This window comes from Pseudooceanicola sp. HF7, assembly GCF_011806405.1.
GTDB lineage: Bacteria > Pseudomonadota > Alphaproteobacteria > Rhodobacterales > Rhodobacteraceae > Pseudooceanicola.
Genome location: NZ_JAATOW010000036.1, coordinates 1 through 47,620, shown reverse-complemented (window position 1 = coordinate 47,620; position 47,620 = coordinate 1). Strand labels below are relative to the sequence as shown.

Sequence of the window (47,620 nt, the reverse complement as noted above, 5' to 3'; positions counted from 1 at the left end):
GAAAAGGCGTGGAGAGGTCGCCGGCGCCTTCATTTATTGGTCTGTCTGCGGGGTTCTTCCGTCCGGTAAGTCGCTATACCGCCAAGGAAATTCCCTGTCCTGCAGATATCTGCAATTGGTCGGCCCTGCGCGCCGTTGCATTTAGTTCGAGTCGAGAAAAAAGTCTTCTTGGACAGGCGGTGCGGGGATTAGGCGCGTCCGCGGCATAGCCCGGATCGTCCGGGGAAATGGCTGAGATCGGCTTGGGCGACCGGCGCGATCCACGGCAAGTCATGCCGCGCAGTGCTCATCGGTCCCGCCTGTTCGATGCATCGAACTGTTGTGCGAACCTTGGGACACGTGCGCCATGAATGAACTGCCTGCCAAGCGAAATGCCGTCCGGGTCTCTGCCCTGGCACTTCTGATGACCACGACGGCCATGGTGCCCGCCGCGCGGGCCGATTGTGCCATCGACGGCAGCAAGATGACCTGCACGGGAGAGATCACCTCGACGGTGGAGCTGGGGCTGAACCCCGGGGATTTCGACGTGACGTCGCAGGTGGTGAAGAACCTGACCTCCAGCGTTTTCCTGCAGAGCGGCCTGGACCTGCTGAAGATCAATCTGCAGGTGCCCGATGGCTCCGGCGACGGGCCGGACCGGACGGTGGACATCGACCTGAGTCCGGGATGGTGGGTCACGACCATCTCGGGCAAGATCCTGAACACCAAGGTGCTGGGTGCGGATGCCGCGGCGGCCTCCCACGGTGGCGAACATGGCGCCAACGGACACTCGGGCCGTGGCAGTGGGGCGTTGACGGTTTCGATCACGGCGGACAACGCGGATGACACGGGGACACGCCCCATGCTGGTCACGCATAACAACCCGCTTTTCCAGATGCTGGCAACGGGGGGCAACGGCGGCGACGGGGGTGACGCGAATTCGGACATCTTCGAGACCTCCCGTGGCGGCAACGCGGGGGATGGTGCGGCGGGCGGCGATATCTCAGTCACCGTGTCCGAGAGCGTGATCCTGTCTTCGATATCGGACGGCGACGCCATCAGCATCACCTCCCAGGGGGGCAACGGCGGGCGCGGCGGCAGCGGTCACTCCGGCGGCTGGCTGAACTCCCACGGAGGCGATGGCGGCCGGGGGGGCGACGGGGGCGATGTCACCCTGATTTCGACCTGGGAGCACAACAACCTCGAGGGCGAGAAAGGCAACGGCATCGGCATTGCCTCTAAGGCAGGTGACGGCGGCGACGGGGGCGATGCCTCTTCCAACACAGACGACTACGTCGGCTCCGGCGGAGATGGCGGCATCGGTGGCGATGTGACGCTGACCTTCAGCGGCAACGTGGCGGCCAACGCCGCGAATGCCTACGGGATCTACGCCCTGTCGGCGGGCGGTCGGGACGGGTCAGAGGGGTCCGAGCTGGGCTTCCTGCACCGCAAGGGCAAGCCGGGATCGGCCGGGGATCCGGGCGCCGGTGGCACGGTCACGGTGACCCTTGGCACGGGCAACATCACGACGCTGGGCAGCGCTTCCATCGGTGTCATGGCGCAGAGCATCGGCGGAATGGGGGCCGAGGGCGGCACTTCCATCGGCGGGCTGTCGGGCTACGGGGCCGGGGGCGGCTCCGGTGGCGGCGGCGGGGTGGTCAGCCTGGTGCTGAAGGGCACGCAGGTGGGCACCTCGGGTGACCAGGCGATCGGGGTGGTGGCCACCTCTGTCGGTGGCGGCGGCGGCACCGGGGGCAGCGCCCTGGACCTGAAGGCCATGGGCGGCTTCGGCGGCACCGGTGGCAACGGCGACGCGGTTTCGGTCACGCTGGACAGCGCCCGGGTGGGCACCGGGGGTGATCATGCAGAGGGGGTCGTCGCGCTGAGCGTGGGCGGCACCGGGGGCAACTCCGGCTACGCGATGGGTCTGAAAACCACGGGCGCGAGCGGCGGCAACGGCGGCGACGGCGGCACCGTCACCCTGGATATGAGCGGCAGCACCATCCTGACCTCCGGCAACGAGAACGCGGGCATCCTGGGCCTGTCGGTCGGAGGCGGCGGCGGCAATTCGCACAGCGGCGCGGGGATCGAGAGCATCGGTGCCAGCGGCGGCGTGGGCGGCAATGCCGGCAGCGTCACCTATACCTCGAAGGTCGACGCGGACGGGAACGGCACCACGGTCAGAACCAGCGGCGACAAGATGGCCCAGGGTATCGTGCTGGCCTCCGTCGGCAAGGGCGGGGGCACGGGCAGTTCCACCCATTCCATCGACGTGCTGCAGTTCACCACCCACGTCGGTGGCGCGGGCGGCGGCGGCGGCACGGGCGGCGACATCACCTTCACGATGTCCGAGGCGGATGTGATCAGCACCCTGGGCAAGCTGTCCGAGGGCTTCGTGGCCCTCAGCGTGGGCGGCGGCGGCGGTGCCAGCGGCGCGGATACGACGATCACCCTGGTCAATGCCTCCAGCGGGCATGCACTGGGTGGCGAGGCGGGCGACGCCGCGAACGGCGGCGACATCACGGGCAGCACGCTGGCGGGCACCATCACCACGGCGGGCGAGCTTTCCGCCGGCGCGGTCATCGGCTCTGTCGGTCAGGGCGGGGGCCTTGCGGGCAGTACGACCAGCGTGAACCTTCTGGCCTCCTTCAGCAACGACGTGGGCTCGGATGGCGGTGCGGGTGGCGACGGCGGCGAGATCGATGTGACCTCGACCGCGGCGATCACCACGGCGGGTGACCTCAGCGAGGGGCTGCTGGCCTTCTCAGTGGGCGGCAGCGGTGGCCGGTCGAGCCATGTGACCAACTTCAGCAACGGGCTGGACCTGAGCGGCGCCACGGCTGCCGCGACCAACGGCATGGCCTCTTCCTCGGCCGGGGGCGGGGGCGACAGCAGCGCGGTGAGGGTGGCCAACAGCGGCGCGATCCGGACCAGCGGCCATGCCTCTGCCGGGGTGGCGGCGCTGAGCGTGGCCGGGTCCGGCGGCGTGGCGGGCAGCACCTGGAACGGCGCGGTCGGCGGGCTGACCATCGGGGCGACCACCGGGTCAAACGGCGGCAATGGCGGCACCTCCGGCAACGTGACGGTGACCAACGCCAAGGGCGGCACCATTGCCACGGGCGTGGTGACCGACGCCATGCTGAGCGGCCTGAGCGATGACGATGCCGCGGCGCTGAAAGCCTCTGCCGGGGCGCTGAGCCCGGGCATCCTTGCGGTGTCCGTGGCGGGCGGCGGTGGCAATACCTCTCATGTCTTCTCCGGCGCGATCTCCGGGATCAACGCGAATTTCGCCCAGGGCGGGGCGGCTGGAACCGGCGGCAAGGCGGGCGCTGTCAGCGTGACCCATGACGGGCTGATCCGCACCAATGGCGCGCTGTCCTTCGGGGTGCTGGCGCTTAGCGTGGGTGGCGGCGGCGGCTCCGGCGGCACGGTGTCGACCGGGGCGATGGGCATGGCGGACCTGGGGCTTTCGCTGGGCTCTGACGCGGGCGACGGCGGCACCGGCGGCACGGTGACCGTGACCGGCGCGGGCAGCGTTGCCACGGCGGGCCATCTGTCTGCCGGCATCGCGGCGCTGTCGGTGGGCGGCAAGGGCGGCACCGGCGGGGCCGTGGACAACGTGACCCTCGACATGGGCGAGATCTCCGGCAACGTACAAGCGGTGCAGGGCGGGAATGGCGGCAAAGGCGGCACGGGGGGCAAGGTGACGGTCTCCACGACCGCCGATGGCGGCACGCAGCAGGCCGGGACGATCTCCACCACGGGCTACGGCGCGGCGGGGATCCTGGGCCTGAGCCTGGGCGGCAACGGCGGTTTCGGCGGCACGGTGACGGCGGGCAACATGACCATCTCGACCGAGGGATCGCTGAGCGCGGAGTTCCTGGTGGGCGGCCATGGCGGCACCGGCGGCAAGGCGGGCGATGTCGGGATCACCAACGTCGCGGGCATCAGCACCCAGGGCGCCTATGCCATGGGCATCGCGGCGGCCTCCGCCGGGGGCAACGGGGGCATGGGCGGCTCAAGCTACTACGGGACGATCTCCGGCAACACCGGCACGACGATCAGCGCGGCGGTCACCGTTGGCGGGGACGGCGGCACCGGCGGTGCCGGCGGCGCGGTCACGGTGGACAACAGCGGCAGCATCTCCACCCAGGGCGGCGACGCCTACGGCATCTATGCCAACTCCATTGGCGGCCATGGCGGCAACGGCGGGACCGGCATCTCCTACAACATGGGCGTGGGCGAAAAGGCGAAGGACAAGGTCTCGTTCGCGCTGAAGACCTCTGTCGGGGGCAGCGGCGGCAAAGGGGCTGTGGGCGGCGACGTGACGGTGACCAACAGTGGGGCGATCGCCACGACGGCGGGCACCTCCTACGGGATCTTCGGCCATTCCATCGGCGGCAACGGCGGCAACGGGGCCAGCACCGGTTCCTACAACATCGGTCTCATCGCCGAGAAGCACGCGGCGGCAAGCGAGGCGGCCAAGAAGGCCGGCGAGGAAGAGCCGGAAGCGCCGGAACTGGACTACGAGGTCAACGTGGGCGGCAGTGGCGGCGCGGGCGGCAAGGGCGGCACGGTCACCTTGGCCAACGCGGCGGGCGGCAGCATCGTGACCGGCACCAGCAAGACGGATTCGGACGGCGACGTGGTGACCACGGGTGCGGCGGCTTACGGGATGTTCGGCCAGTCGATCGGCGGCAATGGCGGCAACGGCGGCAATGGCGATCCGGACGGCGTGGGCTTCGCGGCGGATGCCTATGACGCCTACGAGAACTTCAACACCGCCAAGGAGCAGATCGAACAGTACAAGAAGCTTTTCGGCAAGGCAGAGTGGAAGGAGAAGCTGGGCGACCTCTTCACCAACTGGTCGGTCAGCATCGGCGGTAGCAGCGGCGACAGCGCCGTGGGCGGCGACGTCATCCTCAGCAACGATGGCGCCATCACCACCTACGGCGACAGCGCCACCGGGATCTACGGCCAGTCCGTGGGCGGCGGCGGCGGTGTTGCCGGTGACGGCAGCCAGGGCCTGCTGACCTCTGTCGGGGTGGCGGGCAGCACCGGCAAGGGCGGCGACAGCGGCGATATCACCATCACCAACACCGGCCATGTGACCACCGGCGGCGACGGCGCCATGGGCATCTATGCCCAGGCCGTTGGCGGCGGGGGCGGCACTGCCGGCGAGGTCGAGGCGGGTATCGTCACGACCCTCTCCGGCATCGTCCAGAGTGTCGGGCGCGGCATGATCGCAGCCAACAACAACTACGAGGACAACGACGGCGCAGGCGGCGACGGCGGCGCGGTGACCGTGAGCCTGGGCAAGGGTTCCTCCATCGCGACCGCGGGGCGCTATGCCCATGGCGTCTGGGCCCAGTCTGTGGGCGGCGGCGGCGGCGGCCAGGGCAATGGCGACACCGACAAGTCCGTGGACCCCGAGAACCCCTCGGATGCGGACAAGGCGGCGCGGGGCCAGATCGGCACCGGCCAGGGTGCCGGCAGCTCCGGCCTGGTCAACGTGGATGTGAAGGGCGACATCACCGTCACGGGCTACGGTGCCAGCGGCGTCTTCGCCCAGAGCGTCGCGGGTTACGATGACGAAAGCGCCTCTGCCGGCGTCCTGGTCAAGGTCGACGGCAGCATCTCCGCGCAGGGCGACGACGCCCGGGCGATCCTGGTGCAGGCCGATGGTGCGAAGGACAACCTGCCCAGCAGCGCTGATGCCTGCAGCGCCAGCCACGTGGCCTCCTGCGCCTCGACCTCTCACGTGGTGATCGGCAAGGGTGCCCTGGTGGAGACCACCAGCTCAAATGCCTACGAGACGGTGGCCTTCGCGGCTGGCAAGCAGAACTTCCGCTCTAGCGGGGCGCTCTACGTCTCAAACCTGCTGCAGAACGCGGGCACCCTGCAAAGCGCCGATGACGACGCGGTGGTGATCGGCAGCGATGGCACGGCCTCCCTGCGGATCCACAACCAGAACGGCGGGGTGCTGAACGGGTCGATCAAGCTGGGCGACAATAACCGGAACGAGTTCACCAACGCGAGCGGCGCGACCTTCGGGGTGGGAACCAACGTGCAGCTTGGCAACATGGGGTATTATACCGGGTCTGCCGGGGGCACCCTGTCTGCGGGCACCGCTGGTACTGTGGGCAACTCCCAGATCGACTATGGTGGCACATTCTCCGAAGCGGGCACCATCCAGGTGGACATGGCCTGGAATGGCAGCACCCTGAGCTACGACAAGCTGATGTTGTTGGAGGTCTCCGAAGGTGCCAGCGGTACCCTTTCGGGGGAGGTGGCCACGAACCTGACGGGCAAGACCGCCCTTGAGAACGGCTCCTTCTTCGAGATGAACATCATCCAGTACGATCCCGATTCCATTGACGTCTCTGATCTGGGCATCAAGCACAGCGCGGCGACCAAGATGAACTTCCAGCGGGTTGCCAACGCGGAAGCCTTCACCTTCACCAGCCTCCAGCTGGAATACGAGGTGGATTACAGCGCCTCTTCGACCGGGCACACCATGAGCCGCGCCGCGCTGAAATATGCCGACTACTTCAGCAACACCATGGGCGCTATCGCCGATGGTCGCGTGGCCGAGGGTGCCGCGACGGATGACCTCCAGTACCTGGCGACGCAGTTTCTCAACACCGGCTCCGCGGCGGAGCTGGAGCAAGCCTACCTGAAGCATGTGCCGGACGAGGCGAGCGTCGCGGGCTCTACCGCCGCGCGGTCTGCCCTGGCAATGCACGGGCTGCTGCAGAGCTGCCCGGTGCTGGAACCCTCCGCCGGCACGGACTTCCTGCACCAGCAGGATTGCGGCTGGATGGAAGTCATCGGCGCAGAGCTGACCCAGGACGCCACGTCGCAGGCGCCCGGCTACACGGAGAAAACCTGGGGGTTGGCCGGGGCCGTGCAACGGGAGATCCATGGCGATCTCTTCCTGGAGGTCGGCGCCACCTACGAGGATGTCACCATCACCGGCAGCAACTTCACCCAGGCGGGCAGCCGCCTCGGCTTCGGCGCCGCGCTGAAGAAGGAGATCGGGGCGGTGACGCTGTCGACCACCCTGGCGGGCGGGTTCTACGACTTCGATTACAACCGGGGCTATACGGTCACCGGGCAGGGCTACAACGCCGCCTCCGACATCACCGGGCGTTACCTGTCGCTGGAGGCGCGGGCCTCTTCGGTCTACCAGCAGGACAGCTTCTACCTGAAACCGAGCGCCGCCCTGGCCGTGACCCGGATCTGGCAGGACGGTTTCACCGAAAGCGGCGGCGGAAGCCTGAACTGGAACGTGGACGCGGTGGCGAAGACCAACGTGGACTTCTCTCCGATGGTCGAGGTGGGTCATGCGACATCGTTCAACGGCAATTCTGCCGTGGCCTACCTGCGGGCGGGCGTGACCGCCGCGCTGACGGATCCGGAGTATTCCGTCACCTCTGCCCTGGCCGGGGCGGACACCGGGCTGGGCACGCTGTCCAACGTTGTCACCGGGGACCGCTACCGGGGCAACCTGGCGGTGGGGCTGGACATGGACCTGGCGGACCGCTTGACCGTTTCGGTGCGCGGGGAGGCCGGGCTGAGCGAAAATTCCCGCGCCTATGGCGGCCTTCTGAGGCTGTCCTACAGGTTCTGAGGAGAAACCGGAGCGTGGGGCGACGGGGCTGCGGATGCCGTGGCCCCGTCCTGCTTTCCGGGGAGAGCCGGGCAGGATCCGGCAAAACCAGTGGCGCGGCGCAGATGCGACGCATCCTGTACCGCTTGTGTCATCACGACGCTTGCGCGAAGCGCTCTTGATGACGGCAGCGGGACACCCGTTTCTCAACGAAGGGCGCTTATCTGTAAGGAGACCGTCCGAGGTAGGGTTGGCGTCAGGTCAGGACTGAGCGCGCAAAAGGCGCCGGAGCATCCGCCCCAGCTTTCAGGAGGCAAAGAAGAGGCCCCGGCTGAAAGCCGAACAATTCAAAATAGATCTTGGCTGAATCTTGAGACCTATTCGGCCGCAACCTGATCCCGGTTTGCAGGGACTTAGTGAGTCCAGACGCCTCGGCGGTTCGTCGCGAAGTTCTCGCCATAGCCGCCGGGCCGAACGTTGGCCTTGCGCCCATGGGGCTCGGTCACAACCGCTTCGATACCATTCTCGGAGGCGTATTCGAGGGCGGCTTCCTTCGTGTCAAAGCGCAGGCGCACCTGGCTTTGCGTATCCGTGGAAGAGGTCCAGCCCATAAGCGGGTCTACTTCACGCGCGGAATCGGGGAAAAACTCAAGCACCCACTTCCGGGTCTTGGCGGTACCGGACTGCATGGCCGTCTTGGCCGGGCGAAAAATTCGTGCGCGCATGGATTCCTCCGAACTACGCGGTCCTTATCCGGAATTCCTGGGCGGATCGCAAGACCTGCCGTGGTCGGAGGGTTTACGAATCCTGCCACGGCGCGGATTTTGCCGGTTTCCTGCCACCTGCTGTCAGCAAGGCGGCATCCGGCCCCTTGCACCGGCGGGAAAACCACCCATTCTCTAGTGTCTGCGCCGCGCCCCCCGGAGGTCCCATGCCCTACGCCCATTCTGACAAGACACAGCCCATGCTTCATGCGCCCGCACCCGATGTGCGCACGCGCGAGAAGCTGGAAGGTGGCAAGCGGCTTGTCATGAAGACGGAATTCGATGCGGCGGGGGACCAGCCCACCGCCATCGCGGAGCTGACCCAAGGTGTGCAGAGCGGCGAGCGCGACCAGGTTCTGCTGGGCGCGACCGGGACCGGCAAGACCTTTACCATGGCCAAGATCATCGAGGAGACGCAGCGCCCGGCGATCATCCTGGCCCCGAACAAGACCCTGGCGGCCCAGCTTTACGGTGAGTTCAAGGGCTTCTTCCCGGACAACGCCGTGGAGTACTTCGTTTCCTTCTACGATTACTACCAGCCCGAGGCCTATGTTGCGCGGTCGGACACCTACATCGAGAAGGAATCCCAGATCAACGAGCAGATCGACCGGATGCGCCACTCGGCCACGCGGGCGCTGCTGGAACGCGATGACGTGATCATCGTTGCCTCCGTTTCCTGCATCTACGGTATCGGGTCGGTCGAAACCTACGGCGCCATGACCCAGGACTTGAAGGTCGGCGGCACCTACGACCAGCGGCAGGTGATCGCGGACCTGGTGGCCCAGCAGTACAAGCGCAACGATCAGGCGTTTCAGCGGGGCAGCTTCCGGGTGCGCGGCGACAGCCTTGAGATCTTTCCGGCCCACCTTGAGGACCGCGCCTGGAAGCTGTCCTTCTTCGGGGAAGAGCTTGAGGGCATTACCGAATTCGATCCGCTGACAGGCGAAAAGACCGGCAGCTTCCAGCAGATCCGCGTCTACGCCAACAGCCACTACGTGACGCCCAAGCCGACGATGCAGCAAGCGATCATCAGCATCAAAAAAGAGCTCAAGCAGCGCCTCGACCAGCTGGTGGGCGAGGGCAAGCTGCTGGAGGCGCAGCGGCTGGAACAGCGTGCGAACTTCGACATAGAGATGCTGGAGGCCACCGGCGTCTGCAACGGGATCGAGAACTACTCGCGCTACCTGACCGGGCGCGCGCCGGGCGAACCGCCCCCCACGCTGTTCGAATTCATCCCGGACAATGCCATCGTCTTTGCCGATGAAAGCCACGTCTCGGTTCCCCAGATCGGCGGGATGTACAAGGGTGACTACCGGCGCAAGTTCACGCTGGCTGAGCACGGCTTCCGGCTGCCCTCCTGCATGGACAACCGCCCCCTGAAGTTCGAGGAATGGGACGCCATGCGCCCGCAGTCGATCTTTGTCTCCGCCACTCCCAGCAAGTGGGAGCTGGAGCAGGCGGGCGGCGTCTTTACCGAACAGGTGATCCGCCCGACCGGCCTGCTGGATCCGCAGGTGGAAATCCGGCCGGTGGAAATGCAGGTGGACGATCTTCTGGACGAGGTCCGCAAGGTCACGGCCAATGGCTACCGTACGCTTGTCACCACCCTGACCAAGCGCATGGCCGAGGATCTGACCGAATACATGCATGAGCAGGGCATCAAGGTGCGCTACATGCACAGCGACATCGACACGATCGAGCGGATCGAGATCCTGCGCGACCTGCGACTTGGGGCCTTTGATGTGCTGATCGGGATCAACCTTCTGCGCGAGGGTCTGGATATCCCCGAATGCGGGCTTGTCGCGATCCTCGATGCGGACAAGGAAGGGTTCCTGCGCTCTGAAACCTCGCTGGTGCAGACCATCGGGCGGGCGGCGCGAAACGTCGATGGCCGGGTGATCATGTACGCCGACCGCATCACCGGCTCCATGGAACGCGCGCTTGCAGAGACCGAGCGACGGCGCGAAAAGCAGATCGCCTATAACGTCGAGCACAATATCACGCCCTCGACGGTCAAGAAGAACGTCGAGGATATCCTGGCCGGGCTCTACAAGGGCGACGTGGACATGAACCGCGTCACGGCCAAGGTTGAGAAACCGCTGGTCGGCGCCAACCTTCAGGCGCACCTGGACGGGCTGCGCGCCGAGATGCGCAAGGCGGCGGAAAACCTGGAGTTCGAGGAAGCAGCGCGGCTGCGCGACGAGGTCAAGCGGCTTGAGGCTGTGGAGCTTGCGGTGGGGGACGATCCCCTTGCCCGGCAATCCGCGATCGAGGCCGCCGCTGACCTGTCCCAGAAAAGCCGGGGACGGTCCACAGCCGGGCGTCCGGGCCAGCATGGCGGCAACGTGAAGCGCCGCAAGCGTTAAGCGATGTGGGGTCTCAGCGGATGTCAGGCTGCGGCGCTATGTCCGGCGCGGTCATCTGTTCCGCATCCTCGTTATCAAGGGATGTGGTGGCGCCTGCGCGTTCGGGTGCCGGGAAATCCATGCTGTCCAGTGTCAGATCGACATTGGGCAGGCGGCCCCGGTCGTGCTGACGTACTTCCACCAGATTCACGGCAAGGGACAGTATCATCACCGTTACCACGGCAAGTGCCAGTACTCCGAGTATACGCATGACAGCCTCCTGTTGACAGAATGCCGGCTCGACGCATGCCGGTTTGGTCGTGTGAGTTCAACGCGGCGCTCGGACCGGGAGTTCCGTGATTTTTACCGCAGCCTCGGCGGTGGGCGGAAGGTTCAGCCCCTCCCTGCCGTAATGGGTGACCCTGGGGCAAGTATTTTTATGTGACAGGGAACCGGAAGGGGGGAGGGCGGCGTTGTCATATCAAGCACATTGCAATCTTGGAGAAGACCCATGGAATTCATTCTGGGACTCATCGTCCTCGTTCTTGATATCTACGCCATCATTCAGGTGTTCAGCTCTTCGGCCAGCGTTGGCGCGAAAGTGCTGTGGATCCTGCTGATCCTGATCCTGCCGGTCATCGGCTTCATCATCTGGCTCATCGCCGGTCCCCGTTCGGGCAGCGTTCGCGTCTGATCGCTTCGACTGACAGCATGAACTGACCTTCTGCCGGCCACTGTACCCACGGGTGCGGTGGCCGTTTTCATGTGCTAACGGTGGGCGGGCAGGCGGTCGCACGTGGTCGTGCGCAGGGCCTGCTCCAACCGGAGAGCCCATGACCGAGCTTGAGATCTTTCACACACATCTCTACCCTGGCGCACGGGGGCAGGGCGCGCGTGCCGATGGCCCGGCGGTGCTGGTGTTCTCGGACGGCGTGCGGGTGGCGGGCGAGGTCAGCGGCGATCGCCTGCGGGTCGACGGCTACACCACCGCCGCGGGCACCCAGATCGAGGGAAATCGCTGGCGGCTGGCCTTCGATGGCGATGGCTTCCGGATCACGGCGGGGAAATAGGCCTGCGACGCGCCCGGGCAGCCCCAAACCCGCTTCCGGCGGGTGACGCAGCGGATTTCCCGGCCCGAGGGGGCAAAAGGCCTGTTTTCCGGGGCAAGGGCGATTGACTCCCCCTCTCGCCCGGATATAAGCGCGGCTTCATTGGTGTTGGTGGCCCCCGCAAGGGGAAGCCTGTCATGGGGGAAACCTCAAGAGGACAACGCCCTTCATAGCCGCTTTCGGGCGGCGTTCCAAAGAAGGAGATCAGCCGTGACCAAACGCACGTCTGCCAAGTACAAAATTGACCGTCGCATGGGCGAAAACATCTGGGGTCGTCCGAAGTCCCCGGTGAACCGTCGTGAATACGGCCCCGGCCAGCACGGCCAGCGCCGCAAGGGCAAACTGTCCGACTTCGGTCTGCAGCTGCGCGCCAAGCAGAAGCTGAAAGGCTACTACGGCGACATGACCGAGAAGCAGTTCCGCCGCATCTTCGCCGAAGCTGAGCGCCGCAAGGGCGACACCGGTGAGATCCTGGTTGGCCTGCTGGAGCGTCGCCTGGACGCCGTTGTCTACCGCGCCAAGTTCGTTGCGACCATCTTCGCAGCCCGTCAGTTCGTGAACCACGGCCACGTGCTGGTGAACGGCAAGCGCGTCAACATCCCCTCCTACCGCGTGAAAGAGGGTGACGTGATCGAAGTCCGCGAGAAGTCCAAGCAGATCGCCGTCCTTCTGGAAGCGACCCAGTTGGCAGAGCGTGACGTGCCCGACTACATCGAGGCCGACCACTCCAAAATGACGGCAACCTTCGTGCGCACCCCGGCCCTGGGCGACATCCCCTACGCCGTCCAGATGGAACCGCACCTGGTCATCGAATTCTACGCACAGAACTGATCCGGCAACGGATCGGCTTCTGGGCCGACATACGAAGGGCCGTGCCGAAAGGTGCGGCCCTTTTTCTATGCGCTTTTCCCGGGCATCGCCCCGCCGCCAGCGCCCGGCGCGGGCGGGTCCCGATCAACCGGGATGCTTGCGCAACAGCCACAGGCGGGTTGGCAATCTCAGCTTTCCATGGGGGGACCTGCCCGCTAGAAGTTGCGGCGAGGGAAAGGTGCAAAAATGACCAGCAAGATCGTTCCGCAACCCGGCATCATGGATATCGCGCCCTACGTGGGCGGCGCATCCAAGGTCGAGGGTGTGAAAGACATCGTGAAGCTCTCGTCGAACGAGAACCCTTTCGGCGCCAGCGATGCCGCGAAAGAGGCCTATCGCCGCGCGGCGCAAGACCTGCATCGTTATCCCTCGACTGACCATGCAGAGCTGCGGGCGGCCATTGCGGCCCATCACGGGCTGGACCCGGACCGGATCATCTGCGGCACCGGCTCTGACGAGATCATCCATTTCCTGTGCCAGGCCTATGCCGGTCCGGGGGACGAGGTGCTTTACACCGAACATGGGTTTTCCATGTACAAGATCTCTGCCAGCGCTGCCGGGGCGACCCCGGTCTGCGTGAAGGAGCGTGAGCGCGTCATCGACGTGGATGCGATCCTGGCGGGCTGTACCGAGGACACGAAGCTGGTCTTCATCGCCAACCCCGCCAATCCGACCGGCACGATGATCGGCGGGAACGAGGTCGCGCGGCTGGCCGCCGGTATCCCCGAACAGGCGATCCTGGTGCTGGACGGGGCCTACGTGGAATACGTCGAAGGCTTCGACGGCGGCGCGGGGCTGGTCGAAAGCCGGGACAACGTGGTGAAGACCCGGACCTTTTCCAAGATCTACGGGCTGGGCGGGCTGCGCATCGGCTGGGGCTACGGCCCGAAAGAGATCATCGATGTGCTCAACCGCATCCGCGGGCCCTTCAACCTGTCGTCCGGCCAGCTTGCGGCGGCGGAGGCGGCGATCAAGGACCATGCCCACCTGGAGCACTCCCGGTCCGAGAACACCCGCCTGCGGGCCTGGCTGGCCGAGGCGCTGGCCGAACATGGCGTGGCCTCCGATACCTCTTGCGCGAACTTCATCCTGGCGCGCTTTGCCAGCCAGCAAGAGGCCGAGGCAGCCGATGATTTCCTGAAGGCGCGCGGTCTGATCGTGCGCCGGGTGGCGGGCTACAACCTGCCCAATTGCCTGCGCATCACGGTGGGGGATGAATCCTCTTGCCGCCGGGTGGCCTATGCGATCGGCCAGTTCAAGGCGGGGGTGCCTGCGTGATCTACAACCGTATCGCCCTGATCGGGCTTGGGCTGATCGCCTCTTCCATCGTCTGGGCGGCCAAGCGCGGCGCTCTGGCTGGAGAGATCCGCGGCTTCGACGCCTCGCCAGAGGCGCGTGAGACCGCGCGACGGATCGGCCTGTGCGACGTCTTTGACAGCGCGGCAGAAGCCGTGGAGGGCGCGGATCTGGTGATCCTCTGCGTGCCCGTGGGCGCCATGGGCCAGGCGGCCGAGGCCATCGCGCCGGGGCTGAAGCCCGGGGCCGTAGTTTCCGATGTGGGCTCCGTCAAGCGCGCGGTGATCGAGGCGGTGACGCCCCATATCCCCAAGGGCGTCCAGTTCATTCCGGCCCACCCGCTGGCCGGCACCGAGCATTCCGGCCCCGAGGCCGGCTTTGCCGCGCTCTTCGACAACCGCTGGTGCCTCGTGGTGCCCAGTCCGGAAAGCGATGCCGCCAATGTGGCGGATTTGCGCGCATTCTGGGAAGGCCTGGGCGCCCATGTCGACGAAATGGATGCCGATCACCATGATCTGGTATTGGCGGTCACCTCTCATACGCCGCACCTGATTGCCTATACGATGGTCGGTGTGGCCGACGATCTGCGCCGGGTGACGGACAGCGAAGTGATCAAGTATTCCGCTGCGGGGTTCCGGGATTTCACCCGGATTGCCGCCAGCGATCCGACCATGTGGCGGGATGTCTTCCTGTCCAACAAGGATGCAACCTTGGAGATTCTGGGACGGTTCACCGAAGAGCTTTTCGCCCTGCAACGGGCGATCCGCACCGGCGACGGCCAGCTTCTGCATGATTATTTCACCCGGACACGGGCCATTCGCCGCGGCATCATCGACGCCGGGCAGGATACATCGGCCCCGGACTTCGGCAGGGCACCGGTCGGCAGGAAATGAAGCGCTTTCTGCTTGGATTGGGGTTGGCCTTGCCGCTTGCGGCCTTCGCCGCCCCACCCGAGCAGAGCCCACTCCCGGTTGCCCCCGGCCAGGTTCAGGGTGGGCGGGTCTTGCCGACGCAGATCTTCCTGCGCCAGGCCGCGCAGGGGCAAGCCACGCCGATCCCCGATGCGACGGGGCCTGATGCGAAAGCGGCTGCCCTGGCGGATCCCCAGTCAGACCGGCCCGAAGAGGACGAGGTTCCAGACGACCAGGCGGCACTTCAGCTGGAAGAGGCCGAAGCCGAGGCGGAGCTGGCAGGCGATCCCGCCGCGCGTCCGGTTCAGCCCGGATCTGCCGGCACGCCGAAGGATCCCTTTGACACAACCATCGTGGGGGTGACGCCGGTATTGCCGGAAACCTCTGCGCTGGCCTCCGCGATCACACCGCGCCCGCGGGCACGCCCTGCCGAGGTCGTCCAGACCGCCCGGGCCGCCATGTCCGCCCGGCGCAGCGGGGCGGTCTGCGGGGATCTGGCGATCCAGGGCGTGGCGATCGGGCGTGTCAGCGCCTCTATCGCGGCCTGCGGGGTGGCAGAGGCGGTGCGGGTCAGCTCTGTCTCAGGCGTTGCGCTCTCCACCCATGCGGTGATGGATTGCGGCACGGCACGGGCGCTGAAAGCCTGGGTCGATGGGGGGCTGAAGCCCGCCGTGGGCAGCTACGGCGGCGGCGTACGCGAATTGTCCATTGCCGCGCATTACATCTGCCGCCCCCGCAACAACCGCAAGGGCGCGAAGATCTCTGAACATGGCAAGGGGCGCGCCGTCGATATCTCTGGCATCAAGCTGGTGGACGGCAAGGAGCTGAACGTCCTGAAGGACTGGCGCCGGGGCCGGGAAGGGCGGATGCTGGTGCGTGCCCATGCGGCGGCCTGCGGCCCCTTCGGCACGGTGCTGGGGCCAGAGGCGAACGCCCTGCACCGCGACCATTTCCATTTCGATACAGCGCGTTACCGGAACGGCAGCTACTGCCGTTAGCGCAGTTGGATGACCGGGGCGGGCCCCACCGGGATCGGGCCAAGGAAGGTCCTGCCATCGCGGAAGGCGACGGTCACGTCCAGCGAGGCGGGGTTGCCGCTCATGCCCGACAGCAGCTTCAGCGCCGCTTCCGTGCCCTGGGCCAGACGCTCGTCCAGCACGCCGGTCTCGACCGCCAGACGCAGCAGCGCCTGCCAGTTCTTCGCCTGCAGCGCCAGTTCCCCCGTGGGCAGGCCGGCTTCGTCCACCTCCAGCGTGGCGGTGGCCTGGATGGCAAGTTCGCCCCATTGCGCCTTCAGCTGATCCAGCTGGATGTGGCGCGGCTGGGGGCGGGAGTCCTCGATCGCGGTGATGTCCCATGGCTTTGAGAAGGTGACCGTTGCGTCCAGCCGTGCCTCCTGCATCATCTCCGGCAGCGCCACGCCGGAAGCGATCCGCCCCTTCAGCGCCTCTGGCGGCGTCAGATCCTGCGCCAGCGCGCCCAGCCGATAGGTGTTGCGGTCGTCCTCTGCCTGTTCCATCGCCAGGTTCAGGTGGCCCAGCGATACGCTTTCCGGCCCGGTGACCAGCAGGTCATCGCCCGACAATTGCGAGCGCACGACCTCAAGCCGCTTGCGCGACCGCAGCTTCAGAGAGGCGCGCAGATCGCTGTCCGTGATGGTGACATTGGTCAGCGGCGTGGCCAGCTGCATGTCATTGGGCGCCACGGCGATCATGTGCAGCGGATTGTAGGAGAGCGCCATGAAGGCGAACTCCGGCAGGGTCAGCGCCCAGCCGGTGCGCGGATCGGCCAGCGCCAGGTCCGTCCAGATCATGTCGAAGCGGTTGGGGAAGCCGGTGACGCGGAAATCGCCGTAATCGGCCTGCCAGTCATCGGCCTCTCGTTCGGCGAACCAGGTTTCGATGCCGTTGCGAACATAGGCAGCCCCGATCAGCCAGTAACCGGACCAGAGGGCCGCGACGACAAGGATCAGGATCAGAAGACGTTTCACGGGCATTCCCCTTTCGGTCGCAGTCTCTGGTGTGTTTATAAGGTGCCAAGGCAAAAGGACCAGACGCATCATGTGGGTATTCGGATATGGATCGCTTCTGTGGAAACCAGGCTTCGCGCCCGCCGAAACGGTGGTGGCGCGGCTGCGCGGCTATGCGCGCAGCTTCTGCATGACCTCCATCCACCACCGCGGATCGGAAATCGAACCGGGGCTGGTGCTGGCGCTGGACGCGCAGGAGGGGACCAGCTGCACCGGGTTGGCCCTGCGCACGGATGAACAAGAGGCCGACAAGGTGCTGGACTACCTGCGCGAACGCGAACTGGTCTCTTCCGCCTACCTGGAAAAGCGCCTGCCGGTGAACCTGACCGATGGCCGCGTAATAGAGGCCGTGACCTATGTCATCGACCCCGCGCATATCCAGTATTGCGGGGGCCTGCCGCTTGAGGAACAGGCCCAGATCATCGCCCGTGCCCATGGCGGGATGGGGCCGAATTCCGAATATCTCTTCAATACTGCCCAGCATCTGGACAGCCTTGGGCTGGGCGATGAAGAGCTGACCTGGCTGGCCGGTCGTGTGCGCGCCCTGACGGGATAAGCCCTTTTCTTGAAACGGCAAAACACCTAGAGTCGCCGCAGGGCAAGCAAGGCTGAGGCAGGAGCGTATGGCGCAGAAGGATCTCGAGGCGGAGCCGCATTTTTCGCAACCCGTCCGGCAGGTAATCCTGATGCTGATCGTCTTGGGGCTTTGCGGCTTCGGCGGTGTCCTGGTCTATCCCAGCCTGCGCCCGGTGTTCGAGGCTAACCCCTATCTCAACGGCTTCATCGCCTTTGTCTTCGTGCTGGGCGTGATCGCCTGTTTCTGGCAGGTCGCGCAGCTTATTTCATCGGTCCGCTGGATCGAACGCTTTGCCTCCGGCGTCACCTCGGCCACGGATCGCGCGCCCCGGCTGCTGACGCCGCTGGCCACGCTGCTGGCCGGGCGCACCAAGCGCATGCAGATCTCGTCCTCCTCCTCGGCCTCGATCCTTGAATCGGTGGTCACGCGGATCGACGAAGGGCGCGAAATCACCCGTTACATCACCTCTCTGCTGATCTTCCTGGGCCTTCTGGGCACCTTCTACGGGCTGGCAACGACCGTCCCGGCGGTGGTCGAAACGATCCAGAGCCTGGTGCCGCAGGAAGGCGAAGACGGGGCCAATGTCTTTGCCCGGCTGATGTCGGGGCTGGAAAGCCAGCTGGGGGGCATGGGCGTGGCCTTTGCCTCTTCCCTGATCGGCCTGGCGGGATCGCTGATCGTGGGCCTGCTTGAGCTTTTCGCGGGCCATGGCCAGAACCGTTTCTACCGCGAGCTGGAGGAATGGCTGTCCACCATCACCCGGCTGGGGCTGGCCGACAGTGACGATGGGGCGAACTCCGATGCGCTGGCGGCGGTGCTGGACAACCTGGGCGACCAGATGGAGGGGCTTCAGGGCCTGTTCCTGCGCTCTGAAGAGGCCCGGGAGTCGCTGGACGGAAAGCTGTCCAACCTGGCCGACACGATTGAGCGCCTGACCGATCGCATGGCCGCGCAGAATGCCGTGAACAGCCCGATTGCCGATGCGCTGAGCCGGATCGCGGATGGTCAGGATGCGCTGCTGACCCGGCTGACCGAGATCGGCGGAGAGGGCGAGGGCATGGATGCCGAAAGCCGGATGCGCCTGCGGTCCATGGACACCCAGCTGCTGCGGATCCTGGAAGAGATCAGCGCCGGGCGGCATGAGACCATGGCAGAGCTGCGCACGGATATTGCCGCGCTCAGCCGCGTGATCTCTCAGGGACAGCGCACCGGGCAGCGCCCGACGCAGCTGCCGGACCAGGACCGCTAGGCCATGGCGCTTTCCCGCAGATCCGGGGCCAGGCTCCAAGCGAATATCTGGCCGGGTTTCGTCGATGCGATGACCGGCCTGCTGATGGTCCTGATGTTCGTGCTGACGATCTTCATGATCATGCAATACGCCCTGCAGGAAACCATCACCGGGCAGGAAAGCGAACTGGATACGCTGCAAGATACCGTGACATCCCAAAGGGATGAGCTGGGTGAGCTGGCCGCGAACCTGGCCGCCTTGTCACGCACGCTGGGGCTGGAACGGGAAAGATCGCAGGCGCTTGAGGGCCAGGTCACGGACCTGAGCGGGCAGGTGGATGAGCAATCCGCGCTGATCAATTCTCTTATCCAGCAGCGCGATCAGAGCCAGCAGCAATTGCAGGCCGCGCAGTCCCGGATCACGGATTTCGAGGCCCAGGTGGCCACCCTTCTGTCGCAGCGCGACGATGCCCGCGACACCGTGGCAGAGCTGGAAGGCGAGCGTGACCGACTGGCGGACGAACAAGAGGCGCTGAACCTTGCCGTGGCGCGAGCGCGGGATGAGATCGACGCCCAGACAGAGGCCGCCCGGCTGGCCGCCGCCCGGCGCGAGGCGCTGGAAGCACTGGTGGCCGATCTGAAGGCAGACCAGGCCGAGGCCGCGCAGGAGGCTGCGGGCCTGAGCGCGCGGGTGGGCGAGCTTGAGCAGCAGCTTTCGGGGGAAGAGGCTGAAAAGCTTGCAGAATCCGAAGCCGCACGGCGGCTGCGCGAGCGCTTGCAGAATTCCCAGGATGAGCTGACGGCGATGACGCTGGCGCTGGAAGAGCAGCGCCAGAAGGCCGAGGACACGCTGACCCTGCTGGCCGCCGCAGAGGCCGCGCGCGACGGGCTGGACGAGAAGCTGGCCGCAGCCCTGTTGGAGCAGCAGGCGGCAGAGGCGGATGCGGCGGCGCTTGAAACCTCGCTTGCGCAGGCGCAGGACCAGCTGGACTCGGTGCAGGAAGGCTCCGAGGACCGGGTGGCGCGGCTGGCAGCGCTTCAGGCGGCGCTGGAGGCGGCGCAGGGTGATCTGAGCGCGGCGGAGCTGGATGCGGAAGAGGTGCGCAAGCAGCTGACCGCAGCACTGGCGGCGAAGCTGGCGGCCGAGCAAGAGGCAGAGGCCCGGCTGTCGGAGGCCGAGCAGCGCGCGATCCTCTTGCAGCAGGCCAATGCGGCCCTGGCCGAGGAAGAGGCGCAATCGGCCGAGAGCCAGCGCAAGGCAACGCTTTTGAATCAACAGGTTGCAGCACTGCGGACGCAGCTGGGCAGCCTGCAGTCCCTGCTGGATGACTACAAGGAGCGCGATGCGGCGAGCCAGGTGCAGATCCAGTCGCTGGGATCGGACCTGAACGCGGCGCTGGCGCAGGTGGCGGCCGCCGAGAAGAAAGAGCGCGAGCGGCTGGCGGCGGAAGCGGAGCGGCTGCAGCAAGAGGCTGAACAACTTAAGAAATTCCGCTCCGACTTCTTCGGGCGCATGCGCGAGGTGCTGGCGGGGCAGGATGGTGTGCGCATCGTGGGGGACCGCTTCGTCTTTTCCTCCGAAGTGCTCTTCGACATCGGCAGCGCGGACTTGGCCACGGAAGGCGAGGACCAGATCGACCAGGTGGCGGGCATCCTGTTCGAGGTGGCCGACGAGATCCCCGATGGCATCGACTGGATCATCCGGGTGGATGGGCACACCGATGACGTCCCGATCTCTGGTGCCGGGCAATTCGCTGATAACTGGGAACTTTCCCAGGCCCGCGCCCTGTCGGTGGTGCGTTACATGATCTCCCTTGGCATCCCGCCGCAGCGGCTGTCGGCCAATGGCTTCGGGGAATACCAGCCGATTGCGGAGGGCAGCAGCCCCGATGCCCGCGCCCAGAACCGACGGATCGAGCTCAAGTTCACCGAGCGCTGAGCGCCCCCTTAACAAATGGTACCGGACCGTGCGGCCTGCGGCGGGGCGGATGCCACCCGAATCGGGGTCAAAACCCTGGTTAACAGGGGGAATCCGCGCTTTGGGCAACGTCTGTATCGCGTCGGTATTACGTCGGTATCACGTCGGTGCGCGTGTCGGTATTTGGCCGGGTTAACGCAGCGCGCGGTGGTTGGGCGCTGAGGGTAGGACGCAGAAGAAAGGGCGGGGAAGATCCCCGCCCTTTCCTCCGTGAGTGTTCGCTTTTGCCGCGGGCCCGCCCGTGCGCGGGCCGCGGGTCAGTCCGCCGTCAGCAGCGGAGGCTTGTTGCCCGAGAGCCGCAGCTTGTCCGGCCCGTCCATCTGCAGGGACAGCTTGCCGTCCTTGACCGTGACCTTGACCACGCCGCCCTTGGCAAGCTTGCCGAAGAGCAGCTCTTCCGCGAGCGGCTTCTTGATGTGCTCCTGGATCACGCGGCCAAGCGGGCGGGCGCCCATCTTGTCGTCGTAGCCCTTGTCCGCCAGCCATTCGGCCGCGGGCTTCGTGAGCTCGATCGAAACGCCACGATCCATGAGCTGGGCTTCCAGCTGCAGGACGAACTTTTCCACCACCTGGAGGATGACCTCTTTCGGGAGGGGCGCGAAGGAGATGACCGCATCCAGACGGTTGCGGAACTCCGGCGTGAAGGTCCGTTCGATCGCGGCGGTATCTTCGCCGGTGCGACGGTCCCGCCCGAAGCCGATGGCCGACTTGGCCTGTTCGGAGGCCCCCGCGTTGGAGGTCATGATCAGGATCACGTTGCGGAAGTTCACCGTGCGCCCGTTGTGGTCCGTCAGCTTGCCGTGGTCCATCACCTGCAGGAGGATGTTGTAGACATCCGGGTGCGCCTTTTCGATCTCGTCAAGCAGCAGCACGCAATGCGGATGCTGGTCCACGCCATCGGTCAGCAGACCGCCCTGGTCGAAGCCCACGTAGCCCGGAGGCGCACCGATCAGGCGGGAGACCGCGTGTTTCTCCATGTACTCGGACATGTCGAAGCGCAGCAGCTCCACGCCGAGCGTATCGGCGAGCTGGTTGGCGACCTCTGTCTTGCCGACGCCGGTGGGGCCCGCAAAGAGGTAGTTGCCGATGGGCTTCTCGGGTTCGCGCAGGCCCGCACGGGCCAGCTTGATCGCCGAGGAAAGGGCATCGATGGCAAGGTCCTGGCCGAAGACGACGCGCTTGAGCGAGCCTTCGAGATCCTTGAGCACCTCTGCATCGTCCTTGGTGACGTTCTTGGGCGGGATGCGGGCGATCTTGGCCACGACGGCCTCGATCTCTTTCACGCCGATGGTCTTACGACGCTTGGATTCCGCCACCAGGTGCTGCGCCGCGCCGGCTTCGTCGATCACGTCGATCGCCTTGTCGGGCAGCTTGCGGTCGTTGATGTAGCGCGCGGAAAGCTCCACCGCCGTCTTCACCGCGTCATTGGTGTACTTGATGCCATGGTGTTCCTCGAAATAGGGCTTGAGGCCCTTGAGGATCTTCACCGCGTCCTCGACCGTGGGTTCGTTCACGTCGATCTTCTGGAAGCGACGGGACAGCGCACGGTCCTTTTCGAAGTGCTGGCGGAACTCCTTGTAGGTGGTGGAGCCCATGCAGCGCAGCTTGCCGCCCTGAAGCGCGGGCTTCAGCAGGTTGGAGGCATCCATGGCCCCGCCGGAGGTGGCGCCGGCACCGATGACGGTGTGGATTTCATCGATGAAGAGCACGGCATCGGGGTGGGCTTCCAGTTCGGAGACCACGGATTTCAGCCGTTCCTCGAAATCGCCACGGTAGCGGGTGCCGGCCAGCAGCGCGCCCATGTCGAGCGAGAAGATGGTGGTTTCCGACAGCACGTCCGGGGTTTCGCCCGCCACGATCTTGTGGGCGAGCCCTTCCGCGATCGCGGTCTTGCCGACGCCCGGGTCACCCACGAGCAGCGGATTGTTCTTGCGGCGGCGGCAGAGCACCTGGATGCACCGCTCCACCTCATGCGCGCGGCCGATCAGGGGATCCACGTCCCCCTTGCGCGCCTTCACGTTGAGATTGACGCAATATTTGTCCAAAGCCGATTCCTTGCCCTCGCTCTCATTCGAGGTCGTCGCGGAGCTGCTCGACGTGTTCTGCCGCTCATCGTCCGCGGCACCGGTGACCGGCCGGCTGTCACCGTAGGCGGGATCCTTGGCCACGCCATGGGCGATGAAGTTGACGGCGTCGTAACGGGTCATGTCCTGTTCTTGCAGGAAGTAGGCCGCGTTGCTTTCGCGTTCGGCAAAGATCGCGACAAGCACATTGGCACCGGTGACTTCCGTCCGGCCGGAGCTCTGGACGTGAATGGCGGCGCGCTGGATGACGCGTTGGAAGGCAGCCGTGGGCACGGCTTCGGAGCCGTCCACATCGGTCACGAGGTTGGAAAGTTCCTCATCGACGAATTCGACAAGTGTTTGTCGCAATTCCTCGGTATCGACGGAACACGCTTTCATCACGCGCGCGGCGTCGGGTTCGTCGATCAGGGCCAGAAGCAGATGTTCGAGCGTCGCGAATTCATGGTGCCGGGCGTTCGCCAGCGCGAGGGCTGCATGGATCGCCTGTTCCAGGGTGGTCGAGAATGAAGGCACTGCGGTGCTCCTTTTCGATCTGTGTCGGAGCGGGGTAACGGACCCCAGGTCCAACATGGCCTCTTAGTCTTAAAGTTTGGTCGATCTTGCCGAAGCTTCAAGGTTTTTCTGCGGACGCGCGATCACATTTATCTGCTTTGCATGACAAGTGGAGCGCTATGAGGCGTTTCAGAATGCGTCCTTTCTGCGCCGGACCTCGGCAAAGACCTGGGCGGGGGCGGCACCGGGAAGGCCGACGGCTTCGGCCAGGGATGGCAGGTGCGCCCGCAGGTAGGGGTTGGTTTCAAGTTCTTCCGAAAGGCGGGAGGGCACGGTGGGCCGACCAGCGGCGCGGGCCTCTGCGACGGCTTCGATACGCGATATAAGTGCGGGATTGTCCGGTTCAATGGTCCGGGCGAACTTGCCGTTGGCGCTGGTGTATTCGTGACCGGAGCAGACGGTGGTCTGCGGCGGCAGCGCGGCGAGCTTGCACAGGCTGGCGTACATCATGTCCATCGTGCCCTCGAAGACCCGGCCGCAGCCAAGCGCCATGAGGCTGTCGGCGGTAAAGACCAGCTCCGCTTCGGGCATGTGGTAGGCGATATGGCCCAGGGTGTGGCCCGGGACCTCGATCACCTGCCAGCCGCAGGGGCCGCCGCTGTCGCCCTCGGCCACGTAGTGATCCATGGCGGGCATCTTGTCCTTTTCGGCGGCGGGGCCGGTGACGGTGAGCCCGGGGAAGGCGTCGCGCAGCGCCTCTATGCCCTCCACGTGATCGTGGTGGTGGTGGGTGATGAGCAGGGCGGTGGGTGTCCAGCCCTTGTCCCGCGCGGCGGCAATGATCGGCGCGGCCTCCGGCGCATCCACGATGCAGCAGCCGTCGGGGCCGTTCACCAGGTAGGCGTAATTGTCGCTGCGGCAGGGAATGGTCACAAGGTCGAGGGCCATGGCAAAATCGTCCTTCATTGCTATTGTCTTTGAGTGAACCACCTCGCGGAGCGGCTTTCAATGCATCTGGACGTCCAGGACCTGCGCAACTTCTATTACCGGTCGACGCTGGGGCGCGCGGCCCAGGCCAATATTCGCAAGCAGGTGCTGACGCTCTGGCCCGAGGCCAAGGGGCAGACGGTGGTCGGCTTCGGCTTCGCGGTGCCGCTGTTGCGCCCCTACCTGCCGGAGGCGCGGCGGGTCATCGGGCTGATGCCGGGACCGCAGGGCGTGATGCCCTGGCCGGCGGGGATGCCCAATGTCTCTGTCCTGTGCGAGGAAACCCGCTGGCCGATCGACACGGGCCAGGTGGACAAGCTGGTGCTGATGCACGGGCTGGAAACCACCGAGCGCCCCTCTGAACTGCTGGAGGAATGCTTCCGGGTGCTGGGGCCGGGAGGGCGGGCGCTGTTCATCGTGCCCCACCGCGCCGGGCTCTGGTCGCGGTCGGACCGCACGCCTTTCGGCTACGGGCGGCCCTATAGCCAGGGGCAGCTGGAAGCGCAGCTGAAGTCCCACGCCTTCCTGCCGGAGAACCACGTTCACACGCTGTACCAGCCACCCTCTCACCGCCGGTTCTGGCGCAAGACGGCCGGGTTCTGGGAGGGGCTGGGCGGTGCCATGGCAATGATCGTCTCTGGCGGGGTGCTGATGGTGGAGGCCACCAAGCGCGTGCATCTGCCGGCCGGCCCGGGCGAGCGCGCCCGGCGGGGTTCGGGGCTGCGGGTGCTGGAGGGGCTGACGGCCCCCGCGCCCAAGCCCGAGACCGCGCGGGAAGCCACGCCGGTTCCGACAGGTCGCTGAAGAACGGGGCGCTGAAGAGGCGTCACCGGGCAGGGCGCGGAGCGGGCGCCGACGGCGCTGTCATGCACCGACAGAATCCCGACCGGGGCGGGTTTGGCGCGCCGCAAGCGCTGCCTGAGGCGTCGCAGCCTGCGGTTGATCGGCGTCAATCCGCTGCATCCGAAAGGTGTAGATCCATCCCGGAAATTGCGGCTGAACTGCGTCAAAGCAGCAACGTTTCCCGAGGTTAACTGTACCGCTTCGTCGCAGGCTGGGAGGAGACGTTAAAAAATCCTTACTAGAGAATCCTTGAAAATGCAGATTTGTTGTTGGGCGACCAAATCGCAAAAAGGTGAACAATATCTGACGCTTTGCCTGTCTGGGCACGGGTGGCCAATCGGGGTAAAGCGCGTTAGTCACTGAAAACGCTGGAAAACCGGCCCCGGCCCTGAATGCGATAACCCCTTCAAGCGGGTTGATGGGGGGGCAGGGCTCTGCTAGACCAACGCCGATTTCGATGCTTTGGCAGCGCCAAGGCAGCAAACCCCCTGCGCCGATACAAATGAACGGGGTGGGGCCAGATATCGGAAGGGTGGACGTGTCCGAACCAGCTTCGATTTCCTATGGCATCGCCTCGCGCTATGCCTCGGCCGTTTTCGAGATTTCGAATGAGAACGGCGAGCTGAGCGACCTCGAAACGAGCGTTAACGAGCTCTCCGCTGCGCTGGACGCCAGCGAAGACCTGCGGGAGGTCATTTCCTCTCCTCTGATCAGCCGCACGGAGCAGGGCAACGCCATTGCCGCCGTGGCTGCAAAGCTGGGCCTGACGGCCGCGCTGAGCAGCACGCTGGGCCTGATGGCGCAGAAGCGCCGTCTTTTCGCCCTGCCTCAGCTGGTCAAACGTCTCGAAGAGCTGCTCGCAGAGCACAAGGGTGAAGTGACCGCAGAGGTCACCAGCGCAGAGCCGCTGACCAAAGAACAATCGGAAAAACTTTCCGCCATGCTGGCCGAGACGATCGGCAAGCAGGTTAAACTCCAAACGACCGTCGATGAATCCCTCATCGGTGGTCTTGTCGTCAAAGTGGGTTCGCGCATGGTCGATACCTCGATCCGCTCGAAACTGAACGCACTCCAGAATGTCATGAAAGAGGTCGGATAATGGGAGTCCAAGCTGCCGAAATCTCTGCTATCCTCAAGGAGCAGATCAAGAACTTTGGCCAGGAAGCCAAGGTGGCCGAGGTCGGCCGGGTGCTGTCCGTCGGTGACGGTATTGCCCGTGTCCACGGCCTCGACAACGTCCAGGCCGGCGAGATGGTCGAATTCCCGGGCGGTATCATGGGTATGGCGCTGAACCTCGAAGCCGACAACGTCGGCGTCGTGATCTTCGGCTCCGACCGTGACATCAAGGAAGGCGACACCGTCCAGCGTACCAACTCCATCGTGGACGTTCCCGCGGGCGAAGCCCTGCTGGGCCGCGTCATGGATGGCCTGGGGAACCCGCTCGACGGCAAGGGCCCGATCGAAGGCACCGAGCGTCGCGTCGCCGACGTGAAGGCGCCGGGCATCATCCCGCGGAAATCCGTGCACGAGCCGATGGCCACCGGCCTGAAGTCCGTGGACGCCATGATCCCGATCGGCCGTGGCCAGCGGGAACTGATCATTGGTGACCGTCAGACCGGCAAGACCGCCGTGGCCCTGGACGCGATCCTGAACCAGAAGTCCTACAACGACGCCGCTGGCGACGACGACAGCAAGAAGCTGTACTGCATCTACGTTGCAGTCGGCCAGAAGCGGTCCACCGTTGCCCAGCTGGTCAAGAAGCTGGAAGAGACCGGCGCCATCGAATACACGATGGTCGTGGCCGCAACCGCTTCGGACCCCGCGCCGATGCAGTACCTGGCGCCCTACACCGCCACCGCGATGGCCGAGTACTTCCGTGACAACGGCAAGCACGCGCTGATCATCTACGATGACCTTTCCAAGCAGGCCGTGGCCTATCGCCAGATGTCCCTGCTGCTGCGTCGTCCGCCGGGGCGTGAAGCCTACCCGGGTGACGTTTTCTACCTTCACTCCCGCCTGCTGGAACGTTCGGCCAAGCTGAACGAAGATTTCGGTGCCGGTTCGCTGACGGCGCTGCCGATCATCGAAACCCAGGGCGGCGACGTTTCCGCGTTCATTCCGACCAACGTGATCTCCATCACCGACGGCCAGATCTTCCTGGAAACGGAACTGTTCTACCAGGGTATCCGCCCGGCCGTGAACACCGGTCTGTCGGTGTCCCGCGTGGGTTCGTCGGCCCAGACCAAGGCGATGTCCTCGGTTGCCGGTCCGGTGAAACTGTCGCTGGCCCAGTACCGCGAGATGGCGGCCTTTGCCCAGTTCGGTTCCGACCTTGATGCCGCAACCCAGCGTCTGCTGAACCGTGGTGCCCGTCTGACCGAGCTGATGAAGCAGCCGCAGTACAGCCCGCTGACCAATGCGGAAATCGTCTGCGTCATCTTCGCCGGCACCAACGGCTACCTGGACAAGGTCCCGGTTTCCGAAGTCGGTCGTTTCGAAACGGAGCTGCTGTCCTTCATGCGGTCCAAGAAGCCGGAGGTCCTGCAGTGGATCACCGACGAGGACCCCAAGATCAAGGGCGAGCCCGCGGACAAGCTGAAGGCAGTGCTGGACGAATTCGCAGCAGACTTCGCCTGAGCCTAGGGGGGTAAGCAATGCCTTCTCTGAAGGACCTAAAAAACAGGATCGCGTCGGTCAAATCGACCCGCAAGATCACCAAGGCCATGCAGATGGTTGCCGCGGCGAAACTTCGCCGCGCGCAGGAGGCCGCCGAGAACGCCCGCCCTTACGCGGAACGTTTCGAAGCGGTCCTCGGCCAGCTCGCTGCCTCGGTGGGCGGGTCCGATACGGCGCCGAAACTGCTGGCGGGAACCGGGAAGGACGACGTGCACATGCTCGTCGTCATGACCGCGGAACGCGGCCTCTGCGGCGGCTTCAACACGAACATCGTGAAGCTGGCGCGGACCCACATTGAAAAGCTCAAGGCCGAAGGCAAGACGGTGAAGATCCTCACCGTCGGCAAGAAGGGCCGCGAGCAGCTCAAGCGTACCCACGGCGATCTCTTCGTCGATCACGTCGACCACTCCGAGGTGAAGCAGATGGGCTATGCAAATGCCCAGGCCGTCGCGGCCAAGCTGCTTGCCTCCTACGATGCGGGTGACTTTGACGTGGCCACGATCTTCTACGCGGAGTTCGAGAACGTGGTAACCCAGAGGCCGACGGCACAGCAGGTGATCCCTGCCGTGTTCGAGGACTCCGGGGATGCCGCCGCGGATTACGACTATGAGCCCGGCGAGGCCGAGATCCTTGAAGACCTGTTGCCGCGCGGTGTCGCGACGCAGATCTTCGCGGCCCTGCTTGAAAATGCCGCCTCGGAACAGGGCGCGCGGATGTCCGCAATGGACAACGCAACCCGCAATGCTGGCGATATGATCGACAAGCTGTCCATCGAGTACAACCGGACACGTCAGGCGGTCATCACCAACGAGCTGATCGAAATCATTTCGGGCGCCGAGGCGCTCTAAAACGGAACCGGAGACAACGACATGACTATGAAAGGCAAAGTGACCCAGGTCATCGGCGCCGTTGTGGACGTGCAGTTCGACGGCCATCTGCCGGCCATCCTGAACGCACTGACCACCGACAACAACGGCAACAAGCTGGTTCTGGAAGTTGCGCAGCACCTGGGCGAAAACACCGTCCGCACGATCGCCATGGACGCGACCGAAGGTCTGGTCCGCGGCCAGGAAGTCACCGACACCGAAGGCCCCATCATGGTGCCGGTCGGCAACGCGACCCTGGGCCGGATCCTGAACGTCATCGGCGAGCCGGTTGACGAAAAGGGCCCCGTGAACGCGGATGAGCATCGCTCCATCCACCAGCCCGCTCCGGAATTCATCGAGCAATCGACCGAATCCGAAGTGCTGGTCACCGGCATCAAGGTCATCGACCTGCTGGCCCCCTACGCCAAGGGCGGCAAGATCGGCCTGTTCGGCGGCGCCGGCGTGGGCAAGACCGTTCTGATCATGGAACTGATCAACAACATCGCAAAGGTGCACTCGGGCTTCTCCGTGTTCGCCGGTGTTGGTGAGCGGACCCGTGAAGGCAACGACCTTTACCACGAGATGATCGAATCCAACGTCATCAAGCCGGACAACCTGTCCGAGTCGCAGGTGGCCCTGGTCTACGGTCAGATGAACGAGCCTCCGGGGGCACGTGCCCGTGTGGCACTGACCGGCCTGACCCTGGCCGAGCAGTTCCGCGACCAGTCCGGGACCGACGTTCTGTTCTTCGTGGACAACATCTTCCGCTTCACGCAGGCCGGTTCCGAGGTGTCCGCACTTCTGGGTCGTATCCCTTCGGCCGTGGGCTACCAGCCGACGCTGGCCACCGACATGGGCCAGATGCAGGAACGGATCACCTCCACCAAGGCAGGGTCGATCACCTCGATCCAGGCCGTCTACGTTCCCGCGGATGACCTTACCGACCCCGCGCCCGCGACGACCTTTGCCCACCTCGACGCGACCACCAACCTTAACCGTGCGATCTCCGAACTGGGGATCTACCCGGCGGTTGACCCGCTCGACAGCTCCTCGCGCCTGATGGATCCGCAGATCATCGGTGAAGAGCACTACCAGGTGGCCCGTGACGTGCAGGGGATCCTGCAACGCTACAAGTCGCTGCAGGACATCATCGCCATCCTCGGGATGGACGAACTGTCCGAAGAGGACAAGCTGACCGTCTCCCGCGCGCGGAAGATCCAGCGTTTCCTCAGCCAGCCCTTCGACGTCGCGAAAGTGTTCACCGGCTCTGACGGTGTGCAGGTTCCGCTGGAAGACACCATCAAGTCGTTCAAGGCCGTTGTGGCCGGCGAATACGACCACTTCCCCGAATCCGCCTTCTACATGGTCGGCGGCATCGATGAAGTGATCGCCAAGGCCGAGAAGCTGGCCGCGGAAGCGGCGTAAGGATCTGATCCATGGCAAACACGATGGAATTCAGCCTGGTTTCCCCCGAACGGAGCCTAGTCTCCGGTAAGGTGGAATCCGTGCAGATCCCGGGAACCGAAGGGAACCTCACGGCGATGCCTGGTCATGCGCCGATGATGACCACCCTGCGCCCCGGCGTCCTGCACATCTCGGGCGGGCCCGATGGCGAGGATGATTACGTCGTGACCGGCGGCTTTGCCGAAATCTCTGCCGAGGGTGTCACCATCCTGGCAGAGAAGGCCCTTCACCAGAAGGAAATGACCCAGGAGATCCTGAACGACTGGGTTGCCGAGGCACGCAAGGCCTGGAAGGACGCCACCGACGACAACGCGGTGGCCCATACGGCCAAGCTGATGTCCGACATGGTCGCCATGGGCTCCCATATCGGTCTCGACCCCGATCACGCCAACTACATCGAGTGATCGCAAGATCACTTTGAAACAGCGAAGGCCCCGCCGGTTCGGCGGGGCCTTTTGCGTTTCGGAGGAGGGGGAGCAGGTGGCAGAGGCCGGGGGTCCCGGGAAGGGGCGCTGTGCGCGGGTGGCGCGGCGGGCCTGTCCATCGCAGATCACCCCACCGCCGAATGCACTACATCACGGCGGGTTACGCGCCCTCGCCGCGGAGCGCATTCACCCTACAGTCCAGGCTGGTGACCAAAGGAGCGGGGCGAACGATGTGGAATTGGATCAATGAGTACAGTGCGGGCCTGAGCGTCTTGCTCAGCGTGGGGACCCTGCTTGTATGGATTGCATATTTCCAGATCCTGTTGGGGTCCTACACACGCCAGAGGCGCACGAAGATCCTTATCAATCGGGGCGCGGGTCGCGGGATCGAAAGCCGCTGCCTGATCTCCAACATGGGGGCGGAGCCGCTTTACATCCTGACTGTCATCGGGGTCCTTTCCGATGACGAGGGGCGGATCGAGGCCGATATCACCGACAGGGATTCCTCGGAAGTCAAAGACGTCAAATCCGTGCGCGAAGGGACCTCTCAGGGGCCTCTGATGTCCGGAGAGTTCATGGACATCGGCCGGTTCTCCGAACTGATGGCGCGCTGCGCGAGGCGAAACCAGCGAGAGACGGACGGGATCGAAAGCCGCTTCGACGGCCTCGAGATTGTCGTCATCGGCGCCTATGGGGCGGAGGATCTTTCCGTCGGGGCCAGGCGCTGCTTTACCCTTCATGGAGGCGACACGGCAAAGGAGCTTGTTCCGGACAGCGTATCCACGCACCAGATGCGCTCCCGCAGGGAACGCAGGGCGGCCGAAAGCTATCTTCACAATCAGCTCCGGCAGAGCCGGCAGCCGAAGTCGGACTGAGCGTCCCGAGAACTGGAAGAGGTGATCGGCAGCGGCCTGTTGTCGGATCGCTCCGCACAGTAGGCAGACAGGATCTGTTCTTGGGGGCTGCTCTTGCGGGCGCGAGGCGGCGCGGCCAGCTAATCTATACCCGGAAACGCCGCCTCTGACGGCGGGCGCGGCGCCTTCAGGGGGCCTTCACCAGGCTGCAGAGGGGGGACGCCGGGGGGCAGATCCCCCCCGTGCCCCCCGCCGCCCGGGGCGACGTTGGCTAGAGCTCGATCGGCTCAAGCACGTCGGGCTCGATCACGGTCACGCCGGGCAGCTCTGCCTTCAGCAGGTCGGCGTTCTGCTCCAGCGCGGGGAAGGTGCGGTAATGCATCGGGATCACCGTCTTGAAATCGAAGAAGGTCTTGGCCGCATAGGCCGCCCGCTTCATGTCCATCGTGTAAAAGCCCCCTGCAGAGAGGATGCCGATGTCCGGCTTGTGCAGGTCGTTGAAGATCTTCATGTCCGCCATCACGTCCGTGTCGCCGGAGAAATAGATCGAATGGCCTTCGCCCTCGATCATGAAGCCCGATTCGGCGCCCACGTAGGCCGGGCCGTGATCGGTGGAGATCGAGGAACTGTGGGTGGCGTTCACCATGGTGACGGAGACATCGCCCACCTTCACGGTGCCGCCCTTGTTGAAGCCTACGCAGTCCACGCCGGACTTGCCCCAGAAGCCGGCCAGATCGGCGATGCAGTAGATCTTGGCGCCGGTTTCTTCGGCGATGGCGAGCGCGTCGGCGGTGTGGTCGTCATGACCATGGCTGATGAAGATCGCGGTCACGCCAGAGAGCGCCTCTGCCCGGCGGTCTTCGGGAAAGACCGGGTTGCCGGAGAGGAACGGGTCCACCAGCAGCACCTCGCCGCCGATTTCGAAACGGAAAGAACCATGGCCAAGCCAGATGATTTTCATGGGGAAACCTCCTATGTCTGGGGGGCAACGTAGCATCGGGACGGACGGGTTAAACCCCTTGGAGCTGAGCCGACAGATAGATGCCTATTGCGAACGGCTGGGGTCGGGGCTTTGGGCGGAGCCGCTGAACGCGGTGACCAACCTGGCCTTCGTGCTGGTGGCGGCCCTGCTGTGGCACAGGGCGCGGGGCGTGCCGCTGGCGCGGGCGCTTTGCGTGACGCTGGCGGCGATCGGGGTGGGGTCGGGGCTGTTCCATACCTTTGCCACGGCCTGGGCAGGGGCGGCGGATACGCTGCCGATCCTGGTCTTCATCCTGATCTACATCTTCGCGGCCACCCGCGACATGCTGGGGCAGCGCCCGCTGGTCGCCGGGCTGGCGGTGCTGGCCTTCTTCCCGCTGGCCGCCCTGACCACGCCGCTTTTCGCGCGGCTGCCGCTTTACGGGGTCAGCGCGGGCTACATGATCGTGCCGGTGCTGATCGCGGGCTATGCCCTTGCGCTGGCGCGCCGCGCGCCCGCCACAGCGCGCGGCCTGGCGATCGGGGCGGGGCTGCTGCTGCTGTCGCTCAGCTTCCGGTCACTGGACGCGCCCCTTTGTGCGGCGACCGTTGGCATCGGCACCCATTTCCTGTGGCATCTGCTCAATGCCGTGCTGCTGGGCTGGATGATCGTCACCTACCTGCGCCACATGCTTGCGGGCGGGGCGCGCGGGCGCTAAACCCGTGCCGATCAAAGCGCCCGTTCCAGCAGAAAGAGGCTCCGATGTCGATCGACACCGCAACTGCCGCCAAGGTGGCGAAACTGGCCCGCATCAAGGTCGAGGAAGATCAGCTTCCCGCCCTGGCGGAAGAGTTCAACACGATCCTCGGGTTCATCGAACAGCTGAACGAGGTCGACGTGGAGGGCGTGGAGCCCATGACCAGCGTCACGCCGCAGCGCCTGAAGCGGCGCGAGGACGTGGTCACGGAAGGCGACCAGCAGGACAAGATCCTGGCCAATGCGCCCGATGCCCGCGAAGGCTTCTTCGCTGTGCCCAAGGTCGTCGAGTAACCGCTCCGACCGCTTCCGGGGTCCGCGCCGCATGCGGTGGGACCTGCGCCGACCTGCCATCCGAAAGGCACTGAAATGACCGATCTGAACACCCTGAAAATCGCCGAGGCACGCGATGCCCTGCGCAAGGGCGACGTGACCTCTGCCGAGCTGACAGAGGCCTGCCTGACCGCCATCGAGGGCGCGGGCCAGCTGAACGCCTTTGTCCACGACACCTCCGAGATCGCGCGCGCTCAGGCAGCCGCCGCCGATGAGCGTATCAAGGCCGGGGATGCACCCGCCATGTGCGGCATCCCGCTGGGGATCAAGGACCTGTTCTGCACCAAGGGCGTGCCCAGCCAGGCGGCTTCCAACATCCTCGGCGGCTTCAAGCCGGAATACGAAAGCACCGTGACGCAGAACCTGTTCGACGCGGGTGCGGTCATGCTGGGCAAGCTGAACATGGACGAGTTCGCCATGGGCAGCTCGAACGAGACCTCCTGCTACGGCAATGCGGTGAACCCCTGGCGGCGCGGCAATGACGAGACGGCACTGACGCCCGGGGGCTCTTCCGGGGGCTCTGCCTCTGCGGTTTCTGCGGATCTCTGCCTTGCGGCGACGGGCACGGATACCGGCGGCTCCATCCGCCAGCCGGCCGCCTTTACCGGCATCACGGGCATCAAGCCGACCTACGGGCGCTGCTCCCGCTGGGGCATCGTGGCCTTCGCCTCCAGCCTGGACCAGGCGGGCCCGATGACCAAGGACGTGCGCGATGCGGCGATCATGCTGGAGGCCATGTGCTCCTATGATCCCAAGGATTCCACCAGCATGGATATCGCCGTGCCCGATTTCGAGGCCATGCTGACCGGCGACATCAAGGGCAAGGTCATCGGTATTCCGAAAGAGTACCAGATGGAGGGCATGCCCGAGGAGATCCAGAAGCTCTGGGACGAGGGCAAGGCGATGCTGAAGGCCGCGGGCGCCGAGATCCGCGATATCTCTCTTCCGCATACGAAATACGCGCTGCCCGCCTATTACGTGATTGCCCCGGCCGAGGCCTCTTCCAACCTGGCGCGCTATGACGGCGTCCGCTACGGCCACCGCGCCAAGCTGGCTCAGGGCGACGGCATCACCGAGATGTACGAAAAGACCCGGGCCGAGGGCTTCGGCCACGAGGTGCAGCGCCGCGTCATGGTCGGCACCTACGTGCTGAGCGCGGGCTTCTACGATGCCTATTACAACCGCGCGCGGCGCGTCCGGGCCCTGATCAAGAAGGACTTCGACGATGTCTTCGCGGCAGGGGTCGATGCGATCCTGACGCCGGCGACGCCCTCGGCTGCCTTCGGTCTGGGCGAGATGACCGAGGCGGACCCGGTCGCCATGTACCTGAACGATGTCTTCACCGTGACGGTCAACCTGGCCGGCCTACCGGGCATCGCCCTGCCCACGGGGATGAACGCGCAGGGTCTGCCGCTGGGCCTGCAGCTGATCGGCCGTCCCTGGGAGGAAGGCGATCTGCTGAACACCGCCTATGCGCTTGAGCAGGCCGCAGGCTTTGTTTCCAAGCCTTCCAAATGGTGGTAAGCCGCTAATCCAGACCGCCGGATGCCCGGCGGCGCGGCCTTTCTGGCGGCGCCGTGACAGGGCAGGCCGGACGGCACAGGCATGAGCAGAGTGACGACGATGCGCAAGATGATGACCGCCCTGGCCCTTCTGGGCCTGGCAGGCTGCACCGGAACGACCGGTGGCAGCTATTCCGCCTCCAGCCAATATGCCCACGAGCGGGAGATGATCCTGGCCGGCTCTGGCCCCGCGGCGGGCGGGGCGCAGGGCGCCTCTGCGCTGGCAGCGCCGGCGGTCTCTTCCCAGCCGCTTTCGGCCATGGGAACGACAGCCGGGGCGGGGAACGGCTCTGCCGTGGCATCGCAGACCGATGCCATGCTGAACGCCACCGCCGCGGCGCCCGAGGCCGTGAACGAGATCGGGATCTCCGAGGAAAACAACTTTGAGGCCGTGGGCGAGCAACGCTCGCGCGAGGAAGACGCGGCGCTGATCGCGGCCAACCGCGCACGCTACGAGCAGGTGCAGCCGACCGCCCTGCCGCAGCGTGAGGCGACCGGGCCGAACATCGTGGCCTATGCGCTGAACAGCACCAACCCCAAGGGCGTGCAGATCTACCAGCGGGGCTCGCTGTTCACGGAATCGCGCAATGCGCGCAATTGCAGCAAGTTCCCCTCTCCTGACATGGCGCAGCGGCAGTTCCTGGCCAGCGGCGGGCCGCAGAAGGATCCCAAGGCGCTGGACCCGGATGGGGATGGCTATGCCTGTTCCTGGGATCCCGCGCCCTTCCGCAAGGCGGCTGCCGCCGCGAACGGGTGAACCGCGCGACCCCGGATGCGGCTGGGGCACTCTGGTGCCCCTCCGCCAATGTCGGGGACCGGCGGGGCGGGGCCCTGCCGGACATCATCGTCCTGCATTTTACTGCCATGGCCACCGCCGAGGCAGCGCTTGAGCGGCTCTGCGACGAGTCCCCGCCAGAGGGGCTTTTCCCCGTCTCCTGTCATTACCTGATCGCCGAGGATGGCCGGCTCTGGCAGCTGGTGCCGGAGGCCCGGCGCGCCTGGCATGCCGGCGCCGGGGCCTGGGGCGACGTCGAGGACGTGAATTCACGCTCCATCGGGATCGAGCTGGCCAATCCGGGCGATACCCCCTTTGCCGCGCCGCAGATGGCCCGGCTGGAGGCGCTGCTGGGCGGCATCATGCAGCGCTGGTCGATCCCGCCTGAGCGGGTGATCGGCCATTCGGACATGGCGCCGGTGCGCAAGGTCGATCCAGGGCCGAAGTTCGACTGGCGCCGGCTGGCGCTCCAAGGGCTCTCGGTCTGGCCGGAGCCGGGTGATGTGGCTGGCGAGGACGGGGCCGGGGAGGACGGGACGTTCTTTTCCGACCTTGCGCGGTTTGGCTATCGCCATCCGGAGGGCGTGAGCGAAGAGGCCCTGCTGGCGGCCTTCCGCATGCGTTTTCGCCCCTGGGCGACGGCGGCGGAGAGCCCGGCGGATCGGGCCGTGGCGCGCGCGCTGGCGCGGCGCTATCCGGTTCTGCGGGGCTGATCGGGCGCGGAAACCGGCGGGCTGCGCGCCTGGGGAGGGCTGCCTCCGGCGGGAGTTTTTCGGCAAGAAGAAGAGGGGGGGAGCGCCTGGTTTGGCGGCGGCGGTTCTTTGTTGGACCGTCGGGGCCGTTCGTGGGAGTTGGGTTTGCCGGGAGGGGGGATGGTGGATTTGCCGCGGTGGGGAAATCGCGGCGTCATGAGGCTTGCCTCCCTCGCGGCTTGGGCTTAGGCCGTTGCCATGAAAATTCTGTTCCTCGGAGATGTCATGGGCCGCGCCGGGCGCCGGGCCATCACGGAGGTCCTGCCGCGCATGCGGGAGGCCTGGAAACTCGATTTCGTTGTCGTCAATGGCGAGAATGCCAGCCATGGGGCCGGGCTGACCGGCGATCATGCCAAGGGCATCCTGGCGGCGGGCGCCGATGTGATCACGCTGGGCGATCACGCCTTTGACCAGCGCGACATGATGCAGTTCATCGAGAGCGAGCCCCGGGTGATCCGGCCGCTCAATTTCGCCAAGGATGCGCCGGGGCGCGGTCATGGCGTCTTCGATGCGCGCGGCAAGAAGGTGCTGGTGACCCAGGTGCTGGGCCAGGTCTTCATGAAGCGGCCCTTCGAGGATCCCTTTGCCCATGTCGAGGCGGTGCTGAAGAAATATCCCGCGGGCGGCCTCGTGCAGGCGGCGCTGGTGGATGTGCATTGCGAGGCGACCTCGGAGAAGATGGCGATGGGCCATTACTGCGACGGGCGTGCCAGCGTGGTCGTGGGCACCCATACCCATGTGCCCACGGGCGATGCGCAGATCCTGCAGAAGGGCACGGCCTTCCTGAGCGATGCGGGCATGACGGGCGATTACAATAGCGTCATCGGCATGGAGAAGACCGAGCCGATGCGCCGTTTCGTGACCGGCATGGCCAAGGGACGCTTCACCCCCGCCGAGGGCGAGGCGACCCTGTCCGGCCTTTACGTGGAGACCGATGATCGCACCGGCAAGGCGCTGCGGGTAGAGCCCGTGCGCCAGGGCGGGCGGCTGGCCGCGGCAGGTCCCGCACCGCTGGCGTGAGCGCCCGCGCGGGTCTGCTGGCGATCCTGCTGATCGGGGCGACCTGGGGTCTGACCCAGCCGCTGATCAAGATCGCCGTCAGCACCGGGCACGGGCAATTCGGGCTGGTTTTCTGGCAGCTTGTTATGAGTGCCCTGCTGGCTGGCGGGATCTGTGCGGCGCGGGGCCGGGGCCTGCCGCTGACCCGCAGCGCGCTGCGGACCTATCTTGTCGTGGCGGCCCTTGGCTCTGTCCTGCCCAGCCTTGCGACCTATCGCGCGGCGGTCTTCCTGCCGGCCGGCCTGCTGGCGATCCTGATCTCGACCGCGCCGCTGATGGCCTTTCCGCTGGCCATGCTGATGGGCAACGAGCGGTTCAGCCTGCGCCGCCTGGCCGGGCTTTGCCTTGGGTTCGGCGGGGTGCTGGTGCTGCTCAGCCCCGGGGGCACGACGGTGAGCGGCGCGGTGGCGCTGATGTTCGTGCCCGTGGCCCTGATCGCCCCGGCGCTTTACGCGCTGGAGGGCAACCTGCTGGGCCGGCTGGGCATGGGCGGGGCCGATCCCTTCCAGGCGGTCTTCGGCGCGGCCCTGCTGGGGCTGGGGTTCAGCCTTCCGCTGGCGCTTGGCACCGGGCAGTTCATCCGCCCCTGGCAGGGCTTCGGCCTGCCCGAGGGCGCCATGTTGCTGTGCGGGCTGATCAATACCTTTGCCTATGCGGGCTACGTGCTGCTGATCACCCGCAGCGGGGCGGTCTTTGCCGCGCAGGTCGGCTACCTGGTCACCGCCTTCGGGCTGGCCTGGTCCATGGCGCTGCTGGGGGAAAGCTATGCGCCGGGCTTCTGGATTGCCGGGGCGCTGATCCTGGGCGGGATCATCCTGGTGCAGCCGCGCCGCGACGCCCTGGCGGCGGGCTGAGGCGCAGGGCTATCGGGCCCGGCCCGCGCCGCAGCCCCGGCTTAGTTGCACAGGTCCAGTTCGTTCGGGCAGGGTGCCAGCCCCATGGAGGCGCGCACGGTCTGCATGCGCTGCGCATTGGGCGGGTGGGTGCCCAGGAAATCCCCTGACGGATCGGGCAGCCGGTCGAAGTAGAGCGCGCCCTTCAGGGGATCGAACCCGGCCGCGCGGGCGATGCGGGTGCCCAGGTAATCGGCCTCAAGCTCGTACTGGCGGGAATAGCTGTGGGCCCCGAAGGCGGCGCCGACCTCTCCTGCCTTGCGGATCGCGTCCTCCGAAGCGCCGTTGCGGGCGGCGACCTCTGCGTAGACGCGGGCCTCTTCCTCGGCGTGGGCGGCCTGTTTGGCCAGGTGGTCCAGGATGTGGTGAGAGGCCTCGTGACTCATGACGAAGGCCAGCTCATCGGGGTTCCGCATGTCAGAGATCAGCGCCAGGGTGAAGATCAGCACCGGGTCGCCTTCGTCATCCACGGTCTGGAAGGCATTGGGCGGCTGGCGGCGGCGGCCGTCGATGGCGATGCGGAAGTCGCAGTGATCGTCCTGGCGGGTGGCCTGGCAGACGCTGTCGGCCACGGGTTCCACGGCGCTGACCACGGCGGCGAATTGCTTGGCCGCGGCGGCGGCGTTCAACCGCGATGGCGTGCCTTCGGGGTCCGGTGGCAGCGACCCCATGGGGGCACAGCCCGCCAGCCCCGCAAGCGCGGTCAGGATGATCACTGCCGATGCCTTCATTCCGTAGCTTCCTTGCCCTTTCCACCCATAGTAATGGCTGAGACAGGCGGGAACAGCCGGAAAACGCGCTATTGCTGAAATAGCAGATGTCGCGACTCGGGGAGAGGGGCTAGCCTGTACACATGTTTACGATTGAGCACGAATTCGACTGCACCGTCGTCACCCTGGTGGATGATGGCCCGTCGCCGCTTCAGGAGGACGTTGTGATCAACGCCTTCGAGGAATGCGTGACCGTGGAGCAGTACGATGCCCGCACCGATGAAATGCGCAAGGTGACCCTTTCGCTGGCCCAGCTGCGCGATCTTCAGGCGGCGCTGAACCTGCCGGAGGGCAGTTACATGCTGAGCAGCGCCAAACCGGGCTGAGCAGGTTCCTGCCGAGACCCGGCGCGCTTCGCCCCCAGGCGCCTCTGTGGGGCTTTCGGCAGGGCCAGGCCTAGGCGTCCAGCGTGAAGACCTTGTCCCGCGCGGTCTGGCCCCGGATCAGGGTCAGGCTGGTCTTGGGCACGCCAAGCGCTTTCGCCAGGATTTTCCGCACGGCCTCGTTCGCCTTGCCGCCTTCGGGGGGCACGGTGACATAGACCCGCAGGCTGTCGCCCTCCTGCGTGATCCGGTCGCGGGAGGCACCGGGGGTCACGCGCACCGCGATCTGGGCACCGGGGCGGGCTAGGTCTGACAGATCGGGCAGCCGGGGGGCCATGGGCGCATCCTTTCGCGCCCGGATGTACGGCGCGGCCTGCCAGAGGGCAAGGCCGGGAGGGCGCGCGGGGCGCAGGGCTTGCAGCCGCGGTGGTGACAGGCCAGTCTGCCCGCGACCGGACAGGAGGGGCAGATGGCGCAGACGGGATTTTACTGGGACGAGCGGTGCTTCTGGCACGCGGGCGGCAATTACGCCATGACCATGCCCATCGGAGGCTTCGTCCAGCCCATGGCCGCCGGCGGCCTGCCAGAAAGCCCGGAGACCAAGCGGCGGCTGAAGAACCTGATGGATGTCTCCGGCATCACGGCGGATCTGCATGTGGCCTCTGCCCCGGAAGCCAGCCGGGAGGACCTGCTGCGCGTCCATCCCGAAAGCTACCTGACCGCCTTCAAGGAGATGTCCGATGCCGGCGGCGGAGAGCTGGGCCTGCGTACCCCCTTCGCCCGCGGCGGATACGAGATCGCGGCCCTGTCGGCCGGGCTGGCCTGCCGCGCGCTCGAGGACGTGATGAGCGGCAAGGTGCAGAACGCCTATGCGCTGTCGCGCCCGCCGGGGCATCACTGCCTGCCGGACTGGCCCAACGGCTTCTGCCTGATGGCCAATATCGCCATCGCCATCGAGGCCGCCAAGGCCCGGGGGCAGGCGGGCCGCGTCGTGGTGCTGGACTGGGACGTGCATCATGGCAACGGCACGGAGGCGATCTATTATGGGCGCGACGACGTGCTGACGATCTCTGTCCACCAGGAACACAACTACCCGCTCGACACCGGGGAGATCACCGACGGGGGCACCGGCGCCGGGCTGGGCTGCAACATGAACATCCCGCTGCCGCCGGGCGCGGGCCACACCGCCTATCTTGAGGTCATGGACCGCATCGTCCTGCCCGCGATCGAGGCCTTCGCGCCGGATGTGATCGTGGTGGCCTGCGGCTATGACGCGGGGATCTACGATCCGATTGCCTCCATGCTCTGCACGGCGGAGACCTTTGGCGAGATGACGCGCCGGGTGAAGACCCTGGCGGAGCGGATCTGTGACGGTCGCCTGGTGATGGTGCACGAGGGCGGCTATTCGGAGGTCTACGTGCCCTTCTGCGGACACCGGGTGATCGAGGTCCTGTCCGGCTCTGACAAGGTGGTAGAGGATCCCATGGCCGCTACCGTGGCCAAGCGCCAGCCCAATGCCCGCTCAGAGGCCTTCTTCAGCGGGCTGATTGCGGAGATGGCCGAAGAGCTGGCCCTGCCGCTATAGGAAGGGCGCGCGGGCGCAAAGGCCCGACAATCCCGCGTGCCCCCGTGGACTTGCCCCCCCGGATCATGCTGAATGCGGCCTGCACCGGCGGGGGTCCCGCGCCGGGCCGGAACTGTCCCCAAGGGTGAATGCGACATGGAAAACCTAGACCTCTCATTGCTGACGCTGGGGGCCGTGGGCCTGCTGATCCTGCTGGTGCTGGTGGTGTTGTTCCGCCGTCCGGGCGGCGGTGACGAGGTGCTCAGGCAAGAGGTCGCCAGCCTGAAGGACGCGCTTGAGCAGCGCGACCGCGAGCTGGTGGGCGAACGTGACCGGGCGGCGCGCTCGGATGCCTTGGCCGGACAGCGCCAGACGGACCTGGAAGCCCTGCGCCGGGATATCGTCACCCTGCGCGAGAAGCTGGAAGAAAGCGGGCAGGAGCGGAACCGGCTGAGCAATGACATCACCCGCCTGAAGGCGGAGATGCATGCCGAGGGCGAGGCCGCGGATGAAAAGATCGCCATGCTGACCCGCCTGCGCGAAGAGATGACCGGCAAGTTCCGCGAGCTGGCCGCAGAGGCGCTCAAGGTCCAGGGAGAGCAGTTCTCCAAGGTGAACGTGGAGCGCCTGCAGGCCACGCTGACCCCGCTGAAGGAACACGTGGGCCACTTCGAGAAGGAGCTGAAGGAGGTCTACAAGGCCACCATCGACGACCGCGCGGCGCTGAAGGCGGAGATCATGCAGCTTTCCAAGCGCTCAGAGGCGATTTCCCAGGAGGCCGTGGCGCTGACCCGCGCGCTGCGCTCTGACCAGCAGAAGCAGGGTGCCTGGGGCGAGATGATCCTGGAAAGCATCCTGGAACGCTCAGGCCTGCGGGAGGGCGCGGAATATGAAACCCAGGCCCATCGCACAGGCGAAGAGGGCGGCCGCCTGCGCCCCGACGTGGTGGTGAAGATCCCCGGTGGCAAGACGCTGGTGATCGACAGCAAGGTCTCTCTCGTGGCCTACACAGATGCGGTCAACGCCGAGGAAGAAGCCGAGGCGCTGAGCGCGCGCCGGCGGCACCTGATTTCGCTCAAGCGCCATATCGACGGGCTATCGGCTAAGAACTACCAAAACGCCGAGGATTCCAGCGTCGATTACGTGATCCTCTTCGTGCCGATCGAGGGCGCGCTTTCCGAGGCCCTGCGCGAGGATGGCCAGCTGACCGAATATGCGCTGGATCGCAACGTGACCATCGCCACGCCGACTACGCTGATGATGGCGCTGAAGACCGTGGCCAATGTCTGGGCCGTGGAGAGGCGCAACCAGAACGCCGAAGCCATCGCGGATCGCGCCGGGCGGCTTTACGACAAGGTCGCCGGCTTCGTCGGCAGCATGGAACAGGTCGGCAGCCGGCTGGACCAGGCGCAGAAATCCTATGACAAGGCCTTTGGCCAGCTCTCGCGCGGCAGTGGCAACGTGCTGTCCCAGATCGACACACTGAAAAGCCTGGGCGCCAAGGCCAGCAAGTCGATCTCGGTCGATTTCGACCAGGTGGAGGGCGACCTGCCCGAGCTGGAGGCCGACGAAGAGCAGGACCAGGACCTCGCCTGACGGCCCCTTGGGGCGCGCGCAGGGGCAGCGCAGGGGCCCTCCCCTTCATCCAGGCAGGGGCGCTCTTGCGTAAAAACAGGGGTAAGTCCCCGGTTTGCAAGGCCTTCTTCCCGTGCTAGGCGGATCGCCCGTTCCCCGGAGTGAGTCTTGCCTGGATGCCGATGCGACCAAACCTGCTGCTGCGTCTGCTGCCGCTGCTCCTGCTTGTCCCGACGGGCTGCGTCAGGGATCAGGACCCCGCGGGCGACTGGCTGGGGGACGAGGTGCTGGTAAGCTGGCAGGCGGCGCCTTCGCTGGCCGGCGTTGTGCCTCCGGGCCTGACGCCGCTGGTCTTCACCTTCTCCCCGGCCTCCGAAGCGCTGGAAAACGGCGTCACCCTGGCCGACTGGCGGCGCGAGGCCGGGCGCCAGGGCACCTCTGTCGAGGCGCTTCAGATGGCGCTGGGTGGCAGTGCCTACCTGACCGCCAACGGCCACCTGGCCGCCTGCACCCCCTCGGCCCATGAGGCCGCGCTTTGCGGTCAGCCGCTGTCCCTGTCCCTCACCCAACGCTCCTGGCTGGCCGAAGAGGCGCTTGAGGCAACCGGCCTCTGCGAGTGGCGCGGCTTCGATCCGGTCTTTAACATCCAGGCGCGCGATACCCTGCAGCCTGAAGGGGCAGAGGGCGACCCGGTGCTGCATGTCGCGGCGGCCTGCTGAGCCAGCCGCAGTTCCGGGGCCACAAGCCGTTGAACTCCTGTCGCAAAGGCACGATATCGGGTCAGAGTGACGAGGAGACCCACATGCCAGACCCCAATTCCCAGGCGCTTGCCTTCCTGCAGGCGCGCCGGTCCCGCCCGGCCAAGACCCTGCAAGGCCCCGCGCCGACCCGCGAAGAGCTGCTGCCGCTGCTGACCGCGGCGGCCCGCACCCCGGATCACGGCAAGCTGGAGCCCTGGCGCTTCGTGGTGATCGAGGGCGCGGCCTTCGCGCGGCTGGCGGATCTGGCAGAGGCGCGCGGCAAGGCCCTGGGCAAGGACGAGGCGGCCCTGGCCAAGGGGCGCCAGCAGTTCGATCAGGGGATCCTGGCCGTGGCGGTGATCGAAAGCCCGAAAGAGCACCCCAATGTGCCGGCGCTGGAGCAGACCTACTCCACCGGGGCCGTCTGCCTGTCGCTGCTGAACGCCGCGCTGGCGGCGGGCTGGGGCGCGAACTGGCTGTCGGGCTGGCCCTCTCATGACCGGGGCTTCATGACAGAGGGGTTGGGGCTGGCCGATCACGAACGTATCGCTGGTTTCATCCATATCGCCACCGAAAAGGTCGTGCCGCCTGAACGCCCGCGCCCGGATATCGAGGCGATCACCAGCTGGGTCTCTGCCTGACATGGATGTGGGATTGATCGCACGCTCCTTCGTCCGCACCCTGGGGCAGATCCACGATCCGCGCTTCCGGAAGGTCTTCTTCCTGGGGGTCGGGCTGACCATCGCCCTGCTGATCGCGGTGACGGCCGGGCTGATGTGGGTATTGAACTGGCTGGTGGGGGATGACGCAACCCTGCCGCTGATCGGCCAGGTCAGCTGGCTGGGCGAGCTGGCCAGCGCGGGGGGCTTCCTGGTGATGTCCGTGGCCTCCATCTTCCTGATGGTGCCGGTCGCCTCTGCCGTCACGTCGCTCTTCCTGGAAGAGGTCGCCGATGCGGTGGAGGACGAGCATTACCCCTGGCAGCCAGAGGTCCCCGGCGTGCCGATCCTGGACACGGTGATCGATGCGCTGGGCTTCACCGGGGTGCTGATCCTGGCCAACATCCTGGCGCTGGTGCTTTACCTGGTCTTCCCGCCCTTCGCGCCGCTGATCTTCTGGAGCATGAACGGCTTCCTGCTGGGACGGGAATATTTCACCCTGGCGGCCCTGCGCCGCGAGGGGCGCGAAGGGGCCCGTGCGCTGCGCCGTCGCCACCTGCCCACGATCTGGCTGGCCGGGACGCTGATGGCGATCCCGCTGTCCATCCCGATCGTGAACCTGATGATCCCGATCCTGGGGGCGGCCAGCTTTACCCATATCTACAATGGTGTCGTGGCCCGCGGCCGCTAGGCGCGCGGGGTCCGGCAAGAGCTGACTGTGTCAGGCGGACAGAGAAAAGGCCGGGGCATCGCGCTCCGGCCTGTTTTTCTGGTGTCGTGTCGCGCCGCTCAGCAGGTGGAGCTGTAGAGACAGCCGTCCGGCCCCATGCGGTGGAACAGGTCCAGGTCGCGCACGGAAATCCAGCCCGACAGGATCAGCCCGGCGGCAATTGCGAAGAGCACGGTGCTGATGCCGGTGGTGATCCAGAGCTTGGGCTTGAGGTTATGCACCTCCGGCGCGCCGGACTGGGTGCCGGGGGTGACCTTGCCCATGTCGGCCTGGGTGCGCAGCTTGATCGGCACCACGCAAAGCAGCGTCAGCCACCAGATCACGGCGTAAAGGACGATGGCGGAAGTAATGCCCATCAGGTTTGCTCCAGTTCCACGAGACAGCCGTTGAAATCCTTGGGGTGGAGGAACAGCACCGGCTTGCCATGCGCGCCGATCTTCGGCTCTCCACTGCCCAGCACCCGTGCCCCCGAGGCCTTGAGCTGATCGCGCGCGGCCAGGATATCGGGCACCTCATAACAGATATGGTGAATGCCGCCAGAGGGGTTCTTTTCAAGGAAACCCTTGATCGGGCTGTCCGCGCCCAGCGGGTAGAGCAGCTCGATCTTGGTGTTGGGCAGGGTGATGAAGACCACCGTCACCCCATGGTCCGGCTCATCCTGCGGCGCGCCGACCTCTGCGCCCAGCGTGTCGCGATACTGCGCCGAGGCGGCCTCCAGGTCCGGCACGGCGATGGCGACGTGGTTGAGCTTTCCGATCATGGGGACCCTCCGATTCTCTCTCCCTGAGCGAGCCTAGCATGGGGCGGGCGCAACCGACATGCGGCGGAACGGGGCAGGGCGGGGCGGGGGCAGGGCGCGCGGCCTCCCCGCCGGGTTAACCATGCATTAGCCGCGCTCTCCTAGGTTTTAACCATCGCCGAATGCGAATCCCTCATGCGAGGAGGAACAGGCCCATGGAACCGCTTCAAACACTGACCGCCCCCACCGCCACCCGCCCCATGCTGGGCATGACCGTGCTTGTGGTGGAGGATTCGATCTATGCGTCCGAGGCATTGCGATTGCTCTGCCTGCGCTCGGGGGCGCGGATCCGGCGGGCGGATTGTCTGCGCTCTGCCCGGCGCCACCTGCAGGTCTACCGGCCCTCTGCCATCATCGTTGATCTGGGCCTGCCCGATGGCAATGGCACGGAACTGATCCGCGACCTTGCGCGCGCCGCGCCCAAGGTCAGCGTGATCGCCGCCCTGTCCGGGGATACCGGCGCGCAGGAGGCCGCCATGGCCGCCGGGGCCGATTGTTTCATGGAAAAGCCGCTGACCAGCATCGCCCGGTTCCAGTCCACCATCCTGGCGCATATGCCCCCTGAATACCGGCTGAGCGGCCCGCGCGCGCTGTCCCAGGACCAGGTGGAGCCTGACCAGATCGCCTATCTCGATGACATCACCCATGCGGCAGAGGTGCTCCCGGAAACCGGTGATCCGGGGATGCTGGCCTACCTGACCCAGTTCCTGTCCGGCGTGGCCCGCTGCGCGGGGGATGAGGCGCTGCTGAGCGCGGTCGAAGCGCTTGAAAAGGCCCGTGCGGCCGGCCAGCCGACCCATGCCGCGCTGGCTGTCCTGGATGAGCTTCTGCAGGAGCGGCTTCGCGAGCGCGTGGCGATCTGAGCGGACTGACATAGGGGCTGCTGCCAGGCCGGGACCAATCGACCATCACTCACGAAACGCGAAAGCCCCGCCGGCCCTGCTGGCGGGGCTCTTTTGATGGGGGCGCCGGTGATCCCCCGGGTACAAAAAGGCCCCGTCAGCACGAAGCTGTCGGGGCCTACCTTGCCGATGATCGCGTTTCCGTCCGCCAGGGGATGCTGGCAGTTGGACCCCTGGGGGACGATCAGGCGGCGACGGTCTCGGAAGCGGCGAGTTTCGCGGTCACTTCGACCAGGCGGGTGGCCTGGTGGGCCACGGCGGCCTTGCCTTCGTCACCGAACTGGCCGGCCACGGCGGAGTAACCGTAGGGGTTGCCACCTGCGGCGCCGACGGATTCATGGGTGAAGCCCGGTGCCACGACGATCGCGCCCCAGTGCATCACGGTCGGGTAGAAGGTCAGCAGCGTGCCTTCCATGCCGCCATGGGCGTTACCGGCAGAGGTGGTGGCGGTGACGGTCTTGTTGGCCAGCTTGCCTTCGGCCCAGACGCCGCCCAGCGTGTCGATGAAGGCGCGCACCTGGCTCGGCGCACCGCCGAAACGGGTCGGGAAGGCGAAGAAGTAGCCATCGGCCCAGGCCATGTCTTCCGGCGTGGCGACGGGGATGTCCTGGACCTTGTCGTCCTGGGCCTTCCAGGCGTCCTGGGTTTCGATCACCGCGCGGGGGGCGGTTTCGGGAACGCGCAGCAGGCGGACCTCGGCACCGGCTTCACGGGCAGCGCGGGCGGCTTCCTCGGCGACGGCGTGGTTGGTGCCATAGGTGGAATAGAAGATGATTGCGATCTTGGGGGTGCTCATGACGTTGCTCCTGAGTGTTGGATGCTTGCCCCCCAGATAGTCCGCTCACGCGCCCGTGGCGACTGGCGTAGACGCAATGTGACTGTGCGTGAACGCACGGCCTATTTTAGCGGAAAGCGGGTCCGTGCGCCCAGACAGTGAGCGAAATGCGCTCCCCTTCGGTAACGGGGCGCACCCGATGCAGCGCGAAAGAGGGGAAAAGCACCGCTGTTCCGGGCTCCAGCGGGGCCGTGCGGACATGAGAATCATACAAGACCTCAAGCTGCCCTCCCTGGTAGGCCCC

Annotated in this window: 44 protein-coding genes; 32 read left to right on the top strand and 12 right to left on the bottom strand. The window is 66.0% G+C overall.

Translation table 11 applies throughout. The features are described 5' to 3' along the window. The first annotated feature begins 346 nt into the window (after positions 1-346). The gene (locus HCZ97_RS16785; RefSeq protein ID WP_167690175.1) at positions 347-7,612 is read left to right on the top strand and encodes an autotransporter outer membrane beta-barrel domain-containing protein; all 7,266 of its coding nucleotides are present in this window, start codon (positions 347-349) and stop codon (positions 7,610-7,612) included. A 392-nt stretch (positions 7,613-8,004) separates the two neighbouring features. On the opposite strand, the gene HCZ97_RS16780 is transcribed toward HCZ97_RS16785, so the two are convergent. Continuing rightward, the gene (locus HCZ97_RS16780) at positions 8,005-8,316 is read right to left on the bottom strand and encodes an ETC complex I subunit (protein WP_167690173.1); all 312 of its coding nucleotides are present in this window, start codon (positions 8,314-8,316) and stop codon (positions 8,005-8,007) included. 206 nt (positions 8,317-8,522) lie between these two features. Between HCZ97_RS16780 and uvrB the strand changes: the two genes are divergently transcribed. Then, positions 8,523-10,721: an excinuclease ABC subunit UvrB gene (uvrB, locus tag HCZ97_RS16775; protein WP_167690171.1), complete on the top strand. Its 2,199-nt coding sequence runs from the start codon at positions 8,523-8,525 to the stop codon at positions 10,719-10,721. Positions 10,722-10,734: 13 nt separating this feature from the next. Here the strand turns inward: uvrB and HCZ97_RS16770 are convergent, their stop codons facing one another. Continuing rightward, positions 10,735-10,971 carry a hypothetical protein gene (locus HCZ97_RS16770; protein ID WP_167690169.1) on the bottom strand — a complete coding sequence of 79 codons (237 nt, stop codon included), beginning with the start codon at positions 10,969-10,971 and terminating at the stop codon, positions 10,735-10,737. Between the two features lie 240 nt (positions 10,972-11,211). Here HCZ97_RS16770 and HCZ97_RS16765 point away from each other — a divergent pair, with 240 nt between their 5' ends. The 6 genes from HCZ97_RS16765 to HCZ97_RS20660 all read left to right on the top strand — a co-directional run bounded on the left by HCZ97_RS16765 (position 11,212) and on the right by HCZ97_RS20660 (position 15,884). Continuing rightward, entirely contained in the window at positions 11,212-11,394 is a 183-nt protein-coding gene (locus HCZ97_RS16765) for a PLDc N-terminal domain-containing protein (RefSeq protein WP_167690167.1), read from the top strand. Between the two features lie 139 nt (positions 11,395-11,533). Beyond that, positions 11,534-11,770, top strand: a complete 237-nt coding sequence (locus tag HCZ97_RS16760; RefSeq protein WP_167690165.1) for a hypothetical protein — start codon at positions 11,534-11,536, stop codon at positions 11,768-11,770. 249 nt (positions 11,771-12,019) lie between these two features. Beyond that, the gene (rpsD, locus tag HCZ97_RS16755; RefSeq protein ID WP_167690163.1) at positions 12,020-12,640 is read left to right on the top strand and encodes a 30S ribosomal protein S4; all 621 of its coding nucleotides are present in this window, start codon (positions 12,020-12,022) and stop codon (positions 12,638-12,640) included. 225 nt (positions 12,641-12,865) lie between these two features. Next, positions 12,866-13,957, top strand: a complete 1,092-nt coding sequence (hisC, locus tag HCZ97_RS16750) for a histidinol-phosphate transaminase (RefSeq protein WP_167690162.1) — start codon at positions 12,866-12,868, stop codon at positions 13,955-13,957. Further along, on the top strand, positions 13,954-14,868 hold the full coding sequence (locus HCZ97_RS16745) for a prephenate/arogenate dehydrogenase family protein (RefSeq protein ID WP_167690160.1): 915 nt from the start codon (positions 13,954-13,956) through the stop codon (positions 14,866-14,868). The genes hisC and HCZ97_RS16745 overlap by 4 nt, the downstream gene beginning before the upstream one ends. 110 nt (positions 14,869-14,978) lie before the next feature. Next, positions 14,979-15,884, top strand: a complete 906-nt coding sequence (locus HCZ97_RS20660) for an extensin family protein (RefSeq protein WP_254871584.1) — start codon at positions 14,979-14,981, stop codon at positions 15,882-15,884. Here HCZ97_RS20660 and HCZ97_RS16735 read toward each other — a convergent pair. After that, positions 15,881-16,876 (bottom strand): DUF2125 domain-containing protein, encoded by a 996-nt coding sequence (locus tag HCZ97_RS16735; RefSeq protein ID WP_167690158.1) that lies wholly within the window; start codon positions 16,874-16,876, stop codon positions 15,881-15,883. The genes HCZ97_RS20660 and HCZ97_RS16735 overlap by 4 nt on opposite strands. Before the next feature lie 70 nt (positions 16,877-16,946). Between HCZ97_RS16735 and HCZ97_RS16730 the strand changes: the two genes are divergently transcribed. The 3 genes from HCZ97_RS16730 (at position 16,947) to HCZ97_RS16720 (ending at position 20,658) form a co-directional block, all read left to right on the top strand. Beyond that, positions 16,947-17,471, top strand: coding sequence for a gamma-glutamylcyclotransferase (locus HCZ97_RS16730; RefSeq protein ID WP_167690156.1), 525 nt, complete (start codon positions 16,947-16,949; stop codon positions 17,469-17,471). Positions 17,472-17,538: 67 nt separating this feature from the next. After that, a complete protein-coding gene (locus tag HCZ97_RS16725) occupies positions 17,539-18,741 on the top strand; it encodes a biopolymer transporter ExbB (protein ID WP_167690154.1) in 1,203 nt (400 codons plus the stop codon). A gap of 3 nt (positions 18,742-18,744) precedes the next feature. Beyond that, on the top strand, positions 18,745-20,658 hold the full coding sequence (locus HCZ97_RS16720; RefSeq protein WP_167690152.1) for a peptidoglycan -binding protein: 1,914 nt from the start codon (positions 18,745-18,747) through the stop codon (positions 20,656-20,658). Between the two features lie 296 nt (positions 20,659-20,954). On the opposite strand, the gene clpA is transcribed toward HCZ97_RS16720, so the two are convergent. Together clpA and gloB are read right to left on the bottom strand one after the other, a co-directional pair. Then, positions 20,955-23,294, bottom strand: a complete 2,340-nt coding sequence (gene clpA, locus HCZ97_RS16715) for an ATP-dependent Clp protease ATP-binding subunit ClpA (RefSeq protein ID WP_167690150.1) — start codon at positions 23,292-23,294, stop codon at positions 20,955-20,957. Positions 23,295-23,462: 168 nt separating this feature from the next. Beyond that, a complete protein-coding gene (gloB, locus tag HCZ97_RS16710) occupies positions 23,463-24,221 on the bottom strand; it encodes a hydroxyacylglutathione hydrolase (protein WP_167690182.1) in 759 nt (252 codons plus the stop codon). A gap of 60 nt (positions 24,222-24,281) precedes the next feature. On the opposite strand from gloB, the gene HCZ97_RS16705 reads away from it, so the two are divergent. The 7 genes from HCZ97_RS16705 (at position 24,282) to HCZ97_RS16675 (ending at position 31,409) form a co-directional block, all read left to right on the top strand. Continuing rightward, complete coding sequence (locus HCZ97_RS16705) at positions 24,282-25,064, top strand: class I SAM-dependent methyltransferase (protein WP_167690148.1); 783 nt, start codon at positions 24,282-24,284, stop codon at positions 25,062-25,064. 577 nt (positions 25,065-25,641) lie between these two features. Beyond that, the gene (locus HCZ97_RS16700; protein WP_167690147.1) at positions 25,642-26,202 is read left to right on the top strand and encodes a F0F1 ATP synthase subunit delta; all 561 of its coding nucleotides are present in this window, start codon (positions 25,642-25,644) and stop codon (positions 26,200-26,202) included. Continuing rightward, on the top strand, positions 26,202-27,740 hold the full coding sequence (atpA, locus tag HCZ97_RS16695) for a F0F1 ATP synthase subunit alpha (protein ID WP_167690145.1): 1,539 nt from the start codon (positions 26,202-26,204) through the stop codon (positions 27,738-27,740). The genes HCZ97_RS16700 and atpA overlap by 1 nt, the downstream gene beginning before the upstream one ends. A gap of 17 nt (positions 27,741-27,757) precedes the next feature. Then, on the top strand, positions 27,758-28,627 hold the full coding sequence (locus HCZ97_RS16690) for a F0F1 ATP synthase subunit gamma (protein ID WP_167690143.1): 870 nt from the start codon (positions 27,758-27,760) through the stop codon (positions 28,625-28,627). A 27-nt stretch (positions 28,628-28,654) separates the two neighbouring features. Next, positions 28,655-30,070 (top strand): F0F1 ATP synthase subunit beta, encoded by a 1,416-nt coding sequence (gene atpD / locus HCZ97_RS16685; protein WP_175581757.1) that lies wholly within the window; start codon positions 28,655-28,657, stop codon positions 30,068-30,070. Positions 30,071-30,081: 11 nt separating this feature from the next. Beyond that, positions 30,082-30,513 carry a F0F1 ATP synthase subunit epsilon gene (locus HCZ97_RS16680; protein WP_167690139.1) on the top strand — a complete coding sequence of 144 codons (432 nt, stop codon included), beginning with the start codon at positions 30,082-30,084 and terminating at the stop codon, positions 30,511-30,513. A 344-nt stretch (positions 30,514-30,857) separates the two neighbouring features. Then, complete coding sequence (locus HCZ97_RS16675) at positions 30,858-31,409, top strand: hypothetical protein (protein WP_217701806.1); 552 nt, start codon at positions 30,858-30,860, stop codon at positions 31,407-31,409. 250 nt (positions 31,410-31,659) lie between these two features. Here HCZ97_RS16675 and HCZ97_RS16670 read toward each other — a convergent pair whose 3' ends face one another. After that, positions 31,660-32,349 (bottom strand): metal-dependent hydrolase, encoded by a 690-nt coding sequence (locus HCZ97_RS16670; RefSeq protein ID WP_167690136.1) that lies wholly within the window; start codon positions 32,347-32,349, stop codon positions 31,660-31,662. A 58-nt stretch (positions 32,350-32,407) separates the two neighbouring features. Here HCZ97_RS16670 and HCZ97_RS16665 point away from each other — a divergent pair, with 58 nt between their 5' ends. The 7 genes from HCZ97_RS16665 (at position 32,408) to HCZ97_RS16635 (ending at position 38,440) form a co-directional block, all read left to right on the top strand. Next, complete coding sequence (locus tag HCZ97_RS16665; protein WP_254871582.1) at positions 32,408-33,067, top strand: ceramidase domain-containing protein; 660 nt, start codon at positions 32,408-32,410, stop codon at positions 33,065-33,067. 44 nt (positions 33,068-33,111) lie between these two features. Then, positions 33,112-33,399 (top strand): Asp-tRNA(Asn)/Glu-tRNA(Gln) amidotransferase subunit GatC, encoded by a 288-nt coding sequence (gene gatC, locus HCZ97_RS16660; protein ID WP_167690132.1) that lies wholly within the window; start codon positions 33,112-33,114, stop codon positions 33,397-33,399. A 75-nt stretch (positions 33,400-33,474) separates the two neighbouring features. Beyond that, positions 33,475-34,962: an Asp-tRNA(Asn)/Glu-tRNA(Gln) amidotransferase subunit GatA gene (gene gatA / locus HCZ97_RS16655; RefSeq protein ID WP_167690130.1), complete on the top strand. Its 1,488-nt coding sequence runs from the start codon at positions 33,475-33,477 to the stop codon at positions 34,960-34,962. An 81-nt stretch (positions 34,963-35,043) separates the two neighbouring features. Next, a complete protein-coding gene (locus HCZ97_RS16650) occupies positions 35,044-35,757 on the top strand; it encodes a hypothetical protein (RefSeq protein ID WP_254871581.1) in 714 nt (237 codons plus the stop codon). Next, on the top strand, positions 35,754-36,488 hold the full coding sequence (locus HCZ97_RS16645; protein WP_368484388.1) for an N-acetylmuramoyl-L-alanine amidase: 735 nt from the start codon (positions 35,754-35,756) through the stop codon (positions 36,486-36,488). The genes HCZ97_RS16650 and HCZ97_RS16645 overlap by 4 nt, the downstream gene beginning before the upstream one ends. Positions 36,489-36,725: 237 nt before the next feature. Continuing rightward, positions 36,726-37,547: a TIGR00282 family metallophosphoesterase gene (locus HCZ97_RS16640; RefSeq protein ID WP_167690128.1), complete on the top strand. Its 822-nt coding sequence runs from the start codon at positions 36,726-36,728 to the stop codon at positions 37,545-37,547. Then, complete coding sequence (locus HCZ97_RS16635; RefSeq protein ID WP_167690126.1) at positions 37,544-38,440, top strand: DMT family transporter; 897 nt, start codon at positions 37,544-37,546, stop codon at positions 38,438-38,440. The genes HCZ97_RS16640 and HCZ97_RS16635 overlap by 4 nt, the downstream gene beginning before the upstream one ends. Before the next feature lie 41 nt (positions 38,441-38,481). On the opposite strand, the gene HCZ97_RS16630 is transcribed toward HCZ97_RS16635, so the two are convergent. After that, positions 38,482-39,210, bottom strand: coding sequence for a M48 family metallopeptidase (locus HCZ97_RS16630; protein WP_254871580.1), 729 nt, complete (start codon positions 39,208-39,210; stop codon positions 38,482-38,484). A gap of 122 nt (positions 39,211-39,332) precedes the next feature. Between HCZ97_RS16630 and HCZ97_RS16625 the strand changes: the two genes are divergently transcribed. Continuing rightward, entirely contained in the window at positions 39,333-39,575 is a 243-nt protein-coding gene (locus tag HCZ97_RS16625) for a hypothetical protein (protein ID WP_167690124.1), read from the top strand. Positions 39,576-39,645: 70 nt separating this feature from the next. Here HCZ97_RS16625 and HCZ97_RS16620 read toward each other — a convergent pair whose 3' ends face one another. Continuing rightward, a complete protein-coding gene (locus tag HCZ97_RS16620; protein ID WP_167690123.1) occupies positions 39,646-39,909 on the bottom strand; it encodes a DUF167 domain-containing protein in 264 nt (87 codons plus the stop codon). A 132-nt stretch (positions 39,910-40,041) separates the two neighbouring features. On the opposite strand from HCZ97_RS16620, the gene HCZ97_RS16615 reads away from it, so the two are divergent. The 5 genes from HCZ97_RS16615 (at position 40,042) to HCZ97_RS16595 (ending at position 44,801) form a co-directional block, all read left to right on the top strand. Continuing rightward, entirely contained in the window at positions 40,042-41,157 is a 1,116-nt protein-coding gene (locus tag HCZ97_RS16615; RefSeq protein WP_167690121.1) for a class II histone deacetylase, read from the top strand. A 135-nt stretch (positions 41,158-41,292) separates the two neighbouring features. Continuing rightward, positions 41,293-42,732, top strand: coding sequence for a DNA recombination protein RmuC (rmuC, locus tag HCZ97_RS16610; RefSeq protein WP_254871579.1), 1,440 nt, complete (start codon positions 41,293-41,295; stop codon positions 42,730-42,732). A gap of 161 nt (positions 42,733-42,893) precedes the next feature. After that, the gene (locus tag HCZ97_RS16605; RefSeq protein ID WP_217701805.1) at positions 42,894-43,430 is read left to right on the top strand and encodes a hypothetical protein; all 537 of its coding nucleotides are present in this window, start codon (positions 42,894-42,896) and stop codon (positions 43,428-43,430) included. An 83-nt stretch (positions 43,431-43,513) separates the two neighbouring features. Continuing rightward, positions 43,514-44,092, top strand: coding sequence for a nitroreductase (locus tag HCZ97_RS16600; protein WP_167690116.1), 579 nt, complete (start codon positions 43,514-43,516; stop codon positions 44,090-44,092). A gap of 1 nt (position 44,093) precedes the next feature. Then, positions 44,094-44,801 (top strand): EI24 domain-containing protein, encoded by a 708-nt coding sequence (locus HCZ97_RS16595; RefSeq protein ID WP_167690114.1) that lies wholly within the window; start codon positions 44,094-44,096, stop codon positions 44,799-44,801. Between the two features lie 98 nt (positions 44,802-44,899). Here HCZ97_RS16595 and HCZ97_RS16590 read toward each other — a convergent pair whose 3' ends face one another. Beyond that, positions 44,900-45,196 carry a DUF1467 family protein gene (locus tag HCZ97_RS16590; protein WP_167690112.1) on the bottom strand — a complete coding sequence of 99 codons (297 nt, stop codon included), beginning with the start codon at positions 45,194-45,196 and terminating at the stop codon, positions 44,900-44,902. Further along, on the bottom strand, positions 45,196-45,600 hold the full coding sequence (mce, locus tag HCZ97_RS16585) for a methylmalonyl-CoA epimerase (RefSeq protein ID WP_167690111.1): 405 nt from the start codon (positions 45,598-45,600) through the stop codon (positions 45,196-45,198). Before mce ends, HCZ97_RS16590 begins: the two co-directional genes overlap by 1 nt. Positions 45,601-45,794: 194 nt before the next feature. Here mce and HCZ97_RS16580 point away from each other — a divergent pair, with 194 nt between their 5' ends. Then, a complete protein-coding gene (locus HCZ97_RS16580; RefSeq protein ID WP_167690109.1) occupies positions 45,795-46,502 on the top strand; it encodes a response regulator in 708 nt (235 codons plus the stop codon). A 223-nt stretch (positions 46,503-46,725) separates the two neighbouring features. Here HCZ97_RS16580 and wrbA read toward each other — a convergent pair whose 3' ends face one another. Beyond that, positions 46,726-47,337 (bottom strand): NAD(P)H:quinone oxidoreductase type IV, encoded by a 612-nt coding sequence (gene wrbA / locus HCZ97_RS16575; protein WP_167690108.1) that lies wholly within the window; start codon positions 47,335-47,337, stop codon positions 46,726-46,728. A gap of 106 nt (positions 47,338-47,443) precedes the next feature. Next, positions 47,444-47,620: 2OG-Fe(II) oxygenase (locus HCZ97_RS16570; RefSeq protein WP_167690106.1), on the bottom strand; the 177-nt coding region annotated here is incomplete at its 5' end.

Bases quoted from the DNA above. Each gene is read 5' to 3' on its own strand.
- HCZ97_RS16785 (WP_167690175.1), top strand. From the start codon at position 347: ATGAATGAACTGCCTGCCAAGCGAAATGCCGTCCGGGTCTCTGCCCTG.
- HCZ97_RS16780 (WP_167690173.1), bottom strand. From the start codon at position 8,316: ATGCGCGCACGAATTTTTCGCCCGGCCAAGACGGCCATGCAGTCCGGT.
- uvrB (WP_167690171.1), top strand. From the start codon at position 8,523: ATGCCCTACGCCCATTCTGACAAGACACAGCCCATGCTTCATGCGCCC.
- HCZ97_RS16770 (WP_167690169.1), bottom strand. From the start codon at position 10,971: ATGCGTATACTCGGAGTACTGGCACTTGCCGTGGTAACGGTGATGATA.
- HCZ97_RS16765 (WP_167690167.1), top strand. From the start codon at position 11,212: ATGGAATTCATTCTGGGACTCATCGTCCTCGTTCTTGATATCTACGCC.
- HCZ97_RS16760 (WP_167690165.1), top strand. From the start codon at position 11,534: ATGACCGAGCTTGAGATCTTTCACACACATCTCTACCCTGGCGCACGG.
- hisC (WP_167690162.1), top strand. From the start codon at position 12,866: ATGACCAGCAAGATCGTTCCGCAACCCGGCATCATGGATATCGCGCCC.
- HCZ97_RS16730 (WP_167690156.1), top strand. From the start codon at position 16,947: ATGTGGGTATTCGGATATGGATCGCTTCTGTGGAAACCAGGCTTCGCG.
- HCZ97_RS16725 (WP_167690154.1), top strand. From the start codon at position 17,539: ATGGCGCAGAAGGATCTCGAGGCGGAGCCGCATTTTTCGCAACCCGTC.
- HCZ97_RS16720 (WP_167690152.1), top strand. From the start codon at position 18,745: ATGGCGCTTTCCCGCAGATCCGGGGCCAGGCTCCAAGCGAATATCTGG.
- gloB (WP_167690182.1), bottom strand. From the start codon at position 24,221: ATGGCCCTCGACCTTGTGACCATTCCCTGCCGCAGCGACAATTACGCC.
- HCZ97_RS16705 (WP_167690148.1), top strand. From the start codon at position 24,282: ATGCATCTGGACGTCCAGGACCTGCGCAACTTCTATTACCGGTCGACG.
- atpA (WP_167690145.1), top strand. From the start codon at position 26,202: ATGGGAGTCCAAGCTGCCGAAATCTCTGCTATCCTCAAGGAGCAGATC.
- HCZ97_RS16690 (WP_167690143.1), top strand. From the start codon at position 27,758: ATGCCTTCTCTGAAGGACCTAAAAAACAGGATCGCGTCGGTCAAATCG.
- atpD (WP_175581757.1), top strand. From the start codon at position 28,655: ATGAAAGGCAAAGTGACCCAGGTCATCGGCGCCGTTGTGGACGTGCAG.
- HCZ97_RS16680 (WP_167690139.1), top strand. From the start codon at position 30,082: ATGGCAAACACGATGGAATTCAGCCTGGTTTCCCCCGAACGGAGCCTA.
- HCZ97_RS16670 (WP_167690136.1), bottom strand. From the start codon at position 32,349: ATGAAAATCATCTGGCTTGGCCATGGTTCTTTCCGTTTCGAAATCGGC.
- gatC (WP_167690132.1), top strand. From the start codon at position 33,112: ATGTCGATCGACACCGCAACTGCCGCCAAGGTGGCGAAACTGGCCCGC.
- gatA (WP_167690130.1), top strand. From the start codon at position 33,475: ATGACCGATCTGAACACCCTGAAAATCGCCGAGGCACGCGATGCCCTG.
- HCZ97_RS16650 (WP_254871581.1), top strand. From the start codon at position 35,044: ATGAGCAGAGTGACGACGATGCGCAAGATGATGACCGCCCTGGCCCTT.
- HCZ97_RS16640 (WP_167690128.1), top strand. From the start codon at position 36,726: ATGAAAATTCTGTTCCTCGGAGATGTCATGGGCCGCGCCGGGCGCCGG.
- HCZ97_RS16630 (WP_254871580.1), bottom strand. From the start codon at position 39,210: ATGAAGGCATCGGCAGTGATCATCCTGACCGCGCTTGCGGGGCTGGCG.
- HCZ97_RS16625 (WP_167690124.1), top strand. From the start codon at position 39,333: ATGTTTACGATTGAGCACGAATTCGACTGCACCGTCGTCACCCTGGTG.
- HCZ97_RS16620 (WP_167690123.1), bottom strand. From the start codon at position 39,909: ATGGCCCCCCGGCTGCCCGATCTGTCAGACCTAGCCCGCCCCGGTGCC.
- HCZ97_RS16615 (WP_167690121.1), top strand. From the start codon at position 40,042: ATGGCGCAGACGGGATTTTACTGGGACGAGCGGTGCTTCTGGCACGCG.
- rmuC (WP_254871579.1), top strand. From the start codon at position 41,293: ATGGAAAACCTAGACCTCTCATTGCTGACGCTGGGGGCCGTGGGCCTG.
- HCZ97_RS16605 (WP_217701805.1), top strand. From the start codon at position 42,894: ATGCGACCAAACCTGCTGCTGCGTCTGCTGCCGCTGCTCCTGCTTGTC.
- HCZ97_RS16600 (WP_167690116.1), top strand. From the start codon at position 43,514: ATGCCAGACCCCAATTCCCAGGCGCTTGCCTTCCTGCAGGCGCGCCGG.
- HCZ97_RS16595 (WP_167690114.1), top strand. From the start codon at position 44,094: ATGGATGTGGGATTGATCGCACGCTCCTTCGTCCGCACCCTGGGGCAG.
- HCZ97_RS16590 (WP_167690112.1), bottom strand. From the start codon at position 45,196: ATGGGCATTACTTCCGCCATCGTCCTTTACGCCGTGATCTGGTGGCTG.
- mce (WP_167690111.1), bottom strand. From the start codon at position 45,600: ATGATCGGAAAGCTCAACCACGTCGCCATCGCCGTGCCGGACCTGGAG.
- HCZ97_RS16580 (WP_167690109.1), top strand. From the start codon at position 45,795: ATGGAACCGCTTCAAACACTGACCGCCCCCACCGCCACCCGCCCCATG.
- wrbA (WP_167690108.1), bottom strand. From the start codon at position 47,337: ATGAGCACCCCCAAGATCGCAATCATCTTCTATTCCACCTATGGCACC.